General features: G+C 44.7%; 60 protein-coding genes and 2 tRNA genes (2 of these 62 cut by a window edge). 30 read left to right on the top strand and 32 right to left on the bottom strand.

Going from position 1 to position 56,497, the window contains the following annotated elements; genetic code table 11:
• The 7 genes from cdd to OCU35_RS06960 all read right to left on the bottom strand — a co-directional run.
• On the bottom strand, positions 1-232 hold the 5' portion of the coding sequence (gene cdd, locus OCU35_RS06990; protein WP_102322263.1) for a cytidine deaminase. 662 nt of this gene lie to the left of the window's left edge; 232 of the gene's 894 nt are visible here — the first part of the coding sequence; the start codon lies at positions 230-232; its stop codon lies beyond the left edge, outside the window.
• A 147-nt stretch (positions 233-379) separates the two neighbouring features.
• Positions 380-1,057 carry a CidB/LrgB family autolysis modulator gene (locus tag OCU35_RS06985; RefSeq protein WP_065599296.1) on the bottom strand — a complete coding sequence of 226 codons (678 nt, stop codon included), beginning with the start codon at positions 1,055-1,057 and terminating at the stop codon, positions 380-382.
• A gap of 1 nt (position 1,058) precedes the next feature.
• Positions 1,059-1,421 carry a CidA/LrgA family protein gene (locus OCU35_RS06980; RefSeq protein ID WP_017030700.1) on the bottom strand — a complete coding sequence of 121 codons (363 nt, stop codon included), beginning with the start codon at positions 1,419-1,421 and terminating at the stop codon, positions 1,059-1,061.
• A 3-nt stretch (positions 1,422-1,424) separates the two neighbouring features.
• A complete protein-coding gene (gene sbcB / locus OCU35_RS06975) occupies positions 1,425-2,840 on the bottom strand; it encodes an exodeoxyribonuclease I (RefSeq protein ID WP_261825056.1) in 1,416 nt (471 codons plus the stop codon).
• A 272-nt stretch (positions 2,841-3,112) separates the two neighbouring features.
• Complete coding sequence (locus OCU35_RS06970; protein ID WP_017027227.1) at positions 3,113-3,490, bottom strand: nuclear transport factor 2 family protein; 378 nt, start codon at positions 3,488-3,490, stop codon at positions 3,113-3,115.
• 132 nt (positions 3,491-3,622) lie between these two features.
• A complete protein-coding gene (locus OCU35_RS06965) occupies positions 3,623-4,993 on the bottom strand; it encodes an L-cystine transporter (RefSeq protein ID WP_261825055.1) in 1,371 nt (456 codons plus the stop codon).
• 192 nt (positions 4,994-5,185) lie between these two features.
• Entirely contained in the window at positions 5,186-5,845 is a 660-nt protein-coding gene (locus tag OCU35_RS06960) for an NAD-dependent epimerase/dehydratase family protein (protein WP_102430204.1), read from the bottom strand.
• A 97-nt stretch (positions 5,846-5,942) separates the two neighbouring features.
• On the opposite strand from OCU35_RS06960, the gene OCU35_RS06955 reads away from it, so the two are divergent.
• Positions 5,943-6,968, top strand: a complete 1,026-nt coding sequence (locus OCU35_RS06955) for a succinylglutamate desuccinylase (protein ID WP_261825054.1) — start codon at positions 5,943-5,945, stop codon at positions 6,966-6,968.
• Here the strand turns inward: OCU35_RS06955 and OCU35_RS06950 are convergent.
• Entirely contained in the window at positions 6,965-8,137 is a 1,173-nt protein-coding gene (locus tag OCU35_RS06950) for an alpha/beta fold hydrolase (RefSeq protein ID WP_261825053.1), read from the bottom strand. The genes OCU35_RS06955 and OCU35_RS06950 overlap by 4 nt on opposite strands.
• Before the next feature lie 520 nt (positions 8,138-8,657).
• On the opposite strand from OCU35_RS06950, the gene glgC reads away from it, so the two are divergent.
• Positions 8,658-9,917 (top strand): glucose-1-phosphate adenylyltransferase, encoded by a 1,260-nt coding sequence (gene glgC, locus OCU35_RS06945; protein WP_017030695.1) that lies wholly within the window; start codon positions 8,658-8,660, stop codon positions 9,915-9,917.
• A gap of 27 nt (positions 9,918-9,944) precedes the next feature.
• On the opposite strand, the gene OCU35_RS06940 is transcribed toward glgC, so the two are convergent.
• The 6 genes from OCU35_RS06940 to OCU35_RS06915 all read right to left on the bottom strand — a co-directional run bounded on the left by OCU35_RS06940 (position 9,945) and on the right by OCU35_RS06915 (position 16,181).
• Complete coding sequence (locus OCU35_RS06940; RefSeq protein ID WP_065209834.1) at positions 9,945-11,270, bottom strand: MATE family efflux transporter; 1,326 nt, start codon at positions 11,268-11,270, stop codon at positions 9,945-9,947.
• An 89-nt stretch (positions 11,271-11,359) separates the two neighbouring features.
• Positions 11,360-12,436: a DUF4056 domain-containing protein gene (locus tag OCU35_RS06935; protein ID WP_102489663.1), complete on the bottom strand. Its 1,077-nt coding sequence runs from the start codon at positions 12,434-12,436 to the stop codon at positions 11,360-11,362.
• A 21-nt stretch (positions 12,437-12,457) separates the two neighbouring features.
• A complete protein-coding gene (locus tag OCU35_RS06930) occupies positions 12,458-13,603 on the bottom strand; it encodes a BamA/TamA family outer membrane protein (RefSeq protein ID WP_102452126.1) in 1,146 nt (381 codons plus the stop codon).
• Positions 13,604-13,685: 82 nt separating this feature from the next.
• On the bottom strand, positions 13,686-14,648 hold the full coding sequence (locus OCU35_RS06925; RefSeq protein WP_065209837.1) for a hypothetical protein: 963 nt from the start codon (positions 14,646-14,648) through the stop codon (positions 13,686-13,688).
• Positions 14,649-14,738: 90 nt separating this feature from the next.
• A complete protein-coding gene (locus OCU35_RS06920; protein WP_261825052.1) occupies positions 14,739-15,713 on the bottom strand; it encodes a Gfo/Idh/MocA family protein in 975 nt (324 codons plus the stop codon).
• A 15-nt stretch (positions 15,714-15,728) separates the two neighbouring features.
• The gene (locus tag OCU35_RS06915) at positions 15,729-16,181 is read right to left on the bottom strand and encodes a dCMP deaminase family protein (RefSeq protein WP_102377242.1); all 453 of its coding nucleotides are present in this window, start codon (positions 16,179-16,181) and stop codon (positions 15,729-15,731) included.
• 237 nt (positions 16,182-16,418) lie between these two features.
• On the opposite strand from OCU35_RS06915, the gene OCU35_RS06910 reads away from it, so the two are divergent.
• A complete protein-coding gene (locus OCU35_RS06910; protein WP_261825051.1) occupies positions 16,419-16,841 on the top strand; it encodes an ATP-binding protein in 423 nt (140 codons plus the stop codon).
• A gap of 18 nt (positions 16,842-16,859) precedes the next feature.
• Entirely contained in the window at positions 16,860-17,870 is a 1,011-nt protein-coding gene (locus OCU35_RS06905; RefSeq protein WP_261825050.1) for an adenosine deaminase, read from the top strand.
• On the opposite strand, the gene OCU35_RS06900 is transcribed toward OCU35_RS06905, so the two are convergent.
• Positions 17,871-18,875: a helix-turn-helix transcriptional regulator gene (locus OCU35_RS06900; protein ID WP_261825049.1), complete on the bottom strand. Its 1,005-nt coding sequence runs from the start codon at positions 18,873-18,875 to the stop codon at positions 17,871-17,873. It lies immediately after the preceding gene.
• 109 nt (positions 18,876-18,984) lie between these two features.
• On the opposite strand from OCU35_RS06900, the gene OCU35_RS06895 reads away from it, so the two are divergent.
• From OCU35_RS06895 to OCU35_RS06880, 4 genes are all read left to right on the top strand, one after another.
• A complete protein-coding gene (locus OCU35_RS06895) occupies positions 18,985-19,335 on the top strand; it encodes a hypothetical protein (protein ID WP_017030686.1) in 351 nt (116 codons plus the stop codon).
• Between the two features lie 12 nt (positions 19,336-19,347).
• Positions 19,348-20,949, top strand: a complete 1,602-nt coding sequence (gene rmuC / locus OCU35_RS06890) for a DNA recombination protein RmuC (protein ID WP_017027243.1) — start codon at positions 19,348-19,350, stop codon at positions 20,947-20,949.
• Between the two features lie 98 nt (positions 20,950-21,047).
• Positions 21,048-21,572, top strand: coding sequence for a single-stranded DNA-binding protein (gene ssb, locus OCU35_RS06885; protein ID WP_017027244.1), 525 nt, complete (start codon positions 21,048-21,050; stop codon positions 21,570-21,572).
• Positions 21,573-21,842: 270 nt separating this feature from the next.
• A complete protein-coding gene (locus tag OCU35_RS06880; protein WP_261825048.1) occupies positions 21,843-22,433 on the top strand; it encodes an SH3 domain-containing protein in 591 nt (196 codons plus the stop codon).
• 125 nt (positions 22,434-22,558) lie between these two features.
• Here OCU35_RS06880 and OCU35_RS06875 read toward each other — a convergent pair whose 3' ends face one another.
• Both OCU35_RS06875 and OCU35_RS06870 read right to left on the bottom strand, forming a co-directional pair.
• The gene (locus OCU35_RS06875; protein ID WP_102429415.1) at positions 22,559-23,635 is read right to left on the bottom strand and encodes a threonine aldolase family protein; all 1,077 of its coding nucleotides are present in this window, start codon (positions 23,633-23,635) and stop codon (positions 22,559-22,561) included.
• Between the two features lie 69 nt (positions 23,636-23,704).
• Positions 23,705-23,929, bottom strand: a complete 225-nt coding sequence (locus OCU35_RS06870; protein WP_017027247.1) for an SgrR family transcriptional regulator — start codon at positions 23,927-23,929, stop codon at positions 23,705-23,707.
• A gap of 769 nt (positions 23,930-24,698) precedes the next feature.
• Between OCU35_RS06870 and sbcD the strand changes: the two genes are divergently transcribed.
• From sbcD to OCU35_RS06845, 5 genes are all read left to right on the top strand, one after another.
• Entirely contained in the window at positions 24,699-25,925 is a 1,227-nt protein-coding gene (gene sbcD, locus OCU35_RS06865; RefSeq protein WP_261825047.1) for an exonuclease subunit SbcD, read from the top strand.
• The gene (locus OCU35_RS06860; RefSeq protein ID WP_261825046.1) at positions 25,925-29,596 is read left to right on the top strand and encodes an AAA family ATPase; all 3,672 of its coding nucleotides are present in this window, start codon (positions 25,925-25,927) and stop codon (positions 29,594-29,596) included. The genes sbcD and OCU35_RS06860 overlap by 1 nt, the downstream gene beginning before the upstream one ends.
• Positions 29,597-29,704: 108 nt before the next feature.
• Positions 29,705-29,899 carry a hypothetical protein gene (locus OCU35_RS06855; protein WP_017027250.1) on the top strand — a complete coding sequence of 65 codons (195 nt, stop codon included), beginning with the start codon at positions 29,705-29,707 and terminating at the stop codon, positions 29,897-29,899.
• A 26-nt stretch (positions 29,900-29,925) separates the two neighbouring features.
• On the top strand, positions 29,926-30,288 hold the full coding sequence (locus OCU35_RS06850; RefSeq protein WP_261825045.1) for an MmcQ/YjbR family DNA-binding protein: 363 nt from the start codon (positions 29,926-29,928) through the stop codon (positions 30,286-30,288).
• Between the two features lie 125 nt (positions 30,289-30,413).
• Entirely contained in the window at positions 30,414-30,980 is a 567-nt protein-coding gene (locus tag OCU35_RS06845; RefSeq protein WP_261825044.1) for an acyl-CoA thioesterase, read from the top strand.
• A 46-nt stretch (positions 30,981-31,026) separates the two neighbouring features.
• On the opposite strand, the gene OCU35_RS06840 is transcribed toward OCU35_RS06845, so the two are convergent.
• From OCU35_RS06840 to OCU35_RS06825, 4 genes are all read right to left on the bottom strand, one after another.
• Entirely contained in the window at positions 31,027-31,323 is a 297-nt protein-coding gene (locus tag OCU35_RS06840; RefSeq protein ID WP_261825043.1) for a hypothetical protein, read from the bottom strand.
• 74 nt (positions 31,324-31,397) lie between these two features.
• On the bottom strand, positions 31,398-32,174 hold the full coding sequence (locus tag OCU35_RS06835; protein WP_261825042.1) for a hypothetical protein: 777 nt from the start codon (positions 32,172-32,174) through the stop codon (positions 31,398-31,400).
• 264 nt (positions 32,175-32,438) lie between these two features.
• Positions 32,439-32,515 (bottom strand) — tRNA-Val (locus tag OCU35_RS06830).
• A gap of 42 nt (positions 32,516-32,557) precedes the next feature.
• Positions 32,558-32,634, bottom strand: a tRNA-Val gene (locus tag OCU35_RS06825).
• A gap of 246 nt (positions 32,635-32,880) precedes the next feature.
• Here OCU35_RS06825 and OCU35_RS06820 point away from each other — a divergent pair.
• From OCU35_RS06820 to OCU35_RS06775, 10 genes are all read left to right on the top strand, one after another.
• On the top strand, positions 32,881-33,900 hold the full coding sequence (locus OCU35_RS06820; RefSeq protein WP_017027254.1) for a helix-turn-helix domain-containing protein: 1,020 nt from the start codon (positions 32,881-32,883) through the stop codon (positions 33,898-33,900).
• Positions 33,901-34,140: 240 nt separating this feature from the next.
• Entirely contained in the window at positions 34,141-35,514 is a 1,374-nt protein-coding gene (locus tag OCU35_RS06815) for a metal-dependent hydrolase family protein (RefSeq protein WP_261825041.1), read from the top strand.
• 96 nt (positions 35,515-35,610) lie between these two features.
• Positions 35,611-36,291, top strand: coding sequence for a DUF3299 domain-containing protein (locus tag OCU35_RS06810; RefSeq protein WP_017027256.1), 681 nt, complete (start codon positions 35,611-35,613; stop codon positions 36,289-36,291).
• Between the two features lie 88 nt (positions 36,292-36,379).
• The gene (locus tag OCU35_RS06805) at positions 36,380-37,654 is read left to right on the top strand and encodes a carbohydrate porin (protein ID WP_261825040.1); all 1,275 of its coding nucleotides are present in this window, start codon (positions 36,380-36,382) and stop codon (positions 37,652-37,654) included.
• 138 nt (positions 37,655-37,792) lie between these two features.
• Positions 37,793-38,284 (top strand): GNAT family N-acetyltransferase, encoded by a 492-nt coding sequence (locus tag OCU35_RS06800; RefSeq protein ID WP_102381913.1) that lies wholly within the window; start codon positions 37,793-37,795, stop codon positions 38,282-38,284.
• A gap of 86 nt (positions 38,285-38,370) precedes the next feature.
• A complete protein-coding gene (locus OCU35_RS06795) occupies positions 38,371-38,652 on the top strand; it encodes a hypothetical protein (protein ID WP_017027259.1) in 282 nt (93 codons plus the stop codon).
• 101 nt (positions 38,653-38,753) lie between these two features.
• A complete protein-coding gene (locus tag OCU35_RS06790) occupies positions 38,754-39,221 on the top strand; it encodes an OsmC family protein (protein WP_261825039.1) in 468 nt (155 codons plus the stop codon).
• Between the two features lie 58 nt (positions 39,222-39,279).
• Positions 39,280-39,891: a glutathione S-transferase family protein gene (locus OCU35_RS06785; RefSeq protein ID WP_261825038.1), complete on the top strand. Its 612-nt coding sequence runs from the start codon at positions 39,280-39,282 to the stop codon at positions 39,889-39,891.
• A 22-nt stretch (positions 39,892-39,913) separates the two neighbouring features.
• A complete protein-coding gene (locus tag OCU35_RS06780; protein ID WP_261825037.1) occupies positions 39,914-40,303 on the top strand; it encodes a hypothetical protein in 390 nt (129 codons plus the stop codon).
• A 16-nt stretch (positions 40,304-40,319) separates the two neighbouring features.
• Positions 40,320-40,850, top strand: a complete 531-nt coding sequence (locus OCU35_RS06775; RefSeq protein WP_261825036.1) for a GNAT family N-acetyltransferase — start codon at positions 40,320-40,322, stop codon at positions 40,848-40,850.
• Positions 40,851-40,895: 45 nt separating this feature from the next.
• Here the strand turns inward: OCU35_RS06775 and OCU35_RS06770 are convergent, their stop codons facing one another.
• Entirely contained in the window at positions 40,896-42,068 is a 1,173-nt protein-coding gene (locus tag OCU35_RS06770; RefSeq protein WP_261825035.1) for a multidrug effflux MFS transporter, read from the bottom strand.
• A 102-nt stretch (positions 42,069-42,170) separates the two neighbouring features.
• Between OCU35_RS06770 and OCU35_RS06765 the strand changes: the two genes are divergently transcribed.
• Entirely contained in the window at positions 42,171-43,115 is a 945-nt protein-coding gene (locus OCU35_RS06765; protein ID WP_102334907.1) for a LysR family transcriptional regulator, read from the top strand.
• A 168-nt stretch (positions 43,116-43,283) separates the two neighbouring features.
• Here the strand turns inward: OCU35_RS06765 and OCU35_RS06760 are convergent, their stop codons facing one another.
• On the bottom strand, positions 43,284-43,781 hold the full coding sequence (locus OCU35_RS06760) for a GNAT family N-acetyltransferase (RefSeq protein WP_261825034.1): 498 nt from the start codon (positions 43,779-43,781) through the stop codon (positions 43,284-43,286).
• Positions 43,778-44,050: a type II toxin-antitoxin system TacA family antitoxin gene (locus OCU35_RS06755; protein WP_102334909.1), complete on the bottom strand. Its 273-nt coding sequence runs from the start codon at positions 44,048-44,050 to the stop codon at positions 43,778-43,780. The genes OCU35_RS06760 and OCU35_RS06755 overlap by 4 nt, the downstream gene beginning before the upstream one ends.
• Before the next feature lie 204 nt (positions 44,051-44,254).
• Here OCU35_RS06755 and OCU35_RS06745 point away from each other — a divergent pair, with 204 nt between their 5' ends.
• Positions 44,255-44,632 (top strand): hypothetical protein, encoded by a 378-nt coding sequence (locus tag OCU35_RS06745; RefSeq protein WP_017030663.1) that lies wholly within the window; start codon positions 44,255-44,257, stop codon positions 44,630-44,632.
• Between the two features lie 236 nt (positions 44,633-44,868).
• The gene (locus tag OCU35_RS06740; protein WP_261825032.1) at positions 44,869-45,726 is read left to right on the top strand and encodes a DNA ligase; all 858 of its coding nucleotides are present in this window, start codon (positions 44,869-44,871) and stop codon (positions 45,724-45,726) included.
• A gap of 26 nt (positions 45,727-45,752) precedes the next feature.
• Here OCU35_RS06740 and OCU35_RS06735 read toward each other — a convergent pair whose 3' ends face one another.
• Positions 45,753-47,123: an MATE family efflux transporter gene (locus OCU35_RS06735; RefSeq protein ID WP_261825031.1), complete on the bottom strand. Its 1,371-nt coding sequence runs from the start codon at positions 47,121-47,123 to the stop codon at positions 45,753-45,755.
• Between the two features lie 187 nt (positions 47,124-47,310).
• Between OCU35_RS06735 and OCU35_RS06730 the strand changes: the two genes are divergently transcribed.
• Positions 47,311-47,922 (top strand): riboflavin synthase subunit alpha, encoded by a 612-nt coding sequence (locus tag OCU35_RS06730; RefSeq protein ID WP_261825030.1) that lies wholly within the window; start codon positions 47,311-47,313, stop codon positions 47,920-47,922.
• Here the strand turns inward: OCU35_RS06730 and OCU35_RS06725 are convergent.
• The 4 genes from OCU35_RS06725 to OCU35_RS06710 form a co-directional block, all read right to left on the bottom strand.
• Positions 47,919-48,122 carry a CPXCG motif-containing cysteine-rich protein gene (locus OCU35_RS06725; RefSeq protein ID WP_017030659.1) on the bottom strand — a complete coding sequence of 68 codons (204 nt, stop codon included), beginning with the start codon at positions 48,120-48,122 and terminating at the stop codon, positions 47,919-47,921. The genes OCU35_RS06730 and OCU35_RS06725 overlap by 4 nt on opposite strands.
• Before the next feature lie 29 nt (positions 48,123-48,151).
• Positions 48,152-49,024 (bottom strand): fructosamine kinase family protein, encoded by an 873-nt coding sequence (locus OCU35_RS06720; RefSeq protein ID WP_065209863.1) that lies wholly within the window; start codon positions 49,022-49,024, stop codon positions 48,152-48,154.
• 122 nt (positions 49,025-49,146) lie between these two features.
• Positions 49,147-49,656, bottom strand: coding sequence for a C40 family peptidase (locus OCU35_RS06715; protein ID WP_261825029.1), 510 nt, complete (start codon positions 49,654-49,656; stop codon positions 49,147-49,149).
• A complete protein-coding gene (locus OCU35_RS06710) occupies positions 49,656-50,441 on the bottom strand; it encodes a sterol desaturase family protein (protein WP_102376644.1) in 786 nt (261 codons plus the stop codon). Before OCU35_RS06710 ends, OCU35_RS06715 begins: the two co-directional genes overlap by 1 nt.
• A gap of 78 nt (positions 50,442-50,519) precedes the next feature.
• On the opposite strand from OCU35_RS06710, the gene OCU35_RS06705 reads away from it, so the two are divergent.
• The 3 genes from OCU35_RS06705 to OCU35_RS06695 all read left to right on the top strand — a co-directional run bounded on the left by OCU35_RS06705 (position 50,520) and on the right by OCU35_RS06695 (position 52,918).
• Positions 50,520-51,239, top strand: a complete 720-nt coding sequence (locus OCU35_RS06705; RefSeq protein WP_241904579.1) for a tRNA-uridine aminocarboxypropyltransferase — start codon at positions 50,520-50,522, stop codon at positions 51,237-51,239.
• A 149-nt stretch (positions 51,240-51,388) separates the two neighbouring features.
• Positions 51,389-52,297 (top strand): N-acetylglucosamine kinase, encoded by a 909-nt coding sequence (gene nagK / locus OCU35_RS06700; RefSeq protein ID WP_017030654.1) that lies wholly within the window; start codon positions 51,389-51,391, stop codon positions 52,295-52,297.
• 240 nt (positions 52,298-52,537) lie between these two features.
• Positions 52,538-52,918 (top strand): MarR family transcriptional regulator, encoded by a 381-nt coding sequence (locus OCU35_RS06695; protein WP_261825028.1) that lies wholly within the window; start codon positions 52,538-52,540, stop codon positions 52,916-52,918.
• A 168-nt stretch (positions 52,919-53,086) separates the two neighbouring features.
• Here the strand turns inward: OCU35_RS06695 and OCU35_RS06690 are convergent, their stop codons facing one another.
• The 3 genes in view from OCU35_RS06690 to OCU35_RS06680 are tightly spaced (at most 58 nt apart) and all read right to left on the bottom strand, a layout consistent with a single transcriptional unit that may run on beyond the window.
• Positions 53,087-53,347 carry a DUF2960 family protein gene (locus OCU35_RS06690; protein WP_017030652.1) on the bottom strand — a complete coding sequence of 87 codons (261 nt, stop codon included), beginning with the start codon at positions 53,345-53,347 and terminating at the stop codon, positions 53,087-53,089.
• A gap of 26 nt (positions 53,348-53,373) precedes the next feature.
• Complete coding sequence (locus OCU35_RS06685; protein ID WP_371935916.1) at positions 53,374-54,201, bottom strand: mechanosensitive ion channel family protein; 828 nt, start codon at positions 54,199-54,201, stop codon at positions 53,374-53,376.
• Between the two features lie 58 nt (positions 54,202-54,259).
• Positions 54,260-56,497: the 3' portion of an ATP-binding protein gene (locus OCU35_RS06680; RefSeq protein WP_261825027.1), read on the bottom strand. It continues 108 nt past the right edge of the window; 2,238 of the gene's 2,346 nt are visible here — the last part of the coding sequence; the start codon falls outside the window, past its right edge — the gene reads right to left on this strand; it ends in the stop codon at positions 54,260-54,262.

Below are 56,497 nucleotides of genomic sequence, written 5' to 3'. Positions count from 1 at the left end.
TAACAATGGCGCCAACATAGAACTTTGAGATAGGCGCAACAGAGTAGGCGGCGGCAAACGGCAGTATAGCGACCTTCAATTCTTGTTCGTCGAGCTTGGTGATCTGCTTAAGCGTTTGAAACTGCTCATTGCTTATCTCGCCAGCAAACGAGGGAGAATCAAAGATAGATTTGAAGCCATCTACGTAGTCGGTTGGAAGGTCTTTGTAGAGGTCAATAAAACGCTGGCTCATTGCAGGTTCCTATTAGAAAAATCATTGCAAACAGCATAGTGCAACTCATTGCGAATAGGGAGACTAATCGGTGAGGTAAACGGTTTCGTTCACACTGAATGCTGTTTGTTTGTTCATTTTGAAGCCTTATCGGCTATAGAAAAGTGCTTAAGAGCTGAGGCTAAGCATGAGTGTCATTACAAAGGGCGCCAGTAGAGAGGTGATAACGCCACATAAAACTAATGCTAGCGAGCTAAACGCCGCATCCTTTTGACTGTGCTCAAAGGCTGTGGCTGTGCCAAGTGCATGGCTAACGGTGCCCATAGTCAGCCCCTTTGCGATAGGGTGTTTGATCTTTAGTAACTGGTAGACAGGATAGGCAAGAAGCGAACCTGTTAATCCAGCCAGCAATACCAAAATGGCTGCAACGGCGGGCTCACCACCAAGCTCAGCAGACACCTGCATCGCTATCGCAGTGGTCACGGATTTACCCATAATGCTGGCGAGTAACTGTGAATCGGCGCCAAGCAGCACAGCGAGTAGACCCGAGGATAACATTGCACCTAGGCTACCGATAATGCAGGTGGTGAGGATTAACTTCCACTTCGCACGTATCTCGTTTAATTGCTCATACAGAGGATAAGCAAGGGCTACCACCGCAGGTTGTAACAGGTGTTGAATGAGCTCATTGCCTTGGTAATAGGTTTGATAAGGCACCTTAAAAAGCAACAAGAATGGGATGATAATGGCTAGACTTATCAGCAAAGGATTCGCCAATGGGTGATGGGCTTTCTTGGCGATAAATCTGGCAATGAAGTACACAACAATACTGAGCAGTAACCACATATTATTTGTCCTCCGCTAAGAGCTTATCCAGCGCTAAAGAGAGGACAACTAAGATAAACAGGCTGCCTAGTACCGTACTCACCACGATGGCTAGGGCATTGTCTAGCAGCATGTGGTAGTGGTTCATTAGGCCTGCACTGATGGGAATGAACAGCAAGATCATGTACTTGATCAATAGTGAGGCGCTAGGTTGTACCCAGTGAGGCTTTACCACGCCACTCACCAAACCCAGAAACAAGATCAAAAGTCCAATCACACTTCCTGGTACAGAAAGTGCGAAAAAGTCCTGTATCCAATCACCGATAACAAGCGAAAGGGCGATTAAGCCTGCACTAAGCAGATAGAAGAATGCCTTGCTGACCATTAACTAAGAAACCAACTGTTCAACGTAGTGGTAGATGGCCTTGAGGATCTTCATCTTATGCTCATCCCCTTGATGCTGCGCACCAAGATTTTCTAGGTTTAACATGTAATTAGGCAGTTCTTGCTCAAACTTATCACGGCAGTGAAGTAGCCATCGCTTCTGCTCTTGATCGGTCAGAGTATGAAAGAAATTTCGAGCTCGGTAGTTAAACAGCAAAGGAGCGATGCGAGGATCCGTGACTTGAATATCAAGAGAACCTAATACCTCGGGCTTTGCATCTCGGATAATGCGCATCTGCGCCTTATCTGATGGAGAGAAAAAGCCGTTGTACAGCTGCTCTTCGATGTTTGGGCTAGTTGGAAACTCTCGATTTTCTGCAAACACCGCATCGAGTTTTTCTCGAATCTGCGGATGTTGCTGCAGCAACTGCTGTTTTCTCAAGCACTCTTCTTTGTCGATCTGCGTGCGCTCAATAGCGTCAGCAGTCAACACACCTAAAGGCGCAAGAATGGGGCACTTGTTAAGATGCACCAGTTTTACTGGGATAGGCAACTGACCCTCTTCAAGGTCGCTGCGTTTGGTATAAAGTCTGTCTTTGATTTCATCGGCTGAAAGCTCAATTAGCGGCGTAATGTCTTGAGTAAGATCAATGGTGATTAACGCCTTAATCGGTGTCCAACCAATAGGAGCAATTAGAGCGGTTTTCTGGTGCTCAGTGCTGAGCATGCCAGATACGTGAACCAGAGGCGTCATGTTTACAATGTCCACAAGGGCGTTTAGCTTTTGTTTTCCTCTATGTTTGTAGAAGAAATCAAATAGCTTAGGCTGGCTCTGCTTAACCTTTTTTGCCATCTCAATCGTGGCATAGACATCGGCCATAGCATCGTGGGCGTTGCTGTGCTCAATGCCGTTTGCAACCGATAAATGCTCTAATCGAAAACTGGTATTGCCTTCATCATTTTCTGGCCAGTTTACCCCTTCCGGTCGCAGTGCATGACAGGCGCGCATCACATCCAGTAGATCCCATCTAGAGTTGCCGTTTTTGTAGCTCCACTCATAAGGTTCGATAAAATTACGATAGCAAGTGTAGCGAGTGACCTCATCGTCAAAGCGCACGCTGTTATAACCAAGAGTACAGGTATTTGGGCGACTCATTTCATTGTGAATCGCAGTGATGAACTCTGGCTCAGATAAGCCTTCCTTCATCGCCTTTTGCGGCGTAATACCGGTCACAAGTGCGGCTTCGGGGTTGGGTAGATAATCTGCAGGGGATCTGCAATAGATGACTAGCGGCTCTCCAATGACATTTAGGTCGGCATCGGTGCGCACGCCAGCAAACTGACACGGTCTATCTTTTGCAGGACTGACTCCCCAAGTCTCGTAATCAAAGAAAAAGAATGTGGGTTGGTCCGTGTGCATAAAAAATGTCCAAATATCAGTGTGTTGTCAGTTATTAGACCATTGCCGAATGCGGATAGCAAACCTCTTTGGCAATGTGCGTAATCAAAGCTCAGCTCAAGGAATCAAACCTGAGTTGACTTAATGAGATAGCAATGAGAAATACGATTCAATTCAGAATCTTATAATAATCTTAGGTGGGAAATAGCAAGGGGGTATGAATTTCCATCAGCTGCGATGGGGTTCCTAGAGGTGGATCAAAAAAGGCCCCTTGCTAGGGTCGCAATGTTCCCTTAATACATCGTATTGTCGTTAAGGCTTTCTTTCGGGATTTGTTGTATTGAGTCCCAGTGCTCGACAATCTTTCCATTGCTGTCAAAGCGAAAGAAATCCATGGTGACGTATTGGTCATCATCAGGCCATGTTTGATGGGTATGTAGGGCCACTAAGTCACCTTCTGCAACAGCGCGCACGAACTCAATCTCTTTATCAGGGTAGTGCTGCTGCATTTCAGTAAAGTAGTCGATAAAGGATTGCTTACCATCCCCAACTAACGGGTTGTGCTGTATATAGTCATCTCCCACATACAGCTCTACCGCTTGCTTAGGGCTGCCGAGATAGGCCATTTTGTAAAAGGCGATGGCGTTCTTTTTGTTGGATTCGAGCTTCATAGAGATGTGCCTCAGCGTTAACGTAACAGTGGTTAAAAGCTAGGCGACATTGTGGGATTGCGCGAACTCTAAATACACAAAAACCGAGGCAAAAGCCTCGGTTTGATAGCGTAAGAACGAGAGCGCGAGCGATTAAGCGTTGGCTTCTTCTAGCTGTTCTTGCTTCTCTTTACCTAGGATACGTGAAGTAATCGTACCTGCGGTCATTGCACCAGAAACGTTAAGGGCAGTACGCGCCATATCAATTAAAGGCTCGATAGAAATCAGTAGCGCGGCAATCCATACCGGCAGTCCCATTGCTGGCAATACGATAAGAGCTGCGAAGGTTGCACCGCCACCAACACCGGCAATACCAAATGAGCTGATGGTGATGATAGCCACAAGCGATAAGATGAAGCTGAAGTTCATTGGGTCAATACCCACTGCTGGCGCCACCATAATAGCTAGCATTGCTGGGTAGATGCCTGCACAGCCATTTTGACCAATGGTTGCGCCAAATGATGCTGATAGGTTTGCAATTGCTGGTGGCACGTTCAGTTTAGTGATCTGCGCTTCTACGTTTAGCGGAATGGTTGCCGCTGAGCTGCGTGAAGTAAATGCAAACGTCAGTACTGGCCAGATTTTCTTAAAGTATTCTTTCGGGCTAACGCCAACAAGAGACACAAGCAAGCCGTGAACAACAAACATTAGAGCGATTGCTACGTAAGAGGCAACGATAAAGCCAAGCAGATTTAGGATGTCTGATGCACTTGAGGTTGCAACGACTTTCGCCATCAATGCCGCGATGCCGTATGGCGTTAGAGCCATGATCATTTTAACGAGACGCATCACCACAGACTGAGCCACTTCAACGAAGGTGCGAATAGGTTGCTCTAGCTCTTCTTTCTCGATCACTACTTTACGAGCCGCAATGCCCATAAGCACGCTGAAGATCACTACAGCAATGATTGAAGTAGAGCGAGCACCTGTCATGTCGCTAAAAGGGTTTGTCGGAATAAAGCTTACCAGCATTTGCGGGATAGTTAGATCCGCAACGCGGTCAATACGGCTCTCTAGTACGGCGATACGTGCAGTTTCGCGAGCACCTTCAGCCAGTCCTTCAGCCGTTAGACCAAATACTTGGGTAACGGCAATACCAACTAGTGCAGAGATGGCGGTAGTAAATAGCAACACGCCAATAGTCAGTCCGCTGATTTTTCCAAGAGAACCTGAGTTGTCCAGCTTAACGACAGCAGAGACCATAGATACCATCACCAATGGCATGATGATCATCTTTAGAAGTCCAACATAACCACTGCCGACCACTTTTACCCAATCTAGTGTTTGAGCAATAGCAGGGTTTCCTTCGCCATAGATAAGTTGTAGTGCTAAGCCAAAACCACTACCAGTAACTAAGCCTAAAAGTACAAGACGGGAGAGTGTATTTTGTTGTTTTTGTTTAGAAAATAGAAAATAGATGATACCAACAAAGACCGCTAAGTTGGCAACGACAGCAACTGACATAGTTATTCCTTTAAAGTGTAAATCCGTGTGTTTTTATAATCAGATCTTGAAAAGAGAGCATAGATTATCGAATTTTCCACTCAGTCATAAGTTCAAAAAGGAATAACATATTCCAATTGTGGTTATCAGTTGTAGTTATAGCTTGTGGTAATAGAAGGCTAACTAATTCAACAACTTGATGGTTCTAATGGGTTAACCATTCATCTCACGATAGTTGGCAATGGTTTCGCCACGGTCGTTAACGTCAATACACAGGCGATCCACCAGATATTTCGCCACGTCTTGAGCGTGAATAGGGCGAAGATTTTCAAGTGGACCCAACATAATAGGTTTTACGACCTTAAGGACTTTCTGCAGTACGACCTCGTCCCATCTAGGCGCTGTTCGCTCCCCTTGTAGCGGGCCTGGCCTTGCAATAACAAGCCTCTCAAAGCAAAGTTGTTGCAGGTCTCGCTCCATCTCTCCCTTACATTTTAGGTAGTGAGAAGGAGAATCGGCTTTAGCACCATAGCTAGACACCACCGCTAATCGCTTTACGCCTAAGTTCTTCATTGTTTCTGCAAACGAGATAACCAAGTCATGGTCGATGCGATAGAGTGCTTCATTGCTTCCAGCCTGTTTCTTGGTGGTGCCCAAGCAAATAAGGCCGATAGTTGCATTGATGTCTAATGAGTTGTCGAACGTCTCATTGGATAGGGTAACCAGTGAATCTGCCGAGAGCGTTAACGGGCGCCTTGTTGGCGCGTAGATTTTGTCGACATATTCAGGGTGCTGCAGAAGATAATGAATGGCGTGCTGGCCTATAAGGCCTGTGCCTCCGGCGAGAATGAGATTGGGCTTTGTGATTTCCATAGAGAATGCCTATTAATCTTCTGTCACTAATACAGAGTTTCGGTATGATGTTGCTTCGATGTTACATCTATATAGTAGGCTTCGGAAGGGAGAATCCATGCCAGTACCATTATTTGAGTCCTCATTTTTACAAGACACGCTTCAAGCATCTGCGACTTCGCCTCGTTCTATTACCCTGAGCAATGGCGTGCAAATGAGTTTGTTGCAAAAGGGAGTACTTAAAATTTGCCCGCCTGCTGACGCAAAACAAGCCAAACACATGGTTATTTCTAGCGCGGTTCATGGCAATGAAACGGCGCCAATCGAAATAGTGGATGATCTTGCTAGCCAAATTGCCAGCGAGTCTATTGTGCCGCAGCACCACTTACTGCTGATTATTGCGCACCCTAAGGCAATCCTTGCAGAAGAGCGATTTGTGGAAACAAACCTCAATCGCCTGTTTGGCGATGCCGATTATCCACAGTCTCAAGAACTCGCTCTGGCGGTGTCTCTAAAAGAACAAGTCACCCAGTTTTGGCAAGATGCACCAATGGCAAGTCGCTGGCATTTGGATATGCATTGCTCCATTCGCGCTTCTAAGCACTACACCTTTGCCATCAGTCCGCAATCGACTTACCCAACCAGACAACAAGAGTTCATCGACTTTATGCAAAGGGCAGGTATAGAAGCGGTGCTGCTATCTGAAGAGCCTTCAAGTACGTTTAGCTGGTTTAGTTCGAGTAAATTAGGCGCACAGGCAGCAACCTTGGAGTTGGGACAGGTGGCAAAGTTTGGTCATAACGATATGAACAAACTCGCACAGTATCACAAAGCGTTTCTAGAGCTTGTTCAATCGGTAGAGTCGAGCACTGCGACAGATATGATCACCTACCAAGTGGACAGTTCAATCTATCGCGAGAATATGGACTTTGAATTTTACTTTGACAAAGCGTTACCTAATTTCTCAAGATTTGCTGAGGGTGAAGAGCTGGGTAAAGACGGTGACAAGGTGTTAACCATGCCGGTAGAGCAGGGAGGCGTTGTGTTTCCTAACCCCAATGTAGAGCTCAAACAAAGAGCCGCACTGATTGTAAAACCCTGTGCGACTCGATATGTCGACAATCAACTGACGGTAATAGATTAATTACTATTGTCAGCAAGGAAGCGATTCAACTTCTGCATGCTTTGATCAAAGTAAGGGTTCCAACTTATCCGAGCCCTTACTTGAGTCTCTTCACCACCCCCAAATGCAGCAAACCAGACTTGGTCGCTGGCCACTTCTGAACAATCTTCAGGCATGCCTTCTGGTTGCTCTCTAAAGCACAGCCTTACCTCACCATCGCGTTTATAAATAGGATTGTCCGGTGAGAATACTAAGGAGATATGTGACGCACTCAGGATCTTCTGCTGGGGAAGGTCCATACTATAGCTTGTTATGCGCTCATCTTTATATTGAGTCTCACCAAACCACAAAAGCTCATTCTGACTGTTGGTAAATCTCTCGGAAAACTGTCCTACAGCGTACTGCGAGTCGATGGTTTCGTCAGCTTCACTTAGCATGACAAAAGTAGGCTTGTCGTAACCGGCATCGTCTATGTAGTCTCGAACCACTGCCGATGTCTCGTAATAGGTCGCCGCGCCATTCATATGCAGCGAGTTGTAACGGGTATAGTTATCCTCTTTTGTTTTGCCTTCCCAATCGACAAACCATTTAGCGTAAGGGGAGTACTTCGCCAATGAGTTACGTGGTTTAAATGCAGGAGAGAACAGCAATAGCCCTTTTACGGTTGGCTGTTGATAGGCTAAGGCGGTCACTAGGTTTGCTCCTGTGGAGAACCCACCGAGCCAAACACCCTCCACTTTTTCATTGAGTAACTGGTAGTGATGAGCGACAACGTTTTGCCAATCCTCTAGCTCAGGAAGCGACAAATCTGCAGCCCGCGTTCCGTGACCGGGTAACAAAATGACTCGCACTAGATAGCCTTGAGCGGCAAGGTCGGGAGCGATATCCACATAAGAGAATGGAGAGTCCCCAAGCCCATGTACTAACAGAATACCTTGTCCATTTGGATTTTGGGGAACAAGCTCAAAAGGTGCTACAGCGCTAAGTTCGGTTTGCTTGTCGTCGGTAAAGAATACTCGATTTTCTAGTAACCACTGTTGAGTCTCAGCAAGGTAGGTTTGATAGTCTTCTTGCATGTAGGGCTGTAGTGATTTTGATGCGACAAATTGTGGATCTTCAGGTTCACTGGCACATCCAGAGAGAGTTAAAGCAAAAACGGGTAATAAAACTAGTTTTTTGCACTTGAGCATTATCTATATCCTTATAAATGGTCAGTATGCTGGCATATGTATCCACTTGCTTAAAATAGATTGAAATAATCTATCGCAAAGCACTTTGGAGGCAACTTTGCTTACATCAGTCATTTGAATGTAACTTAAATTTATACCAAGCATAGGTTTACTGTAATAAATACTCAGCATTATTCAATTAGATTAAGAAACTGATTTCTGGCTTGGTATCTATTTTGCATTTTCTGTGGATTATCAAGCAGAAACCATAGATTTGAGTGATGAGTGGGAATGAAAGGATTGTTTGAGTTTTGTACAATCTGTGACATTATTCACCAAATTGCATCTTGCTCACACGTTTGCGTGACCTATCTCTCATTATCATTATATTGAGATTTGATCTTTCTAAAAGTGTGAGTTTAAGCAGATATATTTTGAAGGATTAATTTATTATCTCTGCAATGACGAACAAAAGAGCTTTTGAAAAGCCGTAAGTCGTTTTTTATTACATTATATTAGTTCAATGTTAGAGGCCCCCAGAATGACGGAACATAATAATAATTACTCGCATTTGTCGAGTAACAAATTAGTACGTAACACAGTTGCATTAGTACTAGCAGGCGGGAAAGGTACTCGCCTGAAGGGATTAACCAAAGAGATCGCAAAACCAGCTGTTTCTTTTGGTGGTAAATACAAAATTATCGATTTCACACTTTCAAACTGCATCAACTCAGGTATTCGTCGTGTAGGCGTACTGACTCAGTTCATGGCACACGATCTTATCGATCACGTGCAAAAAGGCTGGGGCTTTATGACCAACTCTACGCTTGATGAGGGTGTTGCAATTATCCCAGCACAACAGCGTGTTGGTGAATCTTGGTACCGTGGTACAGCAGATGCTGTATACCAGAACCTTGATTTGATTCGCAGACGTAAATGCGAACAAGTTCTGATCCTTGGTGGCGACCACATTTATAAGATGGATTACTCTCGCATGCTTAACTTCCATGCTGAAAGTGGTGCAGACGTAACAGTTGCTTGTATCAAGAAACCAATCGAACAAGCATCTTCATTTGGTGTAATGTCACTGGATGATAACGGTCGTATCGTTAGCTTTGATGAGAAGCCAGAAAACCCAACTCCACATCCAAAAGATCCAAGCCAATCACTTGTTTCTATGGGTATCTACATTTTCAATGCAGATATCTTGGACAAAGAGTTGAACGATGCTCTACTAGACCCAGAATACGGTCACGATTTCGGTCACAACATCATTCCAAACCTTTTAGAGCGTGCACGCGTAAACGGTTATGTATTTACTGAACGTCATCCTGGTAACAACGGTTACTGGCGCGATGTAGGTGATTTGGATGAGTACTATGCAGCTAGCATGGACCTTGTTGCTCCAGATCCTGAACTAGACTTATACGACCACTCTTGGCCGATCATTACTCAGCAGCAGCAACGTCCGGGCGCAAAATTTGTGTTTAACGATGAAGACCGTAAAGGCTTCGCTGTAGATTCGGTTCTATCTGCGGGTACGATTATCTCTGGTGCAGAGGTGAATCACTCACTAGTAGCGACTAACTGCCGCATTGAAGAAGGCACAGTACTTCAAGACAGCATTATTCTTCCAGAAACCGTCATTGGTAAGAACTGTCGACTAACTAAGGTTATTGTGGGTGAGAACACTATCATCCCTGATGGCACAGTTATCGGTGAGAACCTAGAAGAAGATTCTAAACTGTACGAAGTTACTAAAGGTGGCGTTGTACTAGTGACTGAAGCAAGCTTCCAGTAAGCATTGCAAAAGTTGATGAAATGGAGCCTATTGGCTCCATTTTTTTTGCAATCGAGAAATGGTTGCGCGGTAATTATTCCAAGCAAAAATGCCCGCGAGGGTGTTACCGATTGCGGCCCCAATAAATAAACCTTGCAAGCCACCCAGATATGCGCCGGCATACAAACAGGGCAAAAAGAAAACAAACAGTCGGCAAGATGAAACCAGTAATGCCTTCATTGGTTTGCCCAAGGCATTGGAAACAGAAACCAATAAGATACAAACGCCCAGCGGAGCAAGGCTAAAGGGGACAATAACCAAATGCATGTCCAAAATTCGCTCTACACTTTGCTCACCTGTCATTAAGGTAGCCAGTTGTCCTGAGATAACCAAGGTGATCAGCGCCACTAGCACTTGCGAGCCAAGAATATATACGCAGGCAATATTGACCAACTTGATGATCTTATCGCTGTCTTTCGCCCCAACAAATCGACCTATCATAGGTGGCATGGACATAGTTAAGGCAAGCACGCTGACAATAGCAAAAAACTCATAACGACTTCCCAGAGCCCAAGCTGCAACCGCGGCTGTGCCGTATGATGCAAGAAGCTTAGTTGAAAGCATTGCCGCTAGAGGCGGCATCAGCTGGCTGGTCATTGCCGGCATCATGATACCGAACAGTGAACTAATGCTTTGTTTGATATCTAGGTTACCCCAGTCAAAGGAATAGTAGTGCTTTGATTTAATTCGGTAGACTACGTAGAGAATACCGATACCGAAGGCAATGATGGTTGCCACTGCCGCGCCATGGATTCCCATATCAAAATAGAAAATGAAGATAGGGTCGAGCACCACGTTTAAGATGCTGGTTACCACCATCATGATGCCGGGCAACATAGTATTACCGTTTGCACGACATACGCTGTATAGAAAATACAGTACCGCACCAACCCAAGCACTGATCAGCCACACTATCCAATAAGTATCTATGATAGGAAAGACTTCTTCGGTCGCTCCTAGTAGAGACAGCAATGGCGAACGAATCAAATACAAAAATAAGCAAATAGCGGCACAACCAACGCTACCGAGTGCCAGCACCAATCCACCCAGTTGCTTGGCGTACTTTTCATCGTTTGCACCTAAAGCATGGGCAATGACAGAAGTGGTCGCGATGCCAAGGCCTACTTGCACCCCAATGATCAGTTGGCCAATAGGAAGGGTGAAACCTTGCGCGGCTAGGGGGAGAACGCCAAGCTGTGCGATAAAGGCTGAATCGATAAGCTGGAAACTCATTAAAGAGAGTACGCCGAAGATCATTGGCCAGGTCATCTTATAGAGTTCGATACCTAAGGTTCGGCTAGTCTGTGATTTCATTAATATCAGTTTGATTCTTAAAGGAATTATAGTGAGTAGTAAGAGTAGTCGCTATCTGGTCACGCTGCGAGCGAGACCAGTGCTGAACTTTAGTACGGCGGTAACAGCTGATTGTTGTTTAGTTTATGTTGGTCATCGACCTTCTTAGCGAACTGTGCAATTTCTGAAAATTGCTTTTTAGTCCAAACGTGGCGTTCTTTAAGGTAACCGGGTAGTGCACTAAAGTTCTTCTCAGAATCGGTGGCAACGAGAGTAAGGTAACCAAATTCTTCAAGGTATTCATATTCAGATAGTGACGTTGTCACTCTATTGTCACTATCTCCCCAATGCGGAGTAATGGTTAACCTAGGTTCGTAGTCGCGGGTTTTGACAACCCATTTGTTGGGCAGTCGCTTGCCACTGTCCCACCATTTCTTATCAAGACCATCCATAATCTCTTCAGTTCGGTCTTCGTCTTGAGCGCCAAGCTCAGTCAGTTTTCTCAGAAATATCTCAGAGAAGGCTTGCTGATACTCTTCTTTCGTTGGATTTGAATTGGTTTCTAAAATCTCTATTGCAATAAAAGCGCCAAGCATATTGGAGTAGAGATCTTCTGGAGAATAAGCTGATGGGTATTCTTTGAACCCAGCAACCGAGGTAAAACCAAACCACTGAGCAACTTCGTGCCACTGTGCTAAACGATAGGCAAGAAGGCCACTTAGCTCTATTTCAGCTTGTGCCTGCTCTTCAGGCGTCATATCAACAAGCTTATCCGTCATCTCAATCACACGACTGCGAAGCTCATCTTCTAGGATGACCTGCTTTTTCGTGCCTAGTTGCCCACTGATTTGAGAGTGTAAGTAGAGCGTATAATCTGCGGTATCTCGGACATGGGCGGTATCAATGATGCCGCCTTTAGACGTATAGATAAGTCCATTCGACTCATCACCGGTGCCCATTAGGCTACTCGCAACACCTTGTTCTCCATCGTTGTATAGATGATCTTCGAGATCGGAAAGCTCGACAATATTGTTAACTCGAAAGAAGGGGACTGGAACAACGCCGAGTTCTGACTTCATGTTGATACCAAAAGCACAACAAGGGCGGACGCCACTAGGCGCATCTATTGCATAACTTGCAGAAGAAAAGAGAGTGATTCCTGCGATAAGTAGAGATTTTAGTTTCATTAAATGCCTTTAAAGGGTTCTTTAGAACGCTTCATGTATATTGAAATAAACAGTGGTCTCGTCTCCAAAGCCTAGGTCAAGACGAACATTGACTCTAGGTTTGAAAGCAAAACGGTAACCGACTCCATAGGTAGGGAGCCAACTGTCTTCAAATAATCCTTCAAAGTGAGGGGCGATATTTCCTGCTCCGCCCCAAATTACAGCGCCATGTCGTTCGTTAAACTTGTGGCGGTATTCAAGTTGTGCGGCCATCTGATAGCGGTCTCTGTACCGGCCGCTATAGTAACCGCGCATGCGATCGTCCCCACCCAGTTTGCTCATAGCAAACCAAGGGAGGTCTTCGTCATTGCTTAGCCCTTGCACAAAGTAGTCAAAGGCGAGGATGTTATCGTCGTATAAATTCACATACTCACGATAGTTGATGGTCAGCTCTTCATAATCGTAATCACCACCGAAGGTTTTTACATACCATCGATGTTCAAAGCTGACTAAGCGACCAGAGTAAGGGTTGGTTTCGTAGTCTCGGGTATCGTACTCAAGCGCCAGAATAATACCCAGGTTAGTCGTATCTTCTAATTGCTCTGGTGTTAATGCGCTACCGTCTGATTCTTGATGGTATAGGAACGTGGCGTCGATACCCGTTTTGATAAAGTAGCCTTCAACAAATTGATAGGCAACGGTGGGTTCTAATCTAAGGTATAGCGCCTCATGCTCAGTTTCATTGCCATCTTGTTCGGCAGCGTCTTTTCCCACACCCCAATATTTACTGGGTGTCTGAGAGAGACGTCCCATCAAACCTAACTTCCATTGGTTTTGATTTAAGAACGTTGTGTTGTCGACGCCTATCCCATAAGTACCCTCAGACGATACATAGCCGCTCAGCGTCAGAGTCGAGAGTTGGTTGCCTGTTTCAAGGCCTTGAGGCGCATACAAACCCACGGCGGCCACACCAATACCGACACCTTGTTCAGGGTTGGCAAAGGGGCCGGGTAAAACGCCCCAATCCATGCCACCAGACAAATCCACCTCATCACTAGAGCCAAAGAACTCCAGTAAATCGGTCACCCAACCCGTGCCTTTGTTGGTCAGGTCGTTACCTTCAGCCAATGCGTAAAAGGGGGCGCTAGAAAGTAGCAGCAGGCTTATTGGATTGGATAAACGCTTCATTAACTGCGTACACCATGTTGACCTAAGGTGTTAGCCTTAGGTGTATGTGCGCGGATAAATAGGGACGGGTTTGTTGGCATCTTTAAAAGCGGGTGTCCAAAGAGATAAATGCACTTTGACGGTCGCCAAAGCCAAATTCACCGATGATGTTGAAAGTAGGGTTGATGACGTAGTTGAAGCCGACGACGGTGTTCCATTCAGATTCAAGCTCCTGTTTAACAACAAAACCTGCTGTTTCTCCTTCTGCTTCAATCATGTTTACGAACTCCGCGGGGAAAATATCTCGTAAATCACCCTTTAGGGTTTGTTGAATATTCTGATATTGACCACCCACCCAAACACGAATTGGATGGCCGTGATTAGTAAAATCAAAACCTACTCTTGGCGTTACAACGATAGAGTCGATGCCGCCATCAATAACAGTAAGATTAGTTTTAGTGTAACTTGCATCAATAATGGTGAACCATTCTTCATACCCACCAGCAACAACGAAACCACCACCATACATGTTGCCGTCGAGGTCAAGCTTGAACGGAAGTTGTGGTAGCGTGAGGTTGCGATCATTACCGTAGTTTACGTTTACTATTATGTCTGTTTCAGAATAGCCAGATATCTTCCCGGCAATAGCGTAAAAGTTTAAGAATGGGAAAAGCCACATATCTGCGCGAACAGTCCATACCTCACTTTCTTGATACCCACCAATAGTCTCTACATCAATGCTATTGATTGGGATATCAGCGGGGATCCCAGGAATTGGTGGGATTAGGCAATCTCCAGTAATTGGATTACAAACACCAGGGAAACCGGGAGTACCTTCATTTCCAAGACTGTCTTTTATGCCATTTAAATCTATTGAAGTAACATTAATCCCTTGCTCGACCTTCATGTAACCCACGCTAAGTCCAAATGCTTTAGGCAGAACGTAACCACGCTCTTCTGCTTCTGACTTCCAAATAGGGAGCTCGAATGATGAGGCGTATGAATAGGTAGGAGCAAAAGTAGTGCCAATGATGGCGGCGGCAGTGGAGAAACGTCTAAGTTCCATTCAGAAATCCAAAAGGTATAAAATTGTGATACGGATAACGCAATTATATACCTTTTGAACAAAAAAGTGAGAAATTACACAGATTTACATTTAGCTAAGTGGGTGTTTTATATTCACTTTGTTTAGTATTTCATCGATCAATTGCAATGTAGCAATGGTCTGCTCAGGAGATATCACCTCACTGAATAATTTGCCTTCACGCAGACAGCTTTGCACTTCGCGAACTTGATACTCAAACCCTGAACCTTCATGAGGAAGATTAAGCGCAATGGGATCGTTACCGTACACCTCAAGCGTTGCTTTTGTGGCATCCCAAAAAGCGCCATCAATGGTTATTTTTCCGTCACTACCATAGATTGTCATGCAGTTATCTAGGTTGGACCTAAAAGAGCAGGTGAACTGGCTGGTGAAGTCGCCGTAATCCAATGTCGCAGAGCAGCGTTCATCAACATTGGTTTCGCCAACGAACACATGTGACGAGATACTTTGTGGCTCTCGTTTAGCTAGATATTGAGTCAAAGAAATATTATAGATGCCTGCGTCGAGCAGCACACCACCAGCCAGTTTTGGATTGAATAAGCGGTCTTCATAATTGCGCTCTGCCTTGAATCCAAAAGTAGAGTGGATATTTTCTAGCTGTCCAATCTGACCGTCTTCAACCCAGCGTTTTACCTCAAGCCAAGTAGGAAGAAATCGGCTCCACAGCGCCTCCATTAAAAAGACGTTGTTGTCTTTGGCAATCTCAAATAATGCTTTTGCTTGAGATGCATTAACGGTAAGTGGCTTTTCACACAATACAGCTTTGCCTGCTTCAAGACACTGCTTAGCAGTATCAAAGTGAAACTGGTGGGGGCTGGCGATATAGATAACATCGATTTCTGGAGAGTGGATGAGCTCAGCATAACTATCGAACACATGGGTTATATTGTGCTGCTTGGCAAATGATTCAGCGTTAGGACGACTGCGACTGGCCACACCATATAATCTGCCATCATTGATTACGCTAAATGCTTCGGCGAAGCGATTAGCAATACGCCCCGGTGCGATAATTCCCCAGTTGATCATCCGTTATCCTATTCGTTAGTCTTCTGATTTGAGTTCGTTCAATGGCAGCCAATCAATGGTGACGCCGGCTTGATTAAACATGTCTTCACTGACCTTGATTTTGTCTCCCCAACGAGAGAGAAAATCCGGTTCTTGTTCTGGGCAGTGTACCGAAGAGATGCCGGTTTGAATGATCTTCGCCGCACAGTTTGGACAAGGGAAGTGGGTTACCCAGATCTCACAGCCATCTAAGTCACGTTTCGCGAACAAGATCGCGTTTTCTTCCGCGTGCAAGGTTTTCAAATACTTCATATCACGCTCATCAGTCTCAGCGCTGTCTGTAATACCGTGTGGATATCCGTTAAAGCCAACTGACACAATACGGTTGTGCTTGGTAATAACAGCTCCAACTTGAGTAGAAGGGTCTTTACTCCAAGAACCCACCAGTTCAGACATCTGATAAAAGCGCTTTGCCCATTTCGTTAGCATGTTTAATTCCTTGATTTAACTGAAAGTACAACGTTAATCTTATGGGTTTTAGCTTAACGGTTATTCCTTACAAGCCAAAACATTTTTATTCGATTAACCGTATCTGTTTGTAATTTATGCCAGATGTGGCTTGAACATGATTCTGCTAGGCTTGTCGAGAATTTTGTCTATACAGTTGATCTATTGGTTTACTTGAACCAATAGTTAATCGTTAATTTCATAGGGTGATGTTTAAATTTGTTAATCCTTATTCGTGGCTTGCCTGGTTCGGGCAAGTCCACATTAGCTAAACAGCTAACACGAGCACATGAATTACTGCATTTAGAAGCGGATATGTACTTCACCGACGAGAACGATGAAAACTATCAATTTGATGCAAGCAAGCTTGGAGCGGCTCACCTTTGGTGCCAAAAGCAGACCCTAAAGAACCTCAAACAAGGCAACTCTGTTGTGGTTTCCAATACCTTCACTCAAGTATGGGAAATTAGACCTTATCAAAGAATGGCACAACAGTGCTCAGTTGAGCTATACATATATGAATGTGAAGGGCAGTTTGCGAATGTTCACAATGTTCCGCTAGACAAGATTGAAGCAATGCGCAAGCGCTGGGACGTCTTACCACGAGATCTAAAAAAGCGTCTAAAATCAATTGAGTACTAATGCACAAGGAGAGTGGTATTGCGACAGTTTATCGAAGGCCTACCTAAAGTAGAGCTTCATTTACATATCGAAGGGACGCTAGAACCAGAACTCATGTTCGAACTGGCGAGAAGAAACAACATTGAGATACCATTTTCTAACGCTGCGGAAGTTCACAAGGCTTATCAGTTTAACAATTTACAGTCTTTTCTTGATATCTATTATCGAGGGGCAAACGTACTGATCACAGAGCAAGATTTCTTTGATTTAACTTGGGCCTACTTACTAAGGTGTCACCAAGATAATGTGATGCATACTGAAATCTTTTTCGACCCCCAAACTCATACCAATAGAGGCGTATTGTTTGATACGGTTGTTAATGGTATCCATAGTGCTCTTATCAAAGCCCATGAAGACCTTGGTATCACTAGCCATTTAATTATGTGTTTTCTGCGTCATCTCGATGAAGACTCGGCGTTAGAAACACTTCAAAGCGCCTTGCCTCATAGGGATAAAATCATAGGAGTGGGTTTAGACTCTTCTGAATCGGGACATCCGCCCAAGAAGTTTCAAAAGGTTTTCCAGTTGGCATTAAAGGAGGGATTTCTCACAGTTGCTCACGCTGGAGAAGAAGGGCCTTCAAGTAATATTCAAGATGCAATGACGATGCTCGGCGTGTCTCGTATCGACCATGGAATACGTTGTGTTGATGATCCCAAGCTTATTGAGACGCTACAAGTGCTGCAAATCCCATTGACTGTTTGTCCATTATCAAACGTCAAATTGAAGGTGTTCGATACCATGGAAGAGCACAACATCGTAGAGCTACTGCATCAGGGACTGTGCGTGACCATTAACTCAGATGATCCTGCGTATTTTGGTGGCTATATGACAGATAACTTTCATCAAATCGCCCTGACTCATCCAGTGGAATCTAAAGAACTCGCTCAGTTTACCCGCAATGCCATCAAGGCAAGTTTTGCGAGCGAAGCTCGTAAGCAAGATCTATTACGACACTTAGAGGGTTACCTTGTCCAAGGGATCCACTGATTATTGATATTTGCCAAGAGCCAAGGTTAGGTTACTGATGACCTTGTCTCTTATGTGAAAAGGCTCAATAACCTCAACTAGATTAGCGTTTTTCATTAACCACCACTCAAAGCCTAAACTATCACGTACTTTCGCTCGAATAGTGGTGTGCTCATCATCGGACTCTATAACGGATTGACACTCAGAAAGCTGCGTTTCTTCGATAAGGTGTAAGCCGTGATAGTTGTTGATTTTGAGCACGACTTCGGTGAATTGCCCCCCAGAGAAATGAGGCACATGCTCCTCAATATATTGCTTAGCACTAAAGTTTTGATGGGGCTTTAATACCGTAAAGCCGAGCGACATATCGGTGATTCTATGGATAGCAAAGGTGCGGTACTCTTGGCTGTTTTCTTTCACTGCCAGTAAATAAAAGCTGCGACCATGCAGAGCAATACCAAGAGGTTCGACACTGTACGGTTCGTCATGCAAACTGCCACGTTTTCGGTATTTCATTTTGAGTAGTCGCTTCTCTAATATTCCCTGCTCGATAGTGTCTATTAGAGCTTCATCAAAGCTTGGCGAGGTGAGTTGAAACTCAATAGGTGCATAGCTAAAGCGTTCCTTCCACAGTTCAATTCTTTTGTCTCTCTCGGCTTTACCTGTACTGATGAGGTTTGACACTTCTTTGCGCATGGTAGGTGGGAGCATTTCCAATACTTCGTGTTCAATAATTTGCAAAGAAAGGACGCTACTCATTGCCGCAGGATTGATAGGGTGCTGCTGGCCCTGAGAGATCTTTATCTGATGAGGACGTTTTTCAGTATCAATTTCGACAGAATAATAATCTGACGCCACCTTATTGATAACCCTTTGCACTGTCTTCATTTGGCTCTTGTCATCTAGGGTGGAGTCGATAAGATCCTTTGAAAGCAATATATGGCGCAGTTCAAGACTGGTGACATAATCGGGATGGCAGGGAATATTTTGCAGAACGAGTTGATAGCGCTCAAACGTTTTGGACATTGCTTTACACCTTCTCATCAGATAACGTTGAATATTCTAGTTAAAGGGACAGTTTTTGTCTCTATATTGACCATAATTAGTAGTGTCATCGTTAATTGGAATAGAAAATATGCGATTTACTCTCGCAATGTGCATGATGGTATTGGCTACTTCATTCAGTGCATTTGCAGACAATACCTGCCGAACAGACTCTCTAGGCACAACGCGCTGCAGTGATGGCACCACTTATCGCACCGATTCATTGGGCACGGTAAGAGACAACAAAGGCAATACATGGCGTACTGACTCTTTGGGCACAGTAAGAGGCAGTGACGGAACCACTTACCGCACCGACTCTTTAGGGACGGTAAGGGACAATAAAGGTAATAGCTGGCGTACAGATTCTCTGGGAACAGTTAGGGGTAGCGACGGCACTACCTGTCGAAAAGACTCTCTTGGCACGGTTAGATGCACTAAATAACAAGGAATTATAATGACTTTAACCTATGTGATTTTTGGCTTAGTGGTTCTGCTGACATCAGCAGTGGCGTATTGGGTCGCTCAGCGTCCTGTTGGGCAACTGAAGCTAGAGCTCGAGCTAGCCAATGCAGAATTGGCGAATCAGTCAGAGCTGGCGCAGAGTACGCAACAAAAGCTAGAACATGCGCAAGAAGATGTAAGCGACTTAGAAGTGCGCTGTGCTCAGCTAGGCTCTGAACTCCAATCTGTCCGAGTCTCTGAGCATACCTACAGAAAACAGCTAAGCGAAAGAGAACACACCCTGCGTCAAACCTCTGAATTGCTTAGTGAAGCAAAGGTGGCGGAGAGTTCGGCAACGGCCAGTTTTAAAGCCAAACTCGAAGAGCTGCAGCTTGAAAACCAAAGAAGCCAGGCACTCAACGTTGAACTTCGTGATCTAAATGAAAAGTACTCTAATGCTATGGGTAAGATTGGAGAGCTTAACACTGAGATTGAGACCAAGCAGACCCATTACGATCAGCAAATTGCGTTACTTAAAGAGAGCAAGCAAGAACTGAGCAAGGAGTTTGAGCGTCTAGCGAATGAAATCTTAGAGCGTAAAGGTCAGGCATTTAAGCAGCTTAATACTGAAAGTATGAGCTCTATTTTAAATCCTATTCATCAAGAGCTACGAGGCTTTAAGAACAAGGTTGAGGATATCCATAGCAGGGAGACTGAGCAGCGAGTGCAATTGCGTACTGAACTGCAGAATCTGCAAAAACTTAACCGAGAGATCACTGACCAAGCGGATAAACTCACTACTGCGCTTAAAGGCGAGAAAAAAGTGCAGGGCAACTGGGGCGAGTTAATGCTTGAGAATGTTCTGGATAACTCCGGGCTTCGCCTAGGCACTGACTACAAGCGAGAAGTGAGCATCGATAGTGAAGAGGGACGCTTTAGACCCGATGCTATTGTTTATCTTCCGCAGAATAAGCACTTGGTTATTGATGCTAAGACCTCACTAAACGCCTATACGCGTTATGTGAATTCAGAAGATGTGAATGAGCGAGAAATCGCCCTGCGTGAACATGCCTCAGCGGTGCGCGATCGCATTAATGAGCTAGCAGCAAAAGAGTACAGCAAGCTGCCAGGTCTCAATTCGCCAGAGGTAGTGATCATGTTCATCCCTATCGAATCTGCGTATGTTGAAGCGTTAAAGGCGGACTCTAACTTGTTCCAGTCGGCGCTGGAGAAAAACATCCTTGTGGCTACCCCAACAACGCTATTAACCAGTTTGAACATAGTCAGACAGCTGTGGCGATTTGAAGAGCAAAACAAGCATACGGCTGAGTTGGCCAACCGCGCAGAGAAGTTCTACACCAAACTCAATACCTTCTTAAACTCTATGGAAGGGGTAGGTAAGCAGTTGGATAAAGCCAAAGAAACCTATGACAGAGCACTAGGGCAATTGCATACCGGTAAGGGAAACCTTATTAAGCAAGCGTCAGAGTTTAAAGAGCTGGGCGTTGCAGTTACAAGAGAATTGCCTGCCGAGTTAGTCGAGAAGGCGAACCTAGAGCTTGAGTATCACCATGCAGCGCCAGAGCTGACTGTGATTGATCACAGCAATAGCTAAACGGCTAAAACCACAAACACTATACTTAGGGCAATTACTAATGAAGGCGATTGCCTTACATCTCCAAAACGAGATAAACGAATAATAAAGGAAACACAATGGCATCACGCGGCGTAAACAAAGTCATCATCGTAGGAAATTTAGGCACTGACCCTGAACTGCGTCACTTCTCAAACGGCAATGCAGTCGCCAACTTTACGGTGGCAACTTCTGAGACTTGGCAGGATAAAGCGACCGGTCAGCAACGCGAAAAAACCGAGTGGCACCGCATCTCTGTCATGGGCAAACTGGCTGAGATCGCGGGCAATCACCTGCGAAAGGGCTCTCAAGTGTATATTGAAGGGCAATTGCAAACCCGCAAGTGGCAGGATAAATCTGGCCAAGAGCGCTACACCACAGAAGTGGTCGTGCAAGGCTTTAACGGCACCATGCAAATGCTAGGTGGTCGTCAGCAAGGCGAACAAAGCAGCCCAGGCAATCAATATGCTGGTGCTGGTGGTTCAAATCAAGGTCAGTTTGGCGCGGGCAATGCCTCTGCTAATGCACCGACTAATCCAGGCCAATCTGGCGCACCAGGTGGATTTACCCCAAGCCCTGATGACTATGACGATATTCCGTTCTAGACCCTGCTTTTCAAGTTAGTCAGTTAACACCCAAAGACAAAAACAAGGCTCAACAGTGTGTTGAGCTTTTTTGTGTCCGTTTAATAGAGGCGATTATTTCACCATCTACTGTTAAGGACACTTGTAGTCGCCAATCTCGGTATCTTGACCTTACACGACGACAGTAACGTTTGTTACTGTCGTCAATTGATAAGAACAAGATAACCATCAGCTTTATACTGGGTAAATACTCCGTAAAGACTTTAAGTTGATGATAAGAGAGATGTAACTGTGTTTGACGAAGAACTTGAAGAAGAGTGTGGCAGTATTATTGGCGATATCTTGGTTGGCTTTGGTATCTTCTTTCTGGCGATCGGTATTTTTAAGCTGATCTTTGCTGCCATTGAAGCGTTTTTTATTCTGCTGAGTTTCTTGTTCAATTGCATACTGTGGGTGTTCTATAAAGCGAAGCTAATAGCGGTAAGAGGAACCGGCTACCAAGCGTCTGAGTCAAATGATGAAGAGCTCGCCAGTTATGGCGGTCGAAGCCCGTATGCTCATGGTCTAGCAGCCCTTGTGATGATAGTCGGTGGTTTATCTTTGTTTATGGGTAATGATGCGAGCAATGTGTCAGCAAATGAATCCTATCGAATGAATCGAGAAGTGGTTCAAACAGAGCCGGCTAAGTTACCTCTATTACAAGCAAAGGTGCTAGCGACTAAGCTCAATGCACGTAAAGAGCCACATACAAAAGGCAAGATCCTGTACAAGCTAAAACGCAACCAGACCGTTGATGTCTATATGAAGCAGGATGGCTGGTGGTTGGTTGACGTGAATGGCGTTAGGGCTTGGGCAAGTGCCAAGTACCTGCGGGCTCAATAGACACTATTGCTCAACCGTACACTAGAGAACAAAACAGAAACGCCCAATTTTAATCTGCAAATTGGGCGTTTTTGTTTGAACTGAGATTTTCTAGCTCTCAATTATTGACGTCTGCTAGCTCTTAATTACTGAGCTTTGCTAGCTAGCCACTCAAAAATCGCACTCAAGCGTGAATCATCAAGATTGAACAGCGTATCACCCACATACCATTCGATCATAGATTGCTGCGGATTGCCGGTCACTTGAGGATTTCCCAGCCAAACGCCTTGCTCTTTGGCAAGCTGGTCTCTGATCTCAACGGCGGTTTCATAGTCGAAGGGTAAGATCAGGTGAAGCATGTTCGCCTGTGGCTCGACAGGGTTTAAAGTGAACTGCGGAAATGCCTCGAGCAACGTATAGATTTCTTTAGTGCGACGGTATAGCGCTGGCATTTGCTCTAAGCGCTGCTCAAACTGCATCGCAGCTGAAACCACGTAGGGGGTTCTATGGTAAACATTGCCACCTTGGCGCTGCATCCATTTTCTAGCGAGAGCGATAAAGGATTCATCTCCCAGTAAGATTGAGCCACCGAGTCCGCCAAGTCCCTTATAAAGCGATACATAGGTAGTATCAAAACCGGCGGCTATCTCGTGGTATGGCTTGTCATAGAAAGCGGCAGACTCCCACAAGCGAGCGCCGTCCATATGCAGGTGTATGTTGTTTTCCTTGCAGTAGGCCTTGATGGCTTGTAGATCATCCCATGGCAGCAGCTGACCACCAATCTCGCGCATAGGCAGTTCGTACAACACCGCTGACAGTTCATCAGGGCAAGAGGCGAGGTCATCGACCTTCCAAGGTCGGTAACGGTTGCCTAGATTAAGGACATTGAAGCGTTGCTGCAGCTGATAGTTTTGATTCTCATGGCGCAAGATATGACTGGTTTCATGCATCCCAACCAACTTATTACGCTTTTGTCGGCAGACTAAATCCAGAACCGTTGGCTGAGTCAGTGTGCCTGTCATTACAAATAGGCCAGCCTGGTAACCGAGCAGTTTTGCTATTTTCGCCTCGAAGTTTTGGATCAAGGCACCTTCGCCATATACGTCGTGCTGAATATCGTTGTTTTCACACCATGTTGCCATTTGAGAGAAAAGCTCGGCGGGGGTAGGCGTGTGATGGCCCGATAATATGAGATCACATTCAGCGCGTAGGTTGTTTGTCATGTTACCCTTCCTTTGGTTTTAATTATTCATGCTATAGGAGTTGTTAATACACCTCAACTCTCTCTTTTATCAAACCAAATCTTTGCGATACTCATAATAGGATTTGATTGCACTGCTTAATACATAGTGGAAGGAGTGCACGATATGCAGCTGTGTTTTAATGCCTCTTCCTCTACCAGGTTGCCATTTTATCCAGCCTAGATCAGCAAGGTTCTTCATTGTTTTTGCCACATTCCGAGTGGAGCAAGACATGACGCGAGCTAAGGTTTGAGTGTCTAATTTAGGAATGTTCATTGGAGCCGTACCTTTGTTTTCCCGCCCACAAAAGAAAAGACCGAAGTGATAAACACTGTCGGTCTTTTTTGTAGAGGTTAATCATTAGGAGCTATACATAGAACTCGAAAATTTATTCAGAGACTGTAATTACTCTTTTTTCTGAGTCCAAGTGTGGAATGCGTTGCGGTGTTGCTTTTGCTGCATTCTTTGCTTGTGTTTACATTGTCTTCCAATACGAGTTCGTCTAGTGCGGGTTAGGCGGTTCATTTTATGTACTCAAAAGTGTGTTGCTGACCGTAAGTGCGGTCAAAAAGGAATGAACAAGGTGTACAATAATTGCTCGCTTTTAAGTATGTACGCGAATGACGGATTTTTCCTGTTCTATTTTCATCACAGATCACAATAGGGCAAATCAGTCGTAAGCCGTGTTGGGATTAAATATTCATCTTAGGTACGGTATAATGCCTTGCCTCTACAATACAGACACTATTTGTCGCTTTTTAGCGATATGATAGAGACTAGATCTTCAACTACTGATTCATAACAAATAAAGGTGAATACTGTGTATACACAAGGCGATTTATGCCCGCATTGCGGAATACTTATCATGATGCCAACAGATTTGGAGCCAGTTTGCCTGTGTTGTGGTAAAACTATTAATGAAGACGAAGATGAGTAACCTACACGCGTCTTATTAAACGAATTTAACCCTATCTTTCATAGATATAGGGTATTGTGAAAAGTTCTATCTCTTTACTTTTAAAACGACTTTCCTACGTTGGTTTTGATGAAAATACTGCACACCTCTGACTGGCATTTGGGCCAGAATTTTTTTACTAAAAGCCGCTTAGCTGAACATGAGCAGTTTATTCAGTGGCTTTTAGGCACCGTTGAGACCGAACAGGTCGACTGCGTCATCATCGCCGGTGACGTGTTTGATACTGGTACGCCTCCAAGCTACGCACGTGAGTTGTACAATCGCTTTGTTGTGGATATGCACAAATTAGGGTGCCAGCTTATCGTTCTTGGGGGCAACCACGACTCAGTCGCCATGCTCAATGAGTCAAAACAGCTTCTCAAGCAGCTTCATACTCAGGTAATCGCGAGCGTAGGAACAGAGATCTCAGAGCAAATACTAGAGATGAAAAATAGTAGTGGGGATGTTGGCGCTATTGTTTGTGCCGTTCCTTTCATTAGGCCAAGAGATGTGGTTAAGAGCGTGTCTGGAGAGTCGGGAAGTGAAAAACAAAAAGCACTCGGCGAGGCGATAAAAGCCCATTACTCAACCCTTTATCAAAACGCTTTGCAGCTGCGTTCAAGCAAAGAGTTAGATGTGCCTATCATTGCGACAGGGCATTTAACCGCGCTTGGGGTAACTACCTCAGAGTCAGTTCGAGATATCTATATTGGCACGTTAGACGGCTTTGCCGCTGACGGCTTCCCGCCAGCAGATTACATTGCCCTTGGGCATATTCACCGCCCGCAAAAGGTCGCTAAAAGTGAGCATATTCGTTATAGCGGTTCGCCTATCTATCTGAGCTTTGATGAGCTGAAATCCCAGAAACAAGTGGTGTTGGTGGAGTTTGCATCAAGCCATCTTGTGGGTATAGAGCCCGTTGCTATCCCTTCATTTCAGCCGATGTTTTCTTTAAAGGGCGATTTAGCTAGCTTGCAGCAGCAATTAGATAGCATCAGCGTTGAAGAAGGTATATCTGTGTGGGTGTCTATTGAAGTTGAGGTTCAAGATTACCTAACGGATCTTCAGCAAGCGGTACAAAAGATGATTGGTGACAGAGGGATTGAAGTGTTACAACTGCGCCGCTCTAGATCGCACAGAGAACGCACGTTAAATCAGGAGCAAGCCGAAACCTTGTCAGAACTTAGCCCAATAGAGGTGTTTAGTAAGCGACTAGCTGTTGAGGTCTTTGACAACGAAGAAGACAAAGCCCGACAGCAGAGAATAACCACGCGCTTTAAGCAGATTGTCGAAGATGTTGAAGGGGAGAGATCATAATGAAGATCCTTAATCTTACCTTCGAAAACCTAAACTCCCTCAAGGGTAAATGGCATATCGATTTCTCATCGCCCTCTTTTGTGGAAAGCGGTTTGTTTGCCATTACTGGCCCAACGGGCGCTGGCAAGACCACCATTCTCGATGCCATCTGTTTGGCTATCTATCACGAAACCCCAAGACTGGGCGGGATCTCAACATCAAACAATGAAATCATGACTCGCGGCACAGCCAGTAGCAGTGCAGAAGTAGAGTTTGAGGTTAAGGGTAAGGCGTATCGTGCCCACTGGAGCATGCGCCGCTCTCGCAACAAGGCGGATGGCAATCTGCAACCAGCGACCGTTGAGTTAGCCGAGGTAGAGTCTGGCAGCATTATCGCCGACAAGGTGAAAACAAAGAATGAGCAGGTCAACGAGATAACGGGGCTAGATTTTTCTCGCTTCACTAAATCCATGATGCTTTCTCAAGGCCAATTTGCCGCATTTCTAAATGCCAATGCCAACGATAGGGCTGAATTACTAGAAGAACTTACCGGCACCGAGATCTATGGTCTTATCTCAGAGCGCGTTCATCAGCACTACAGCGATGCAAAGGTTGCCTTAGGCCAGCTTAATGCACGCGCCGAGGGCGTTGCACTGCTGTCGCAAGAGCAACTTAAAGAGTTAAACGAACAACAAGTAGAGCTCACAGCATTAAGCTCAAGTCAGCAGTCACAGCAAACGTTATATCAATCACAGCTGAACTGGTGGGGGCAACAGCAGTCGCTAGAACAGAAAGTGACAACGCAACAAAATAGCCTTGCTAATGCACAAGAAAAACATCACGCATTGCAACCCGACATTGAAAAACTGCAACGCAGTGCTCCAGCAGAAGGGATGCGTACCAGCTTTGAACTATGGGCCAACACCAAGTCTGAAAGCGAGCAATTAGAGACGCAAATTGCGGGTAAACAACAATCTATTGATGAACAAAACAAAGCCCTAGAGCCACTTCAAGAAGGCGTACATCAAAACCAGCAACGACTGAATCAAGCAGTGGAGCAACAAACGCAGTTACGAGAGTTAATTCAGCAGCAGATTGTTCCACTAGATACGCGCATTGCTGAGCAGAAAAAATCAGTGACACTACAAACGACGGCAACTGACGAATCGCTTCAGGCACAACAAGGCATAAACAAAAGAAAACTTGAGCTTTCAGCTGAGATAGAGTCTGCGCATAAAGCGGTGACAGAAGGGAAAGTCTATCTAGACGCTCACGCTAAAGATGAATGCCTACAAAGTGCCTTACCTTTGTGGATACAGAGCTATAAGCAATATGCGCAATCGCTAACAAAGTCTAAGCAAGCAACGCAGTTGGTTACGTCCCTCAATAGTGAGTACAGCAAGGGTAAACACACTCTAGATTCAACACAGCAAAAAGTGGAAGAGTCGAAGCGCGTTCTACTGGAAAAAACCAAGCTATTTTCCAGTACACAAGAGCAGTTAGAAGCAGCCCTTAAAGACGGCGACACGTCATCACTGCATGACCAACTGCAGGCTTTGCAAAGTAGCCACCCTGGCTATATAAGACTGGAAAATGGCAATGCTAAGCATGCTGAGAACGGTAAGGAATTACATGAACTTACCCAGTTTATAGACCAGCAAACAAGTTTGATTGCGAAAAAGCGTCAACAGGTCACTGAACTTCGTAGTAAGCAGGCACAACTTGAGCAAAGTGTAGCGGATATTAGGCAGCTTCTTGATCAAGAAAGTGAACTGGCGAAGTACAGAGCGCAGTTAGATAATCATACGCCGTGCCCGCTGTGCGGATCTGCCGAACACCCCGTGTTGCAGTCCAGCGACAGTGTTGATGTGACAAACTTGCTGACGAGGCAAACAGACACAAAGCATCAACTCACTCAAACAACGACAGAGTTAAAGGAACAAGAAGCACAGTTAAATACGCAGCTGAGCCATCAGCAGCACGCTGAGAAAAGGCATCCAGCTCTGTTACGAGAAAAAGAGAAGATACAAGAACTGTGGGACACGCTTACCGTATCACTTGGCTTAGTTTTAGATCTAGGTGACAGCCAAGGTGTTGAGCGCTTACTGCAGAAAAACGCAGAGCAACAAAAGGACATCAATACTCAGCTTAAGCGTTTGGACAACCTTCAGAAAAATCGAGATGAAGCGAATAAGGCGCAGCAAGAATGCCAAACCTCAGTTTCATCATTGACTGATAATCTAAATGCGCAGTCGAGCGCCCTTGCTCTTATCAACAGCAAACTGGAATCTGCGCAAAAGGAAGCCAAGCAATGGAGTGATGAGGCAAGCACTGTTTGGAGTGAATTGGCGGCAGAGGTCAAAGCGTCAGGTTTTAATTTGCCAGAGACTGATACTGAGCTGTGGTTTAATCAAAAGCATGAAGACCTCAGTTGCTGGCTAAAACTGACCACTGAAATACAGCAATCAGAGCAGCAGTTAGATAGATTGCGTACTCAAAGTCACGCTTTAGAAGAGACGCTAGTTTCTGCAAACACAAGGCTTGAACAAGAGCGCTCTCGCTTAAAAGAGATGCAATCAATCCTGCTAATTGTTGAGAAAGAGCGCCAAGGGTTATTTGCGGATAAATCGGTAACCGCTGAATCTGAAAGAATGCGCCTAGAGGTGGAAGGGGCAGAGAAGCGCTATAAAGTCGCTATAGAAAATAGAGATTCGTGTAAGAGCACAATTGCCACGTTATCGGGCGAGTTAGCGTCAATGCACCAGCAGAAACAGCTTGTTGGCGATAAATTATTGCAACACACCAAGGCATGGGAGAGCGAATTACAATCGAGCCCTTTCTCTTCCATTCATGAGTTCCAAGCGGCGTTACTGTCTAAACAAGAAAGAGATGCGCTCACTGCAAAGATTGAAGAGAGTAAAAAGAATCTAGAGCATGCCAAAGCAACGCTTGCTAGCGCCAGTTCTGCATTGGTTGCACATAAGCAAGATGCAGACGAAAAAGGCTGGGAGCTGCAGCCTCAGGCAGCCCTTGAGCAAGAATTTGCTCTTATTAAGCAAGAGGCTGATCAGACGCTGAAACAGCAGGGCGAAATTACTCAGCAGATCGCCTCTGACCAAGCTAATCGTCAACGTCTAAGTGGTTTGCTGGATGAAATAGAGAAGTTTGAGCAAGAGTACAATGATATCTCACACCTCAACTCGTTGGTGGGCTCGGCAAAGGGGGACAAGTTTAGAAAGTTTGCTCAAGGTCTAACCCTAGAGAACTTGGTGTATCTTGCGAATAAGCATTTGGCGCGTTTTCATGGACGATATGAACTACAGCGTAAGTCCGATGATGGCCTTGCGCTTCAGGTACTGGATACCTGGCAAGGAGATGCGGTGCGTGATACCAAGACCTTGTCCGGTGGTGAGAGTTTCTTGGTCAGCCTTGCATTAGCCTTGTCTCTGTCGGACTTGGTGAGCCATAAAACCAGTATTGACTCGCTGTTCCTTGATGAAGGCTTTGGTACGCTTGATGCGGAAACCCTAGATATGGCACTCGATGCACTCGACAACTTGAATGCGTCGGGCAAGATGATCGGTGTTATTAGCCACGTAGAGGCGATGAAAGAGAGAATACCTCTGCAGATCAAGGTATCGAAACGAAGTGGTCTTGGCGTCAGTGAACTTAGCCGAGAGTACGCCTTGTAAGCCTAAGTACATAACTAAACACAAACAGTCGCACCTATAGCGACTGTTTTTGTCTTGAATGTCGCTATTGTGGAACAAGATTTAAAATTGATTCTATAAGGGTTGGCGATGGTTAAGTGGGGCGTGGGTATAGCGGTTGTGTTGGCGTTGTTGAGCCACTGGGAATTGGCACTCATCGCGGTGATTTGCATCCCAATTGCTATGGTGGCTATCCCTACAATGATCATCACGGCAGGTGCTACTATTGGTGTGTTGTTGGCGAAAGGTCTGTTGATCTTATTGCTCATCTTGATCTTTGGCTAATCACTTTAAACGATGTGGAGTGTGTGATGGACTACCAAGAGTTCAACCAATTTTGTAGCTCATTTAAGGCAACAGATCATGTTGTGCAATGGGGTAATGCCGACGTCTGGAAGGTAGGCGGCAAGGTGTTCGCTATTGGTGGATGGAGTAAAGAAAAAACACCCGCATTCACGTTCAAAACCTCAGACCTGAATTTCCAGTTTTTAAGTGATCACGATGGATACATACCAGCGCCTTATTTTGCCAGTCGCGGAATGAAGTGGATTCAACAGGTAGATACCAGTGGCCATTTGGATGAAGAGCTAAGATATTATCTTTCTGAATCTTATCGCTTGGTTGCCCTTGGTTTAAGTAAACGTAAGCGCGTAGAGCTTGGTATCGACCTCTAAACTATTCCAGCGACTTCTCACTGTTACCACTTCAACATGCTTGTTATTGTCAAAGTGTACTAAACTCACTCATCTGACCACATTAAAGTTAACGTATCTACTAGTTTGGAAAAGGAGAGCCCAGCATGTACCCATTTTTTCGCCTTGCTAAGGTGTATTGGCAAGCACGAAAACAATCTTCATTAAAGATAGGTGATAAAACGACGACGTATTTTTCTTGCCGCCCGTGGGATCTCGATATTTTTAACGAGCTTAACAATGGCCGAGTGTTAACCCTTTACGATCTCGGACGAACGGCGTTAGGCATTCGTTGTGGGCTGATGACCGTGCTCGCAAACAAACGTTGGGCATTAGTGGTAGCAGGGAGTTCGGTACGCTATAGAAAGCGCATCCATATGTTTAATAAGATCACTATGCACACTCAATGTGTAGGCTTTGATGATAAATGGCTTTATGTCGAGCAATCCATGTGGGTAAAAGGGCAACCATGCTCTTCGGTACTGATACGAGCTGGAGTCACGTCTAAGAAGGGGATTGTAAGCCCGAATGAGGTGCTAGAAGCTATGGGCGAAAGCAACTTGTTTGGAGCACTTCCATTGTGGGTCAATGAATGGGTAGATTCAGAACAGCATCGTCCTTGGCCACCATTGGATGGTGAGATTGAGGTTGAACCACAGGCAGAGAAAGCTTGAGTGTTTGTCAGGCAATCTGGATAGAAAGCCTGACAATCATGATCTGTTAAGCTCTACTCTTTTTTAAGTAAGGCTTTGGATTTACTTGGCCGAGTACGAAAAAGTTAGCTGCTCCCACCAGACAAATACTCACTAGGGTTGCCATAAACATTGGCATTATGTCGCCACTTGGCATGCTCAGTTCAAGCACCACATGAAATGAAAATAGAGAGATGATCACTGCCAGTAAACCAGTGGTAATTTTTGCAAAAAGAGGTTTGTTCATCGGTGTACTCTGAGTGGCTGAAAACATACGCGGTGATGCTACAGCATTCTCAAAAACTTGCTTATCATTAGATGCCATTGATTAAAATTCCTTTGATGTCTTAGCCAAGATTGTGAGAGAACGCTACATCTTGGCTAGATTGTCTTATTCCGTTAAAAGTGCGCGGCCCATCCTATCAAGAAGCCTTGTGACGCAGTGTCATAAGCAAAGGTATCACCATTGTCATAATCAACCCAAGTGGATTTGTACGCTAGGTTTAAGTCTGACCAATCATTGATGGCATAACGCACTCCAGTTTGTATTGAACTGGTAAAGTTGGTGTCTCCACTCAATCCTATATCGCCATTAAAATAGACGCTCCAGCTTTCAGTCAGAGGGGTGGTCAAGCGTGCCCCAATCAAATAATCCACCCAATCTTCTTCTAGGTTACTAGAGTCGTCAATGACACCGTTTTGAGAGCGAACCCGAGTATCGATGTCATTGTCCCACCAGCGAATACCCGCCATGTAGTCTACAAAGCCAAAGTCATACTGATAGCGTTTGAAGACCTTGGCTTCTAATACACCTTGTCGAATGTCCATGCTGCCACTTACAACATTGAAATCCTGTTGTAGCAAGGAATCAGTTTTACCCGACAGTTTCATGAAGCTGTAGTCGATGTAGAAGCCCCATGTATTCTTATACACACTCTCCCAACGTCCCATCGCTCCCATATCAATCTTGTCCATGATGAATTTTGGGTCGACATCGACATCGGCAGAGAGGTTATTGATTTTGCTGTCGCCTCGAATATTCAAAGCGAGGGCATATATTTCGATAGAGTGTTGCCAGTTGGAACTAGAGGTAGCGGGATCGTTGGCAAAAGCATCGGATGAAAAGGCTAGGGCAAGTGGCATAGCAAGCAATGAATGACAAGTAAGGTTTTTCATTGGGTCACGAATCCTTGTGTATGAAAAATCAAAGAAAATCTGTAAACCGCTTGGGGTTGTACCCATAGGGTCATGTTAATTCAGTATGGCACAATCTAATTAAATGAAAGGGTTAGGGGGATTATTGTTTGTGGATTCTGTTTTAAGTCATGGGTGTGAGTCACCAATATTTGTCGACTCTAGGAATGAAGGTGGTAGGGATAAGAGAAGTAGGATGTTCCAGATACAACAAAGCCCGCTAAAAAGCGGGCTTTATCATAAATTTGGTGGGTCCGGGCGAATTCGAATCGCCGACCCCTACCATGTCAAGGTAGTACTCTAACCAACTGAGCTACGGACCCAAATTTTGTTGTTCAATACGATTGCAGGTTAATGCAAGAGGATGGTGGGTCCGGGCGAATTCGAATCGCCGACCCCTACCATGTCAAGGTAGTACTCTAACCAACTGAGCTACGGACCCATCTTCTTGAACGAGAGTGATGTTATCGATAAGCGGGGTAGGGTTCAAGCACAAATCTTAGGTTTGTGAACTGTTTGCCGTTTTTGTAATCGAACAAGGACTTTTTTGATTGAAATGCGAACAATGCCATTGGAATTCACTAAAGAAAATAAACGCGTCTTTTCAAAGAATAAACACTTAGGTATTTGAATTCTTTGTTGAATTTGCCATTCTCATACTAGTGACTGCAATTAACTAGGAAAGGGAATGACTCAGGCAGAACAGTCTATCAACCTTGTTCGAATAGAAGACGTTAAGTTTTTCGTCGATCTTTTGATGCAAATCGATGCGGATGCGTACCAAATTCTTCGTCAAGCCACCATCCCTAATGATATCAATAGTGACAATAGCTACGACTGTTTGCCCGAAAGTGCAATGTTAAATGCTCTTGAGGTGTTGGGTTCGCACTATAGCAAAGAAGAGCTAGGGGTCATTTTTTGGGAAGGGATCCGCAATAGTTATATGCCGACCTTTGTGTCGCAACTCTCCGAACATGACTCAGTGCTCGATGCCTGCCACGAACTGACTGAGCTTGTGAAAATCTCATCACCAAACTCAAAGGTGTATCCAACGTTTACCGCTGGATCTTGGTGGCTAGTAAGAGAAAAGCTCGGCCAAAAAGAATCTTGGTATGAAGACGCAGAGGTGTTTTCTGTGCTGTTTATGGTGGAATTCATTCGCTCTATTACTCAGGCAACATGGAAACCTGAGCAGATCTCTTTAGTCAGTGATCATAGTGACCTCTATACCAGCTTACCCACTTTGCACAATGTTACGTTTATCCATCAGCGCTCTGCCACCGCTATCAAGATCCCTGAAGCGGTAATGGAGAGAGTACCGAGTTTTTATAAGAGCTCCGCTGTCTCGAACAGTGTAAAGCCAATTTTGTTCAGTGAGCCTACTTTCATGGATACCTTTAGGCTGGCTATCTCGCCTTACCTGTCTATGGGGAAACTTCCGGTAAAGCTTGCCGCTGAGATACTAAGAATGAATGTACGAACCTTACAGCGCCGTCTAGAAAAGGAAGGCTTAGTGTATAAGGCGCTCATTGAAGATATGACCTTTGAGCTGATAATAGAGGCAATGAAAACCTCTCAAGAATCTATTACCACCATTGCCAACCGATTTGGTTATTCGGATGCTGCTCATTTCACCCGCGCTTTTAAGCGTCGTTACAATCAAACCCCTAGAGCGTTCAGAAAGTCTCTTACAAACGAACCTGAATAAATGGATTGTTTTAACTCGTGTCATTAAATGGCAATTATAAAAAGTGGAACGTCTTTAATATCACTTCTAAGTTATTGAGTGTTACAGAAATTAACTCTCGGATTTCAATCCTGAAGATGATGTAACTGTAGGAAAGCAAAAAAGACCTACCCAATGGCTTCATTGTTAGATGGATATAACGTCATTAAACCTGACGAATCACGATGGATACTGAGTTTGACGCTTTATAGGAAACAACAAATGAAAAACGTTTTGAAACTTTCAGCAGTTGCAATTTCATGTTCTCTGGCATTTTCTGCCTCAGCAGCAACGACCATTTTTAAGAACGTCGATATCTTTAACGGTACAGAAGACAAGTTGTATGAAGATCACCATGTAATGGTTGTCGACAACAAAATTGCTCAGATTTCGTCGAAAGAAATTAAAGCCGAAGATGCGATAGTCATTGATGGCGAAGGCAAAACCCTAATGCCTGGTTTGATTGACGGTCACGCACACATCATGATCAACTACAACTTTGACCAAATTGAGAAGAATAAAGACCTTACAGACATCTCTATTAACTCAGTGACTGTAGCGGAGCGCTTTTTGCAAGATGGCTTTACTACGGTTCGTGATATGGGCGGCCCAGCATTTGGTCTAATGCGTGAGATTGAAGCGGGCAATGTAGCCGGTCCTCGTATTTACCCATCTGGCGGATTCATTTCGCAAACCTCTGGCCACGGTGATTTCCGAGACCGCTCTGATGCGGGCTTCTCTATTCAATCTGCGGGCGATATTTCAAACTTTGAGCGTATGGGCATTGGCGCAGTCGCTGATGGCGTACCTGAGGTGCAAAAAGCAACGCGTTTGAACCTGCGTAACGGCGCGACACAAATTAAGATCATGGCTGGTGGCGGCGGTTCATCACGCTTTGACCCAATCGATACAACGCAATACTCAGTTGAAGAGACGTGTGCCATTGTAGAAGCAGCAAAAGACTGGAACACCTATGTAGCAGCGCACGTATTTAACGACCGCTCTGTAAATCGTCTTCTCGATTGTGGCGTGAAAACCTTCGAGCATGGCTTCTTCATCAATGATGAGACTATGCAGCGTATTTCTAAGGAAGGCGGTTATGTAGTTCCGCAAATGTGGGGATTGTCACCAGACCTTGCGAAGAACCCATTGATGCCAAAAGACAAACTGCCTCTTATTGCTGAGCTACGTAAGAAGTACGGCACATTCGGCCAACGTCTTCTAGAGAACGATGTGAAGGTTGTATTTGCTTCTGACTATGTGGGTGTGAATTCGGATGCAGAACGTGCACGTCGTTATGAGATCTACTGGCGTGCTGAAGCCTTTGGTAGCAACTACGAAGTACTGAAGCAGATGACGTCTAATGCAGGTGAGATGCTGGCTATGTCAGGTCCTCGTGGTACGGCTAAAGGTAAGCTAGGTGTCATCGAGAAAGATGCAATCGCCGATATCATTCTTGTTGAGGGTAACCCTCTAGAAGACATGTCTGTGATTGGCGCGACTGACGCTTGGTTTGACGCGGACCCAGAGTACAAAGAGATTGAAACCATCAAGCTAGTTATGAAAGACGGTAAGATCTATCGCAACAAGCTGTAATCAATTCTGATTAGTTAACTATCTAGTATTCAATAACCAGTGTTTAGTATCTAGGCAGGGCAATATGTCCTGCCTCTTTTCTTAAGGTATCTGTAAATGAAGTTGTTAAAACGAATTCTGCTAGGAAGCGCATTGTTGTTCTCACTGAACCTATTAGCCAAGGATGTGGTAGCCCAGGAAATGGAACCAACATTATGGCAAGACTTGCTTCCTCAAGTAGAAACGGTTGAAGACCCGTTTGCAGCGCTAGATCCTAATCAGCTTTACGATTTGGGCACAATAGCCCGCTACCGTGATGCTCAGAAGGTAGAAGGGTTTACACCTTCTAAAGAATCACAACAAGAGATTGAAGCGTTAAAAGCGAATTTTGCCAAATCGAATATTGATGTCGATGAGTTATTTGTTCAGCGTGAAACGATCATGCAGCAACGTACTAAGCTTGCGACTCTACCTAATACAGAGCTACTTAATAAGGCTCATCGCATACCAGGCTTTATTACTCCTGTTGAAATGGAAGGCACAAAAGTGACTAAGTTCTTCTTAGTGCCTACTGCAGGTGCGTGTATTCATACGCCACCGCCACCACCTAATCAGATTGTATTGGTTGAATACCCGGAAGGCATTGAGTTAGTCAGTTTGCAAACACCAGTTTGGGTAGAAGGCGAGCTGTTTAATGAAGCCGCAAAAGCAAATGTGAACTACAGCGACGGCGCAAGCAATGTTGAGACGGTATATCAGATGTCGGCGCAGGCAGTCGAACTGTATCAAACCAACTAAGTTATTCGATTGATGGCGCATAAAGGGCGTCATCGAGTAACAAATACCACTAAAATACAAACAAATCATAAAGATATCAGGGTGTGACATGACATTGACTTCTCGACTTTCTACATCTTGCCTAGCAATCGTAACGGCACTTGCGTCAGCATCAGCTTTTGCAGAAGGGGCAAACTTTGAAGGACCAGACTCAGTAGAAAACACCATTGCAGCGCAAAAGGGTGAGCAGAAACATTGGCGTGAAAACTTAGCTGATAAGGGCTTTACCTTTGGCGCTGACTATTTTGCTCTTGGACTGGCAAGTCCTAATGGTGCAACTGGCGATGATGTCAGTGCTTCATCGGGTGTTGCTCGTTTGTACGGACAGTGGAACCTTGTTGGCCGTGATAGTGGCAATACTGGTAGCTTAATTTGGAAAATCGAACATCGTCATGCGTATTCAGATTATGCACCTAAGGATTTTTCTGGAATTACTTTCCAGTCTCCAGACAACATTGGCTATGTTGGAATGATTGCTCCGGCATTTAATGATCAGGGCTTTCGTGTTACTGACCTGAACTGGAAGCAAAAGATCAATGGTGGTCGTGGCACGATTCAATTCGGTTGGCAAGATGTCACCAACTATGTAGATACTTACGCATTAGCGAGTCCTTGGACTGGTTTTACCAATCTCGCGTTCTCAACTGGTTCGGGAGCGATGGGCCTTCCTGATGATGGTATTTTGGCGCTGTCTGCAGGTCACATGATTGGCGATAACTTTTATGTAGTAGCAGGTATCGCGGACGCTAACGGTAAGTCTGACGATATCTTCGATGGCTTTGATACGGCTTTCGGTAGCGACGCGTCTTATTTCACTACACTAGAGTTGGGTTGGACTGCGTCACAAGAACAAATCTACACCGAGAATTTCCATGTCACCTTATGGCATATGGATGAAGGGTCGCGTCACAGCCTTTCTTCATCAACGCTACCGGATGGCACTGTTATCGGTGGTGAATCAGGTCAAGGTATTAACTTTTCTTACAGTACCTTCCTAACACCACAATTGATGCCCTTTATCCGAGGTGGTTTCTCTGAAGGTGATGTAGCCTTGTATGACACGTCGATCTCGGTGGGTTTTGGATACTTTGGCTTGGGCGCACCTAAGAATAATCTTGGTTTTGCTATTAACTGGGCAGAAACCAACAGCGATACCTTACAAGCATTTTCCGATGATGACCAAGTCACTGCAGAGCTGTACTACAACATGCAATTTGGCGATCATTTCCAGCTAACGCCTGATGTACAGTTTTTACATAATCCTGCAATGTCTAATGAAGACACGGCGTTGGTATTTGGTGTTCGTGGACGCGTATTCTTCTAATACTGTTACTCACTCCTACTACCACAAAAGGGTCCTGATTTTATCAGGGCCCTTTTTCGATCTTACTAAGCTAGCTTTACCTTTTCGATTTGTTATAGTGAAACAAATCAATAGCTTGATGGATAACAAGGAGAGTTGATGGAAGTCACCGTCAGACGTTCAGAGCCGCAGGATGCAAGAGCCGTCAAAGAGATTTATGAGTGTACCAATGCCTATATGGGTACTCTGCAACTGCCTAATCCCTCACTAGCATTATGGGAAGGGCGACTATCCACTGTTCCTGATCATGTCTTTTCCTATGTCGCGGTTGCAGATGATGAGATCGTTGGCAATATCGGCTTTGAAGTAGGTACAAACCCAAGGCGTCGACATGTGGGTTCATTTGGTATGGGCGTTAAGGATCATCACCAAGGGAAAGGTATCGGGACGGCATTGCTCGCCACAGTGATCGACTTGGCCGATAACTGGCTTAACCTGAAACGCATAGAACTGACTGTATTTGTAGATAACGAATCAGCGATCAATTTGTATATGAAGCATGACTTTGTCATTGAAGGTGAGTCCCAAGCCTACGCATTTCGAAATGGGGAATATGTCTCGGTGTATCACATGGCGAGAATCAAAAGTTAGACCATTGCTGAGCTTGCAGTACTATAAACCTGCACAGTATTTAAACGCTATTTTCGGTTGAGTGTTCAGCCCTAACAGGAAGTCTTATGAATTTGGATAAAGCTAAGAAACGAATCGCGAAACAGGTTAAAAAAGGCTTCAACGGTTACCCAAAAATTACTTTAGCCTACTTTGGGCCCTCAAAAGACTGTGCGACTGAAGTGTCTGTTCAGTTTACTTTGAGTGAAGGCGATAGTGCTCAGGAAGAACGTTTCGCTTGTGAAACAGAGATTAGAAACAATGAGTTAATTCAAACCACATTACTTAAAATCATTGAGAGAGCCAATGTGAATTCTGTCATTGAGGTGGAAGGCGTCACCGTTCTTTAGTTCGTTTGAATAGTCTCATTGTTTTCCAGTTCTATGTTTGTGGACTTCATAAGCTAGGTTTAGCTTCGCGTAAACTATGTCCCGAAATTACGGAGTATCAAATGTCAGAACATTCAGCAACCGTTCGATGGAAACGTGGTGAAAATGAAGCTTTCAGTGACAACAAGTACAGTCGAGGCCACACCCGGGAATTTGATGGCGGTGCATCTGTTTTGGCTTCAGCATCGCCTCATGTTGTTCCTCTACCGCTATCTGTTGAAGAAAACGTAGATCCAGAAGAAGCCTTTATCGCGGCTTTGTCCAGTTGTCATATGCTTGTCTTTCTATCGATTGCCGCAAAGAAAAAATACGTCATTGAAAGCTATACGGATAAGGCAATAGGTACGCTAAGTGAAAATACCAAGGGCAAGATGGCCGTCACTCAAGTGGTACTCCGTCCTCAGGTAGTCTTTTCTGGTGAGCGTGTTCCGACAACAGAACAACTAGAAAAAATGCATCATCTGTCTCATGAGAATTGCTTTATTGCGAACTCGGTAGAAACAGAAGTAATCACGGAAATAATTACCTAAAGACTTTAAAACAACAAAAGCTTAATGGGCTTGGCCTAAAACCATACAAGGAGCGTTAATGGTTGTATATGGAGATCTGCAGTCTGGGAACTGTTTAAAGGTGAAATTGATTCTGTCATTCCTTGGCATAGAACATCAGTGGATTCACGTGAATATTCTAGAGAACGAAACTAAAACTCCTGAGTTTCTTTCTATCAACCCAAACGGGAAAATACCTGCCGTTGTCCTTGATGATGGACGCACTTTAAGCGAATCAAATGCTATCTTGGGCTACTTTGCCGAAGGCACTGATTTCCTTCCAACAGATAAATACCAAAAAGCCAAAGTTTATGAATGGCTGTTCTTTGAGCAGTATTCACACGAACCCTATATTGCGGTGGCTAGGTTTATTCAAAAGTACCAGGGAATGCCCGAAAGTCGAATTGACGAGTTCAATTCTTTACAAGAAGGGGGCAACAAAGCGCTGGCTCTAATGGATAGCCAGTTGTCTCAATCAAACTTTCTCGTAGGTGAACAACCGACAATCGCCGATATTGCTTTGTATGCTTACACCCATGTTGCCAACGAAGGTGGGTTTAATTTATCAAACTATCCTCACATACTGCGCTGGATTGCGAGTATCGCCGCAATAGGTGGCTATGTGGGAATGTCACAGGACGCGGTGGGCTAAGTGCTGGCTGAATGGAGGTAAGATGATATCAGCGGATGATTTTGAGATTAGGAATACTACATTTCGATACAGGCGTGATGAATTTCCGTTATCTAAGATAAAAAATGCCAGAGTTAAATTTAACACGATGAAGGATCACGCCTTAAAGCTAGTTTTAATGGGAGCGATCGTTTCAAGTATTGTTTGGGTGATTTGTCCGGAAGGCTTTGGCAAGATAATGGCACCGATAGCGTTTATCCTCGGTGTATTGTTCACAATTGTCACTATAAAAAAATATGAGCTTCAGGTTGAGTTTGAACATATAGATGAAACGGGTGTGCAGTGGGTTTCGGTAGTGGGTTCAAGCAAGGCAGAGTCGAAAGCCCTACTTGAACAACAGGCAAATGCGGTGAAGAAGGCTATCACCCAATAATAGGTATCAATAAACAATGGAAACAACCCGACTGCGTTTAACTCCTCCTTCATTAGAGGATCAGCCGGCTATGCTGGTGGCCATTAAAGAAAGCGAGCAAGAGCTTAAGGAATTCTTACCTTGGGTCCCATTTGCGCTTTCACTGCAGGCGTCCATTGAAAATACCCAGCAGGCCATAGAAAACTTTGCAGGTTTCAAGGGTGAGCTTCGCTACTCTCTAATAGAAAAAACATCGGGTAGGTTAATAGGCGCCATAGGTTTGATCATTCGCGATAAAGAAGTGCCTTTCTTTGAGATTGGCTATTGGCTGCGAAACGATAGTGTCGGCAAAGGGTTTATCACCGAAGCCGTAACTAGGTTAGAGGCGTATGCCTTTGATGAACTAAAGGCGAACCGCATTGAAATAAGAGCGGCCCAAAGTAACGTTAAAAGTAGGAATGTGGCCCAGCGCTGTGGTTATGAACTTGAGGCAACCTTGCGCAATGAACGACGACTGCCTTCAGGAAAGCTCGATAACACGCTTGTGTTCGTAAAGCCACGTAACTAGCGACTAGCGAGCCAGTTTGGCTCGCTATCTTGAATTACTCTTGTTTTAGCTCTCACACACTTCGTAATTGGATTTACGTCGACAAACTACATACCAAATCAATGGCAATGACATGAACAGTGCCATCATCTGCAATGATCCTAGTGGCAAGAAGTTAACGATACCAATCAGCGTTGAAGCTCCAGCCATCTGGAAGAAACCCAATAGTGAAGCGGCGGTTCCTGCTCGCTCAGAAAATGGCGCTAATGCGGCGCTACAGCAAATGGCCAGAGTTAAACAGAAACCAGTACTTGCAATAAACACAGGTCCCATGAAGGCAATAGGACTATCTACGCTTTGCAGTAGCAAGATTGAAGCCGCTGCCAGAGTGCACATAGCAATCGCCAGTTTCAATGCTCGTGATTGACCTAAACGGCGAATGATAATCGGCGCGGTAAACGAACCCAAAATGTTGATAAGTGCATTGCTACCAAACCATAGTGAGAAAGTGGTTGGGTCTAAGTCCAACTCGACCATAAGACGCACTGGAGCCACGCTAACAAAGGCAATAATGATCGCCATTGCCAACATCACCAGACCTGCGTTAAATCTAAAGGTGTGGCTTTGTAAAATGGGTTGGTATTGTTTCCAGTTGATAAGCTTAGGGCTTGAGATGGTATTCGACGGGCGCGTTTCCGGTAAACGCAACAAAGCAAATAGAGTCACGAACAAGGCATAGCCTGCCATAAAGTAGAAGGTTGCTCTCCAGTCCCATGTTTCACTCAGCCAACCACCAAGCATTGGCGCTAGCGCAGGAATGACGCAGATAACGCCATTGATGTAACTGTAGATAGATGCCGTTCTTTCGGTGCTATAGCTATCGCGCACCCCAGACATTACACCTACTGATACCGCACATGTGCCCAAACCTTGTAATATTCGAGCAAGCCATAGCACTTCTATTTGCATAGCTAATGCAGCAACGGCAGAACCAAAAATATAAAGCAGTAGGCCACTTAGAATGAGAGGCCTACGTCCGTAGCGATCAGCCAAAGGCCCTGCAAGCAATTGACCCAAACCTAAAGCAGCGAGAAAAAGTGTGATGGTGGTTTGGATGTTTGCCATTGGGGTCTGTAGATTGTCTGCCATTTGCGGGAGCGCAGGGAGATAGATATCAATTCCCATAGGGCTTATGACGATCAACAGTAAGAAGAGATAAATAGGGGCTTTGTGGTTCATTTGTATCTTTGTCTGTGTGGTGTAGGGCGGCAGTGTATCAATGTTGCGATATGACTAATATTGAATTATTGTCATCAGATACTTTCTTAAATGGAATATCTAGTGAAACTAGACCACATAGACTTAAATCTGCTCAGATTGATGTTAATTCTGCTTGAGGATGGGAGCGTGAGCCGTGCGGCAACGCGATTGAACCTCAGTCAGTCGGCAGTGAGCAAGCAATTAACTAAGTTAAGAGAGCAGCTTGGTGCTGTGTTAGACGATCCACTGTTTATACGTACAGGTAGAGGGCTAACCCCAACAGCGAGAGCTTTAAAGCTTGAAACACCGCTTCGCCAATGGCTAAGAGATTCGCACATCATGTTGCTTCCAGAATCCTTTGATGCGGCGAACGATGAACGTACTTTTACCATCAGTATTTGTGAGACCGCATTCCCGGTTATTGTCCCTAGACTCATGCCTAAACTGACTCGGCTGGCGCCTGGGATGCAACTCAGCATTGTTCCTAAATCGAAGGCAAGCCTAAACCATTTGAATCAAGGTGATTTGGACTTGCTTATAGTGGCAAGGGATACCGATCAACGTGTAGAGGCACCTTATCATGTCTCTGATCTTACAGAACAACCGAACCTCGAGCTCTATCGCGATCATCATGTCTGCTTGGTGAGCCAATCTCACCCTATTTCTATACAGGCATGGGACGAACAAGGCTTTTTGGACTCAGATATCATTCGAATCTTTGTAGAGGAGAGTGAATTTTGGTTGTTAGACCGAGTGGCAGCTGAACAGGGGCAACGATTGAAAGATAAGGCTAAGGTGCCAGATTTTCACAGTGCGGCGCTTCTGGCGCAACACACCAACATGTTTTTTGTGTGTACCTCTATCTTTGCAAAACAGTTAGCACAAAGGTACACACTTAAACCCTTACCGCTACCCTTTGAATTAAAGCCTGTAAGTTACCGCATGTTGTGGCCAAGCATGCTAGAGCGGGATTCAGCGCACCAATGGCTAAGAGAGTTAATCGCAGAGTGCTGTCATGATCTGTGAGAGTGAGAGTGAGAGTGAGAGTGAGAGCTTAAATATCGCGCGCTATTGAGTGGGTGATTAACCCCTTTATGGGCGGTCAGATCACAGCTATACCCGCACAATATACAGCTTTGGCAAGTTTAACATTCAAACTCTAGTATTCCGGTGGTTTTGAAAATGGCGACGGTACTAGCCTAAACTTGCTCTTACATCCGCAATGGTGATGAAGAGTTTGTTTTCAGCGTCTTGAAATGCTTGAAAGCCATAGCCCTCATAGAAATGTTTTGCACCGTCTTTGGCATCAACGACAACAACAGGGAATGCAACGCTATCACTTGCAGTTAATAGCTTTCTGAGCGCGTCGATAAGCAGCCACTCACCAAAGCCTTTTCTTTTATATCGGTCATCGACAGCAAGACGAGCAATGAGACCACCAGAGGTAGATAATTGGTGCTTCTTTTGTAACTTATCGGGCAATGCCTTTAAGTCAATTGGTGTCATTGTTAGCGTGTAAAACCCGATGATATGTGAGTTGTCGTTATCATCTTCTAAAACAAACGTTCTGGTGTTGTCTCTCTTTGCTTGCTGACTCGCCATTATTTTCAAGTAATTATTGAGAGCTTCGCTGCCACAGTTGAATCGGTTTCTATCGTGTTTAGCTTTATCTAGAAGTACCGTATTCATCATTGAGTTTTGCTTTCGTATCGTTCAGAGGCAGCTTTAAGTTTTGAGTTCTGTGTTGCAGGACTGTCTAAAGCTTCCATTAGCAACATGGCATCAGCTTGGCTCAATTTTAAAGCTTGTTCGCGTTCGATGACTTGTTTTGCTTTTTCAATTGCAGCGCTTAGAACAAATGAGTTAATACTAGACATGCCAGCGATCGCGGCAGCCTTAGTAAGTAAATCTTGTGTATCGACATCAACTCTAGCTGTGATGCGAGGCAAGGTAGTAGCCATAATGTTATCTCCTCTTGTGTCAAAATGTCACATGGGTATTATGGTCTTAAAGTGTGCAATAAGCAATTGCTGTGTCAATTTGGCACACTTGGTATTTTTACTATGCGTTAATTTTAGTAATTAAGGTGGTTTGCGGTGGCATCGGTATTGCATGCCTCACATCTTAATTGGACGTTATATTTTCATTAAAGTTAGGAGCAGATAATGGCTCAAGGAAATAATAGAAAAGCACTAAATAAGAAGGCTCGTAAAGGGAACAAAGGCTTTCCTATTGCAACGATAGCTTTCTATGGCGCTGACAATAAAACGGCAACAAAACTTGTTTGCGCGATAGTTCCTTATGAGGGGGGAGCTCCTGAACCGATGAGAAAATGGTTTAGTGCAACTGAGATACGTAAATCTGAACTCATTGTAAAAGAGGTTTTGGCATTTATTGATGAAAATGAGGCGCAAACGGTGAGTATGGTGGACGATATTTTAGGCTGCCCTCACGAGGAGGGCATCGATTATCCTGAAGGCGAACATTGCCCACAATGTTTGTATTGGAAGGGAAGAGATCGTTTTATCGATAGAATATCGTAGTAACAAATATAACAATGCTTCAATCTGATTCGTAAAGCGTGGCGGTTTTGGTGTTTGATTATGGTCGATCACTGCGAGACTGTCCTAAATTCTGTGGAATGCACTTCAACATTGTGATGAAAGCCTTATGCATTTACATTCTATTTGATCGACATATCCCTCAAAGTATTTTCTATTTTCCCCTCATAACCAAATAACGTCTCATTCTATGGGTGTCCCTTTAACGGAGGCTAATTATGTCCATACGAACTCCCGTCACTCTAATTGCACTAGCGTGTTCTACTCTCGAATCTGAAACAGCGCAAAGTAGCGAGTTTTCAGAATCGTTAATGCTAGCCAAGCCTTATCAAGGGGAAGAGCTCAATAGCAACTATCTTGTGAGTGAGAAATTAGATGGCATAAGAGCGATTTGGGATGGAAAAGAGTTGCGTACTCGAGGAGGTATTGCGTTGACTGCGCCTAGTTCCTTTACCGATCAATTGCCTACGTTTGTTGTTGAGGGAGAATTGTGGGCAGGGCGTGGCTATTATGCTCAAGTGCAGAAAACGGTACTCGATGAGAGTCCAGATGAGCCTGGCTGGGGCACTATAACTTATATGGTTTTTGATAGAATAGACAGCCTAGCTACCTATGAAGAGCGTTATGCCTCGCTTCGTTCATGGAAGATGGCGTCAGGTTCTCGTTCTGATCAGGTACAGGTAGTCGAGCAGATTCCTTTTCAGTCAAACGCTCAGTTAAATCAACAATTACAGAAGGTTACAAGTCGAGGCGGCGAAGGGCTGATGGTTCGTCATAAGCAAGCTGTCTATATGTCAGGTCGTACTGAGCTGCTGTTTAAGATAAAGATCCACCAAGATGCGGAAGCGACAGTGATTGGGTACAAGCCTGGTAATGGAAAGTATCAGTCGCTGGTGGGCGCACTTCATGTTGAGTCCCCATCAGGTGTGCGATTCTATATTGGAAGTGGACTCACAGATGAAATGCGAAAAGCGCCACCAAAGCTTGGTTCGGAGATTACTTATCGCTATAACGGCACAACAGAAAATGGCGTGCCGCGTTTTGCTCGATTCTTAAGAGAGCGTAAGGTGCATTAGTGAAAGGTGCATTAGCGTAAAGTGCATTAGCGAGAGGCAAACTCTAGCTGAACCTCTCGGCTCTGACGATGCATCCACTTAATACGCATAGATAGCAAGACTGCTGCAGTAGTTAAGCCGATGATAAAGCCATACCAGTATCCGTGAGCGCCCATCGGCTCAAACAGCCAGTCCGTAGAGCCGAGTACATAGCCGATAGGTAAGCCAATCATCCAGTAGGAGATAAAGGTGCGGTTGAAGATAGATTTCATATCTTTGTAACCGCGAAGTGCGCCAGCGCCGACGACCTGTACGGTATCACTAAATTGATAGATGGCAGCAAGTAACAGCAGTTGTACTGAGAGCGCGGTTACTGCTCTGTTGTCTGTGTATAGGTTTGCAATATCTTCTCTAAACAGCACTGTAAGAACCGCGGTAACAACGGCTATCGCCAAGCCTAAAAAGATACCGACACGGGTGGCAATACGAGCACCTTCTGTATCCTCTTCACCTAATTTATGCCCAACTCGAATACTCACTGCGCCGCCAATACTCATTGGGATCATAAAGACCATTCCCGATACGTTGATAGCGACTTGGTGAGCGGCAACAATTATGGGACCCAGCGGAGAAACCAGTAGGGCGACGACGGCAAACAAGGTTACCTCAAAGAAAATCGCCAGCGCCACCGGAAGCCCAAGCTTGAATAAACGATATTGCGCTTTTAGATTTGGTTTATGCCACTTATCAAATAGGCCAATCTTCGCCAGTCGTTTAGACGTCATGGTATAGAAGAGCAACATGCTAAACATCACCCAGTACACTATGGTTGTGGCCACACCACAGCCAATTCCGCCTAGAGCGGGGGCGCCCAACTTTCCGTACACAAAGATGTAGTTCAGTGGAATGTTAATCAGTAGCCCGACAAAACCGATGACCATTGCGGGTTTGGTTAAAGACATTCCATCGGTAAAGCTTCTAAGAGTTTGGAAGAATAAGAATGCTGGCACTGCTGGAAGCATTGCATACATGTAACCCGTGGTAATGTCTGCCATGGCCACATCGACATCCATCAACCCCAAGATATTACTGGTTTGCAGCAACACGAATGCAATAGGGAAGGCAATTAATATCGCTAGACTAGCACCTTGCTGGATCTCGTTAGCAATCTTGTGTTGATGCCCTCTACCGTTGAGCTGTGCCACGATAGGGATGAGTGCCATCAAGATGCCGATACCAAATAAAATAGAAGGTAGCCAAATGCTTGAGGCGATCGCAACTGCAGCCATATCCGTTGCACTCACGCCGCCGGCCATGATGGTATCAACAACACCCATGCCTGTTTGAGCAACCGAGGCAATGAGGATCGGGGTCGCTAGCTTTATCAGGTTCTTGGCTTCTTTTTGGTATCGGTGCACGGCGTTTTCCTATATTCATTCAGGGGAGGAATAGTAATACCAAACTGTTGAGCGTGCTATGGTTTTTCCAGTTTTTATTGCTCTATTTATCAATGCCTATTTACCGATTGCCTTGATGCTTTAAATGTCTCTAAAAAGGCCCACATGGTATACTTTTGAAAAATTAGAAAGCTTGTTAAGGGGAAATATGTTTACAGGAATTGTTCAAGGAACGGCTCGCGTTATCTCAATAGAGCAGAAGCAAGATTTTCAAACTCATGTCATTGAACTAGCTGACTCATTGAGTGAAAACATTTCTGTTGGCGCGTCTATTGCTCACAATGGTTGTTGCCTTACGGTGACCAAGGCCGATGACAATAGAGTCACTTTTGATCTGATGAAAGCCACCTTGGATCTGACCAACTTGGGAGAGCTTCAATCAGGTGATTACGTCAACGTAGAGCGGGCTGCGCGCTTTGGTGACGAGATTGGCGGGCACAATATGTCCGGTCATATTTCTGGAACCGTCGTCATTACAGACATTGTAAAAAGCCCTAACAACCAAACTATTTGGTTTGAAGCTGACACGGATAGCATTCGTTATATCTTAAAGAAGGGATATATAGGTCTTGATGGATGTTCGCTAACCATTGCAGAGGTAGAGGGTAATCGATTCAGCGTGAATCTTATCCCAGAGACTCTGACTCGTACTTTGTTTGGCCAGCGTGCTGTAGGCGATAGGATTAACCTTGAGGTTGATCCTCAAACACAGGCGATTGTTGATACTGTGGAACGAGTGTTAGCTCAAAAAGCACTCTAGAAGATTTGCTCGTCGTCAGCATCAATCCGCAGTTCTACTTTATCTCTGACCTCGTCTAACTCCATACTGAGGTGAATAGAGTGGCAACACGCAGGGCAATCATCATAGAAGTCTTGACTGCCCTGAGTTGTATCTAGGGGAACCGTAATATGTTGTCCACAATGTGGGCAAGAAACATGTCTTTCAGCATATTCTTTCATAATGGTGCTCCTGACGCTGGGTTCAGTATTCACGCATATTGTTTGAGTAGTTCGTCTATCCTCAGTTGCGCGTCATGTAAATAGTGCCCGCCAAATAGATTACAATGGTTCAGCACATGATAAAGATTATAGGTGTTTTTGCGCTCTTCATAACCTTCAAGTAGGGGTTTGATACTCTTGTAACCTTGATAGAAAGCATCAGGGAAACCCCCAAATAATTCGGTCATGGCAATATCACACTCTCTATCTCCCCAGTAACAGGCCGGATCGTAGCAAATAGGTCCAAACGGCGATTCGGCGCAGTTGCCGTGCCACAAGTCACCATGCAACAAGGCTGGTTTTGGGTGGTGATTGGATAGCGAGAACTTGACGCTGTCTATGATCTCTTCCAGATTTCCAAACTCGATGCCTTTTTCTTTCAGTAACTGCAGTTGCCAGCCTATGCGCTGTTCTGCAAAGAACTGACACCACTTTTTGTGCCAACGATTGGGCTGTACAGTGGCGCCAATATAATTGTCATTATCAAAGCCATACTCTTGCTGATCACCCCAAGAGTGCAATCGCGCAACAGCTTTCCCAAACTGGTAGCTGGCTTCGTGATTAGATAATGGATGGGTAGGGAGGTAATTGAGAATCAAAAAAGAGGCTTCTTTGGTGGAACCAAAGTGCACAATCTCTGGAGTGGCAACGGTATTAGAGAGTCTCAATTCGTTTAGGTTATCAACTTCGGCAGAAAAACTAGCAAGAAAATCCTTACTATTTATCTTGATAAAGTAACGTTGTTCACCATCACTGATCATATAGCTTTCGCTAATATCACCGGAAGTAATACGGGTCTTTTCTTCTATCTTGAATTCAAACATTAATACGTCTGAAAGTTGTTGGGTTATCGCCTGCCACATAAACGTACGCCTCAGCTGATCCTTACGTAGTTAAGTTTAGGCTAATTCTCGTCGGGTAATAGCAGTAGAGTGGTATTACCTAGTCTGGATCAAAAAATTTAATCTCAAAAGGTCAACAGACCCTAGTTTACACGGCGAATTTGCCAGAATACGTCGGCCCAGTAAGGGGAGTCTAATCTGGAGATGATGACGCCGCGAGACGTAGAGGCGTGCATGAAACTGTTGTCTTCTACGTATATCCCGACATGACGGGTATTGATCCCTGTTTTAAAGAACACTAAGTCACCAAAACGTCTGTCGCCGTAGTCTACCTCGACACCCATCTGGCTTTGCAGTTTGGTGGTCCTTGGTAAGGGGTGTTTGAACAACTGTGAATAGGCGATTTGGGTAAACGCAGAGCAATCTATGCCGTTTTGTGTCGTTCCTCCCAGTCGATAGGGGGTCTGATGCCACACATTGTAAAACCGAAATAACTCGTCACTTTTTTGTGCAGACACCTTGTGGTCAATTTGCTGGTCAATCTGGCTTGTGTTTACTCGTGCTTTAGAGTTCGTTTCGGGACCAGAAGCACACGCTGTGAGAAGCGAGCTTAATGTAATGAGTAGTATTTTATAACGGTTTAGGTGCTTCATTAATTGTTCCTAAAAGGCTGAGTCAGCATTTTATCAATTCGTTGCTCTTGAGGCTCTCGGAAAACACCAATCCCAATGTTCATCCCTTGATGACCCAACTTTGGTTGCTTTATGTAACTACCAAACAAGCGATCCCAAATAGATAGGCAAAAGCCATAATTAGAATCGGTTTCTTGTCTTATGGTGGAGTGGTGAACTCTGTGCATATCGGGTGTGACCAACCACTTGCGAAGCACTTTGTCTAGTGACAAAGGCAGGCGCATATTGCTGTGATTAAACATGGCGCTGGCATTAAGCACGATCTCAAAGATGATAACGGCAACAGGCGGCACACCGAGGGCGATGACTATGCCTATCTTTATCCACATGGACAACCAGATCTCAATGGGGTGAAAACGAGCGCCGGTAGTAACGTCAATGTCTTGGTCTGCGTGATGGACTTTATGTAGGCTCCACAGCACAGGTATCGTGTGAAATAAACGATGTTGCCAATAGATGGCACAATCTAGTGCTATCACAGCAACCACAGTGGCAATAGGCAAAGGGACGGACAACCAATACAGCAACCCAACTTGGTTTTGCTCTGCCCATAGCGCGGCCTCTACGGCTAGCAAAGGCATGGTAATCATCAAAATTATGGAGTTAAACCCAGTTAAACCGAGATTGTTTAACCAACGAAAACCTTTTGGTTGCGTCAGTGGACGCTTGGGTTTAAGAGCCTCTATGAGTGCGCAAATACACAGCACTGCAATAAAAATACTCAACCTTATGGATGCAACGTCCATTAATTATTTTTCTCCAAGGTGATGACAATTCTGGTGTGCTTCATTACTCTTACTTCCTTTTACGCAGTAGGGCGAAAAATGCGTGTACATGCCGTTCATAAACTCGTTGAGTACAGACTGAAACAATCCACTAAGCCCTTTAGTGCCAGAGGCTCCAAGGTAGATCGTTGTCCGCACTGTCGTATTGCACAGCAGTATTGTATCTGCGCACATCAACCCCAAGCTCACACGGGCTTTGCGTCCTTGTTGATATACTCGGACAACGAGGTGTTAAAACCGAGCAATACGGGACGCCTCATTGCCGATATCTGCGGTGATGCTCATGCATATCAATGGAACCGTACTGAGCCTGATGAGCAAATGTTGTCGCTCTTACAGGATACAAGGTATCAGCCCATTCTGATATTTCCAGAAAATTATCTATTTGATTCTAATGCGCTTGTTCCTGATGATAGGCAAAGCTTTGTTCGGGATAAGATCCCGCTGTTTATTTTCTTGGATGCCAGTTGGCGTGAGGCGCGTAGGATCTATAGAAAGTCAGAGTATCTGCATCATTTACCTGTTGTGTCTATTCAACCAGAAAAAATCTCTGAGTATGTGATGAGAAAATCAGAACATGAACAACATCTCGCCACTTGCGAGGTTGCTTCGCTTGTTTTTCAAGAGTTTGGATTAATCCATGCCAGTAATGAGCTGCAATCTTGGTTTGGGGTGTTTAAAGAGAGCTACATGCTGAGCAAAACTCGAGAAAAGCGAGATTTTAGCCGTCCAATACTCAATCAATATTTATCAAAGTAGGACTTCTAGTTACATCTTCGGACGTTGTTTAACCGAATAGACTGAGCGGGGTGCGTTTTATGGCAGTCATCACGGTATGTATGCCATAAGATCTGGATAATACGAATTATTTTTCAATGAATTATACGGTTTAGTTTAGGAGATAACTGATGTTTTATGGCTTTGATGTGGGCGGCACCAAGATTGAATTTGGTGCGTTTAATGAGAGTCTGGAGCGTTTAGCGACAGAACGAGTGCCAACACCTGGTGATGACTATGCAAAGCTAGTTGAAACATTGGCAGGTTTGGTAGAAAAATACGATGCGCAATTTGGTGTAGAGGGTCTTATCGGCTTTGGTCTTCCAGGTATGGAAGATGCCGAAGACAACACCATTTTGACGGTAAACGTACCAGCAGCAAAAGGTAAGCCTTTACGCGCTGATCTTGAAGCTCGAATTGGCCGCAGCGTTAAGATTGAAAATGATGCGAACTGTTTTGCATTGTCTGAAGCGTGGGATGATGAACTCAAAGATGAAGAGTCTGTAATGGGTTTGATTCTTGGCACTGGTTTCGGTGGCGGTATCATTCATGAAGGTAAGGTCTTTTCTGGTCGTAACCACGTAGCAGGTGAGGTGGGTCATACTCGTCTTCCTATCGATGCATGGTTCCACTTGGGCGAGAACGCGCCTTTACTAGGCTGTGGTTGCGGTAAGAAGGGTTGTTTAGATAGCTACTTATCTGGTCGCGGCTTCGAGCTGATCTACGCTCACTACTTTGGCGAAAAGAAGAAGGCCATCGACATCATCACCGCTTATAACGAGGGTGAAGAGAAAGCGGTTGAACACGTAGAGCGCTTTATGGAGCTGTTAGCGATCTGTTTTGCCAACATCTTTACTGCTTACGACCCGCATGTGGTTACCCTTGGCGGCGGACTATCAAACTTCGAACTGATTTACGAAGAAATGCCTAAGCGTATACCTAAGTACTTAATGTCAGTGGCTAAGTGTCCTAAGATCATCAAGGCGAAACACGGTGATTCAGGTGGCGTACGTGGAGCAGCATTCCTAAATATTCGATAATCTTATTCGTTAGATCATCAAGTAAAAAGAGAGCACTTCGGTGCTCTTTTTTTGTCTAAAGATTCGCCCATAGATTGATCAGATGAATATGAATTGTTAAGTATCCTGTTCTGTTTATTTGATAAATGTAATTTTCGGTTCTTTTCACAGCAAAAATCTACAAAGTTGGGCGCTATTTTGCTATAAACACGCTTCAAATTTTCATGCCTGCTGAGAAGCAGTGAACAGGGGAATCATTTAATGAGACTTGCACACAAACGTAACGTGCAGATGAAGCTACAAAAGCGCATCAAAACGAGCACTAAAACTGTTGCTTCTAAGACAGTGACTAAAGCTGAAACTAAACCAGCAGTAGTGACTGCAACCGTTGAAGCTAAGGTTGAAAACAATGTAGAAGCGAAGGCTTCAGATATTGCACTTACTCCAAAGCAGCAACAGGTACTGGACATCGTTGTCGCAAACGCTGAAGGCATCAACCCTAAAGGGATTGGCCTAGAAGCAGGCCAAGAAGAATCTAAAGCGGCTTCTTGGGCAACGGGTGCACTGAAAAAATTACTGACTGACAACCTTGTTCAAAGAAAACAGTTGTCAGGAAATAAGGTTATCTACAAGGCTCTATAGTTTGACCCTGGATAACTATCAATGCCTCGATGATTCGGGGCATTGTTGTATTTGGGCGAGAGCAAATTTGCCTCTTAGGTTGGGTAAACTATCAAATTTGTAAGGCACTGTATATGCATACAGTTGTTAGATCGGGCTCAATAAAAAGGGACCGTTAGGTCCCTTGTGTTATTTTTTGCCAATCGGCTTGTTCTCTTTTGGCTTTAGCGTGATCTTGCCAAAGCCTAATTTTCTAAAGTAGTTGTCACGATAATCACGAACAGCTTTAGTATCAGAAACCGCTTCAATTTGTTGTTCCATCTTAAGGAACTCTTTCAGGTCGATCCCTTCAGCTTCCGCTACCGCTTCATGAATATTGCGGTGCTCCTGATAAGAGAACAGTAGTTCTTTGTGTTCTTTGTTATATACGTATTGAATCGTTCTTGCCATTGTATTCTCTGTTTAGTAATCGACGGTTACGCCGGTTGTGAACTCACAGCGATGCGCGGTGGAGTAATGCCGTTCTTCTTGAACTCTTTCATTACACGCAGTGTGATATCAGTTTCGAACAGTTTCTCATATCCCGTATCGACAACATAGGCCTTACAGGTCAATTGTATCGCTAAATAGTTTTCAGTGATGGTTTGTTTGACTAAAACAACAACGGGTTTAGGAAGATGTATGTATCGGCTCGAAGAAGCGGCCTCTTGAATCAGGTTTCTTGCCAGGTCTATGTCCTGATCCATTCCGATAAAGAAGGGGATAACCACTTGCATATCCAATGCGCCGTAGTTGCCACTAACGGTGACTTCATTTAGGAATTTGTTATTAGGAATGGTAATGATGTCATCATTCAGGGTTCGCATTCGTACTGAGCGCAATCCGATGGTAATAATGTCGCCATAGTTTCCTTCAAAGGTGACGCGGTCACCTACTTGGAACGGACGGTCTATCATAACCGTTAAGCCTGCGATAAATGAAGCTGCTAGATCCTTCAAGGCAAAGCCCACCGAAACCGCAAGCGTACCACCAATCAGTGCCAATATATGGTCGTTGATTCTGAAACTGATCATGAACACCACAATACCGGCCGTGATGTAGATGAAAAACTGCAGAAAGGATTGTGCTTTTTGCAAAATCATTCGGTACTGAACGAACTGCGTACTCACACTGTCCACTATAGAGTCGATGAATCTTAGTAGTAACCACGTACAGGCAATGATCAATACAGAAAATAGCACACCGCCCCAGCGAACCAGACTAGCAAAGTCCTGAATAGCGGTAACATCAGGCACTTCTTGCATTGCGAAAGAGAGACTACTGAATGTAGTGATGAAAACAAGGAACAAAATTCTTAGCATATTATTTTACCAGTAGATGCTGACGGTGAAGGACATTAGTAACGTGGCGATACCAGTGATCTGAAATTTTTGCCTTGTCGTCACTCCATTCAATGTAGCCACGGCTTTGGAAATAACGCAGAGTACCTAACACTTCAGAGAGACTCAGCTGAGTACACTCAGACAGCTCTTCTTGGTTTGCCACTTCTAATTGAACAATTGAGCGAAGCACTGCCAACATAGGTTTCGGCATTTTTTCTAGCTCTTCAGACTCAGGTGCTCTAAATAACCTAACCACTATGCTGTCATCACTTTTATTGCGACGTAAGGACAATCTAAAGAATCTGAGGGCTACCGTTGGATTGCCATCTGCGTAGTGCCAAAGGATTCGATAGAAGCCATTTCGAGCGCGGTCTTCTTCACTGATATTGTCGTGATCCCATTGTTTTGGTACCACAAGACCTTCAAACGAGAGTCGATACTCATCTGATTGGTTTATTCGAGACTCCAATAGTTGAGAAACTTGAGCTTCGTTCCAGTTTGGAAGAAAAGAAACCCAATCAAACAACAGCCTTTCTCCGCGAGCTCTATCAACAAAACGCCAACTCGCTTTCTCGATAGCGAGCACAGCGCGGTGGTTTTTCTTAGAACGACGCAATAGGTTAGTAAACTTAATTAGGCCATTGAGTCCGCCCACCATTGGTTTAACTAGGCGCTGACCGTTATCGAGGGCAATGAGGTAGCTTTCATTACTTTTTCGAAGATGGTTTAGGATTTGGATCTCGCCAGCTTCTCGATCAAGGCCTAATTGCTCGGCAAACTCTTCGATAAGCTCTGAATAACCCGCATAAGGGCAGTTGAGATAAATAGGCGTGGCATTCTTGACCTTGTGTAGTAACTGCTTAAGGAAGGTTGTCGTGCCAATACCGCGCTCACCGGAAATAACGCATACAGCAGGGTTGTTAGACAGTACATATCGAGAGACCTGTTTGAACTCATCCGTTGCATAGTCAATTAAGGTGCTGTCTTCGTGCCCTGGTGTAATGTATTTGAAGGTTTCATCACCCTTAATGCGAACAAAGTTTTGTGAGTGCGCTTCACTTTGATTCTGCTTGGCGACTTCAATTTTGAAGAGGTAGGCTAGGCCTTGGCTGAAGAAGGTAAAATTCGACAGTTTGGCAACGATCATGCCCTGGCACGTTGCGGTGAAAATCCAAACAATGCCCAATACGGTGGCGATGATATTGAGCAGGAAGGTATTCTCATTCTTTTCAGCCCAAACAATCCACAGGGGTTTCTCCGGCATCTTGGCGATGCGACGGAAAACAATAGGTCGCCACTTACGCAATACATGGATGGTAATCAGCACAAACCAGAAAAAGACGAGGCTGGATATCCAGTAATAAATGGTGCCTTTACCCACCATTCGCTGTGAAATCTGCAGAATCACACCAACAAAGATAAAGCTCCATACATACCAACGTATCGTAGACAATCGGAGTGCGACGATTTCTTTACTGGAACTGCGACTATTACGGTAAGCGAACTCGAGAATAAAGCTAATCGCAATCGATCCACCTAAGATCCACCAAGTGAAAATCTCTAGGACAATAAGCTGGCTTAAACTCGGTATTGTAGAGAGCACACGTAGAGATAGTGTGATGGCAATAAGCACCGCTATAGCGCGATTTGCACGGCTGATATACCAAATTAAGCGCATCCATAGAGGAGGGCGAGTGCCATATTCTGATTGTGCATTTTTGAAGGCTTCGATAAATCGCTTACTGTTGGCTAACCACCAGGTCAGCACAAAGTAGATAAATAGAACCTTAATGACCGCCCACATCAAAGGGATCGGAGAAATAAAGATATCTTTGATCAGAGCTTTAAAGCTGCGTATTTGAAGACGAAATAGAAACTCGCCGTTCAAACGCGTGATATACCACTCTTGCTTAAACTGAATCACACCAGACGGGCCAAAGCCTGCCACCAAGTCTTTGGTAGAACTACTGGCGAGCTTTAGTAAGTTAGCCTTACTTTTACCTAAGCTACTTAGTGTCAACCAAGAACGTTCAGCTATTTTCCAGTTTTCATCAGTGGTGTCGTCACTATAGGCGTCAATCTGCTCAGCAAACTGGTCAGCGTGTTTACGTTGCTCTCTGATAACCGCTTCCATTAACTGATTGACCTTGTCTCGATCCGCTCGCGACATAAACAGTGGCTCTGGCAATTTATCTATCTCTGTAGCAATGCTGATAGA

This window comes from Vibrio breoganii, assembly GCF_024346795.1.
GTDB lineage: Bacteria > Pseudomonadota > Gammaproteobacteria > Enterobacterales > Vibrionaceae > Vibrio > Vibrio breoganii.
This window is presented reverse-complemented; position numbering and strand designations above follow the sequence as displayed.

Bases quoted from the DNA above. Each gene is read 5' to 3' on its own strand.
- ssb (WP_017027244.1), top strand. From the start codon at position 21,048: ATGGCATCACGCGGCGTAAACAAAGTCATCATCGTAGGAAATTTAGGC.
- OCU35_RS06955 (WP_261825054.1), top strand. From the start codon at position 5,943: ATGCCAGTACCATTATTTGAGTCCTCATTTTTACAAGACACGCTTCAA.
- OCU35_RS06785 (WP_261825038.1), top strand. From the start codon at position 39,280: ATGGTTGTATATGGAGATCTGCAGTCTGGGAACTGTTTAAAGGTGAAA.
- sbcD (WP_261825047.1), top strand. From the start codon at position 24,699: ATGAAAATACTGCACACCTCTGACTGGCATTTGGGCCAGAATTTTTTT.
- OCU35_RS06775 (WP_261825036.1), top strand. From the start codon at position 40,320: ATGGAAACAACCCGACTGCGTTTAACTCCTCCTTCATTAGAGGATCAG.
- OCU35_RS06935 (WP_102489663.1), bottom strand. From the start codon at position 12,436: ATGAAACTAAAATCTCTACTTATCGCAGGAATCACTCTCTTTTCTTCT.
- OCU35_RS06705 (WP_241904579.1), top strand. From the start codon at position 50,520: ATGCGTGTACATGCCGTTCATAAACTCGTTGAGTACAGACTGAAACAA.
- OCU35_RS06940 (WP_065209834.1), bottom strand. From the start codon at position 11,270: ATGAAATCACAGACTAGCCGAACCTTAGGTATCGAACTCTATAAGATG.
- OCU35_RS06730 (WP_261825030.1), top strand. From the start codon at position 47,311: ATGTTTACAGGAATTGTTCAAGGAACGGCTCGCGTTATCTCAATAGAG.
- OCU35_RS06760 (WP_261825034.1), bottom strand. From the start codon at position 43,781: ATGATGAATACGGTACTTCTAGATAAAGCTAAACACGATAGAAACCGA.
- OCU35_RS06685 (WP_371935916.1), bottom strand. From the start codon at position 54,201: ATGCAAGAAGTGCCTGATGTTACCGCTATTCAGGACTTTGCTAGTCTG.
- OCU35_RS06720 (WP_065209863.1), bottom strand. From the start codon at position 49,024: ATGTGGCAGGCGATAACCCAACAACTTTCAGACGTATTAATGTTTGAA.
- OCU35_RS06810 (WP_017027256.1), top strand. From the start codon at position 35,611: ATGAAGTTGTTAAAACGAATTCTGCTAGGAAGCGCATTGTTGTTCTCA.
- OCU35_RS06805 (WP_261825040.1), top strand. From the start codon at position 36,380: ATGACATTGACTTCTCGACTTTCTACATCTTGCCTAGCAATCGTAACG.
- OCU35_RS06745 (WP_017030663.1), top strand. From the start codon at position 44,255: ATGGCTCAAGGAAATAATAGAAAAGCACTAAATAAGAAGGCTCGTAAA.
- OCU35_RS06850 (WP_261825045.1), top strand. From the start codon at position 29,926: ATGGACTACCAAGAGTTCAACCAATTTTGTAGCTCATTTAAGGCAACA.
- OCU35_RS06820 (WP_017027254.1), top strand. From the start codon at position 32,881: ATGACTCAGGCAGAACAGTCTATCAACCTTGTTCGAATAGAAGACGTT.
- rmuC (WP_017027243.1), top strand. From the start codon at position 19,348: ATGACTTTAACCTATGTGATTTTTGGCTTAGTGGTTCTGCTGACATCA.
- OCU35_RS06960 (WP_102430204.1), bottom strand. From the start codon at position 5,845: ATGGAAATCACAAAGCCCAATCTCATTCTCGCCGGAGGCACAGGCCTT.
- sbcB (WP_261825056.1), bottom strand. From the start codon at position 2,840: ATGCACACGGACCAACCCACATTCTTTTTCTTTGATTACGAGACTTGG.
- OCU35_RS06725 (WP_017030659.1), bottom strand. From the start codon at position 48,122: ATGAAAGAATATGCTGAAAGACATGTTTCTTGCCCACATTGTGGACAA.
- OCU35_RS06695 (WP_261825028.1), top strand. From the start codon at position 52,538: ATGAGACTTGCACACAAACGTAACGTGCAGATGAAGCTACAAAAGCGC.
- OCU35_RS06840 (WP_261825043.1), bottom strand. From the start codon at position 31,323: ATGGCATCTAATGATAAGCAAGTTTTTGAGAATGCTGTAGCATCACCG.
- OCU35_RS06770 (WP_261825035.1), bottom strand. From the start codon at position 42,068: ATGAACCACAAAGCCCCTATTTATCTCTTCTTACTGTTGATCGTCATA.
- OCU35_RS06690 (WP_017030652.1), bottom strand. From the start codon at position 53,347: ATGGCAAGAACGATTCAATACGTATATAACAAAGAACACAAAGAACTA.
- OCU35_RS06710 (WP_102376644.1), bottom strand. From the start codon at position 50,441: ATGGACGTTGCATCCATAAGGTTGAGTATTTTTATTGCAGTGCTGTGT.
- OCU35_RS06790 (WP_261825039.1), top strand. From the start codon at position 38,754: ATGTCAGAACATTCAGCAACCGTTCGATGGAAACGTGGTGAAAATGAA.
- OCU35_RS06715 (WP_261825029.1), bottom strand. From the start codon at position 49,656: ATGAAGCACCTAAACCGTTATAAAATACTACTCATTACATTAAGCTCG.
- OCU35_RS06740 (WP_261825032.1), top strand. From the start codon at position 44,869: ATGTCCATACGAACTCCCGTCACTCTAATTGCACTAGCGTGTTCTACT.
- OCU35_RS06860 (WP_261825046.1), top strand. From the start codon at position 25,925: ATGAAGATCCTTAATCTTACCTTCGAAAACCTAAACTCCCTCAAGGGT.
- OCU35_RS06800 (WP_102381913.1), top strand. From the start codon at position 37,793: ATGGAAGTCACCGTCAGACGTTCAGAGCCGCAGGATGCAAGAGCCGTC.
- OCU35_RS06900 (WP_261825049.1), bottom strand. From the start codon at position 18,875: ATGTCCAAAACGTTTGAGCGCTATCAACTCGTTCTGCAAAATATTCCC.
- OCU35_RS06950 (WP_261825053.1), bottom strand. From the start codon at position 8,137: ATGCTCAAGTGCAAAAAACTAGTTTTATTACCCGTTTTTGCTTTAACT.
- OCU35_RS06970 (WP_017027227.1), bottom strand. From the start codon at position 3,490: ATGAAGCTCGAATCCAACAAAAAGAACGCCATCGCCTTTTACAAAATG.
- OCU35_RS06985 (WP_065599296.1), bottom strand. From the start codon at position 1,057: ATGTGGTTACTGCTCAGTATTGTTGTGTACTTCATTGCCAGATTTATC.
- OCU35_RS06895 (WP_017030686.1), top strand. From the start codon at position 18,985: ATGCGATTTACTCTCGCAATGTGCATGATGGTATTGGCTACTTCATTC.
- OCU35_RS06875 (WP_102429415.1), bottom strand. From the start codon at position 23,635: ATGACAAACAACCTACGCGCTGAATGTGATCTCATATTATCGGGCCAT.
- OCU35_RS06870 (WP_017027247.1), bottom strand. From the start codon at position 23,929: ATGAACATTCCTAAATTAGACACTCAAACCTTAGCTCGCGTCATGTCT.
- nagK (WP_017030654.1), top strand. From the start codon at position 51,389: ATGTTTTATGGCTTTGATGTGGGCGGCACCAAGATTGAATTTGGTGCG.
- OCU35_RS06795 (WP_017027259.1), top strand. From the start codon at position 38,371: ATGAATTTGGATAAAGCTAAGAAACGAATCGCGAAACAGGTTAAAAAA.
- OCU35_RS06980 (WP_017030700.1), bottom strand. From the start codon at position 1,421: ATGGTCAGCAAGGCATTCTTCTATCTGCTTAGTGCAGGCTTAATCGCC.
- glgC (WP_017030695.1), top strand. From the start codon at position 8,658: ATGACGGAACATAATAATAATTACTCGCATTTGTCGAGTAACAAATTA.
- OCU35_RS06920 (WP_261825052.1), bottom strand. From the start codon at position 15,713: ATGATCAACTGGGGAATTATCGCACCGGGGCGTATTGCTAATCGCTTC.
- OCU35_RS06815 (WP_261825041.1), top strand. From the start codon at position 34,141: ATGAAAAACGTTTTGAAACTTTCAGCAGTTGCAATTTCATGTTCTCTG.
- OCU35_RS06925 (WP_065209837.1), bottom strand. From the start codon at position 14,648: ATGGAACTTAGACGTTTCTCCACTGCCGCCGCCATCATTGGCACTACT.
- OCU35_RS06780 (WP_261825037.1), top strand. From the start codon at position 39,914: ATGATATCAGCGGATGATTTTGAGATTAGGAATACTACATTTCGATAC.
- OCU35_RS06755 (WP_102334909.1), bottom strand. From the start codon at position 44,050: ATGGCTACTACCTTGCCTCGCATCACAGCTAGAGTTGATGTCGATACA.
- OCU35_RS06855 (WP_017027250.1), top strand. From the start codon at position 29,705: ATGGTTAAGTGGGGCGTGGGTATAGCGGTTGTGTTGGCGTTGTTGAGC.
- OCU35_RS06845 (WP_261825044.1), top strand. From the start codon at position 30,414: ATGTACCCATTTTTTCGCCTTGCTAAGGTGTATTGGCAAGCACGAAAA.
- OCU35_RS06915 (WP_102377242.1), bottom strand. From the start codon at position 16,181: ATGCTAACGAAATGGGCAAAGCGCTTTTATCAGATGTCTGAACTGGTG.
- OCU35_RS06930 (WP_102452126.1), bottom strand. From the start codon at position 13,603: ATGAAGCGTTTATCCAATCCAATAAGCCTGCTGCTACTTTCTAGCGCC.
- OCU35_RS06965 (WP_261825055.1), bottom strand. From the start codon at position 4,993: ATGTCAGTTGCTGTCGTTGCCAACTTAGCGGTCTTTGTTGGTATCATC.
- OCU35_RS06835 (WP_261825042.1), bottom strand. From the start codon at position 32,174: ATGAAAAACCTTACTTGTCATTCATTGCTTGCTATGCCACTTGCCCTA.